We start from the raw sequence: 57,671 nt of genomic DNA, 5'->3' as shown, positions 1-57,671 counted from the left end.
ACCAACAAGCCAGTCAGACTCCGATCGGCAATGTGCCGAATTAAAAAGTGTGTCGTAATCTGTCCCAGGCTTTAAATTTCTGAAACCATCTTTTATTGCTTCATCTGTTTGCGATGAAATCCATAGTCTTTTAAAAGGTTTTTTACATTTCAGGTAGTAATAAATATAGCGGAAAATAAGCTCTCCCTCACGCCCGGCATCAGTAGCAACAATAATTTCTGTCGCTTCATCGAAAAGCTTTTTGATGGTATCGAGCTGTTTCCGGACGGCCGGGTCTTCTATAAAACCATCTTTCGTTTTTATCTTTCTAACCGCAAGTTTAAACTTTGCCGGCAACATGGGTAAGTGTTGTTTCCGCCAGCCAATAAAACCATAATCTTGTGGAGGTGCTAATTGTAAAAGATGCCCGAATGCCCAGGTAAATGAATACCCTTTTCCCTCAATATATCCGTCTTTTCTTGTCGTGGCGCCGAAAACTTTTGCAAGTTCACGACCAACAGAAGGCTTCTCTGCAATTACAATCTTCATTAATTGGTTCAGTTTTTCAAATCCCAAATATGATTAAAATTATGCTGGCTACGACTAAAATTTTACTCACAATGTTTATTAAACGGCCCAGGAACTAATTTCTATATGAGCAAGTTGCTGATAATAGGAAGCTTACGAAAGAACACGATTAACACAATTTTATAAGTTATTTGACAGATAATTTTGTCGATTTGAATAACAATTTGCACCATCATCTGTCTAACGTATATTATAAATTGAAATGGATAAAGTTTACGAGTTAAGAAACTGTGATATTAAAGTTTGCCTTGATGATGGTTTAATTCGGGTCTACAGCGATAAAGGTTTATGGCGTTACCTTGATGGTGGTGTCAGGGTTAGAACGTTAGAACTCGTGAAATTCATTAAAACGGATTACCAAAAAGAGTTTAATAAAGGTTTAAAAATTTCTGATAATTCTTTTATGGTTGAAATATGGGCACATGTTTACAGTGATTATTTCGGATTGCTGTTAAAGAGAAATCTTAAAATAAAATGGATTCAGAATTTAATTCAGAAAGGGATTGAAAGGGCTGAAATAATCGATTGTGGTGAAGAAATGTTCGATACCAACAGATGGGTGTGGGATTTTCTTGCTCACTTTAAATCGATTATTTCAATGTTCCTCCCGAAAAATATCAGCAATAAAAACCTGAAAAATTAATCCATATTCGAAGCCAAAACTTCCTGCTGATTCAATGCCATGCTGGCAGCTAAGGTTTCATTCAGATAATTTGACGTGTAAGACTGCGCTGAATTATTAATAAACAACACAGTTTTTTCCGCTATCGTATTAATCACCTTATTCGCTAATTTTGTTGGGACCGCGGGACAACCCTGACTCCTGCCTAATCGGCCCAATTTATTTATGCTTTCCTGACAAACATAATCTGCACCGTGAACAACGATGGCACGTTCACGGGCATTGTTATTAAAACCGTAATCCATACCATCTAATTTCAGCGATCGACCGTGCTTACCGTAGTAAATTTCTCCCGTTAAATAGAAACCAAGACTACTAGAATTTGAATTTATAACATTAGAGAAATAATCAGGTTTATCGCCCCCACTGTTTTGTCCATGAGCGACCCAGGTGTTTAATATCAATTCTTTTTTATCCAAATCGATGATGTATAACCTTTTTTTACGGCTTTCCTGGTCAAAATCGGCAATTGTCAGTATGGATTTCATTGGCAAAAACCGCTGCGCTTTAATGTTGTAAAAACCCGTAAGCGCTTTTTCAAAAACACGGATGTTTAAACCTGCAGAATCCAGATGTACTGCGTGATAAAGGTTCTTGAGGTAATTGTTATAGAGACTGTCTTGTGATAAATTTTTATTTTGTTCAGTTATTTTTTGTCCTTTGTGTGGTTGCTCCACCGCTTTCCAACTCGTTCCGACAATAATGATACCCAAGAGAAAGGATGCAACAATGCCCGTAATTTTTTTACTCATTCAGGGGTTCTTGATTTGATAATGAACTATTTATACGTTATAATCAGCGCATTATTGCAAAGACATAATTCAAATAGGCTCATAGATATTCGTTTGACATTGACATGACTTCCATGCAGCATGGTTGAAGGGAATGCAATTAAGAAGACAATCGTTAAAACTCCGTAACAAATCTCGTATTTAACTGTTCATCAATAACATCCTTCGAAATGAAAATACTGCTTACAGGTGCAAATGGATATATTGGAACACGGTTATTGCCGCTGTTGCTAGAAGAAAAGCACGAAATAGTTTGTCTTGTCCGCGATAAAAGACGTTTTGCTACTCAATCTGATTTAAGTGAACAGGTAACCATTATTAGCGGCGATTTATTGGAAAAAGAAAGTCTTTCAGAAATTCCGGTTGATATTGATGCAGCCTATTACCTGGTTCATTCGATGTCGTCTGGTGGTTCTGAATTTGATGATATGGAACGTCAATCATCATCAAATTTTGCATCTGCAATTAAGAAGACTAATTGCAAACAAATTATCTATCTCACGGGTATTGCCAATGATGAACACCTGTCAAAACATTTAGGTTCAAGATTAGCAGTAGAGGAGGAGTTAAAATCTTCAGGGCTTGCCTGTACTATTTTACGAGCTGCAATAATCATTGGTTCAGGCAGTGCATCTTTTGAAATTATAAGAGATTTAACAGAAAAAATACCCGTTATGGTTACGCCAAAGTGGGTTGATACAAAATGTCAGCCTATAGGAATCCGTGACGTATTGGCCTATTTAATAGGCGTTCTTCATAACGAAAAAGCATATAGGCAAACGTTTGACATTGGGGGACCGGATATTCTAACTTATAAAGAAATGATGTTCGGTTACGCAAAAGAACGCGGACTTAAGCGCTGGATTTTTACTGTTCCTGTTTTAACACCAAGGCTTTCTTCCTTATGGCTAAACATGATCACACCTGTTCCGTACTCTTTAGCCAGAAGCTTGGTTGATAGTATGAAGAACGAAGTGATTTGCAAAGATGATCGGATTAAAGATGTGGTACCTCGAGAGTGCCTGACCTACGCTGAATGCTTGCATTTAGCATTCGAAAAAATTGACCAGAACTCAATTGTTTCCAGTTGGAAAGATGCCTTGAACCGGGGTTACCTGCGCTCGAATTTCATGGACCAGATAAAAGTTCCTCAAAATGGAACTTTGGAGTATAAGGTTAAAATGCCTTTCGAGCGTAAAGCTGAAGAAGTGTTTGAAAATATCTGGAGTATAGGTGGTAACCGGGGTTGGTATTATATGGATTGGCTATGGCATTTAAGGGGTTTTTTAGATAAAATGTTTGGCGGTGTTGGCACGAGACGGGGTAGAACAAGTAATGTAGACATTCAGCCTGGAGACGTTTTAGACTTTTGGAGGGTTTTATTAGCGGATAAAGAGAGTAAGAGATTGTTGTTATATGCTGAAATGAAAGTGCCGGGCGAGGCGTGGCTCGAATTAAAGCTCCTCGATTTTCATGGCAAAGCATTTCTTTCCCAAGTGGCAACTTTCCGACCGAAAGGTCTCTGGGGTCGAATGTATTGGTACGCTATGTGGCCTTTTCACATTATACTTTTTAAAGGTATGGCTAAACAGATTACAACATACAGGCCAGTCGATAAAAAGCGAATCTAAATCCTTATTTTTGGCGTCAAATAATTTACAATGCCAAATCAAGATAAAGATTATTCTTTCTGGACTAAATACAAACGGTTTGCTACAACAGAAATTCTGATGTATTTAATAATGATAATCGGCATTACCCTTGGAATTATTTTTTTAAGCTAAGTATCAGCTTTAAATTATCTGCTGTATTAACTTCTGTTGTGAACTTAAAAAACTCAGCATATGTTTCCGGTGGAAAGGTTCCCTCATTCATCACAAGTTTTCTATAGAAGATTAATTTCTTATCATCTAAAATAGTTCTGCAGGTATATTCGCCAAAAATACTTTTCAGTTTTTTATCACTTTCAGGTAGTAAATTTTTTTCTATCTCATCAGGAAGGTTGTAAACAATTGTATCTTCATCGGTAAAGCCACGGTTAATATAAACCGGTTTAGTTCTGTTTCGGACTTCAGAAATGGTGTTTTGAACATTAAAAGCATTTAATTTCAAAAATAATCTGTTGTTATTTATTGTACCGTAATGTGGCATTTCTAAATTTATAGTTTCAATTATCTCCGGGTCTGTATTTTTCCTCTGAATATAATTTACAGTATTAAAATTAATATTATCTATGTCGTAAACCTTGGCTAATAGTTTTTTTTGCTCCAAGGGTGCTTTTTCAATTAACTCTTCATTATTATCATATTGCGAACCAGAGAATGTTGTTTTCATAGTCCCGATAACGTTGCCATTAGGCAGGATTTTCAGCTCAGCATTTCTAATTTGAAGGTTTTCCGCTGTGCTTAATTTTGGGGTCTTTAAAAGCTTTCCGCCATCTTTTGTACACGCTAAGACAAGTCTGTCGTCAGTAAATGTGCTCAAAAAACCAAAAGGAATTTTCTGACTGGTACATTCGAGCCAGGTTGTATCACCTTTTAAGGGCATGCACAATATTATGTGGTTTCCCTGCACCATACTTGCATAATTTGGGTCGAGGCTCACCTTTTTATTACCGGCTTCAACAATACAATAATAAGATTCGATACCGGCAACATCCAAAAGGCTTTGTGTGTAATTTACCAAAGCTTTGCAATCGCCATAGCCAAGCCTGTCAACTTCCGAAGCGCTTACTGGCTGGAAACCACCGATACCAATTTGAACACTGATATAACGTGTTTTTTTCTGCATGTATTCGTAAATTTTTCTGGCTTTATCTTTATCAGTTTTTTCGTTGGCAACCAATTCTGCAATGGTTTGAACGGTGGCCGGCGGTAAGTTCTTTTTGTTCTTCAATAGATCATCGTAGTTCCACTTCCCTAATTCCTGCCAGTTTGTGTAACTTCCGCTATGGTTGTAGTAGGTGAAATTCTTAGTCGCAATTTTCACGGATGTTTGATAACTTTTCCTGCCTGGACTATACGGCTCAGGTCTCACTGCGGGTAGATTTGTCACTTTCCAAACCAGTATCTTTTGTTTATCATTTATGGTTTCTTCAGGCTTACCTTCAAAGCTTTGTGTTTTAATTCGAAGCTCATCTGTTGGCTTACTGATAAACGTATAGCTGCTTTTTTCAACTGAAATATCATCTTCATCTTGAGGAACCCAGTCCGGAATAATTAAATTTTGTTTAAACCTGATTTCATAATTGTAAACAACCGTATATGGGTAAACATTTTCGGAGGGCAGGTAATGCTTAACCCGGCTATCAACAAAAAGCGAAAAGCCATCCGCTGCGCTTTCATCACTGAAATTACTTTGTGTAAATTTTTTTGTAAGTATTCCGGCTGCGTTATAAACTTCGCCGTTAATACTTTTAATTGAAGTACTTTTATCGTAAAACAAAACTAACCTTGCTTTATCATCACCATTCTTATTTAACACGGTTATTGCTTTTTTGACACTCAATATCACATTATCTGGTGCACGCATGTCGATTACTGTTTCTTCCTTTCTTATCGTGGCATTTGCACGATTTTTTAAGTTTGATGGGATTAAGTCACTGTCATAGTTTTCTTGAGAAAAAACTGTTATTGCTAAAAATATCAGACTAAAAAATATAAATATCGGCTTCATTATTTAGTCTTTTTTAATAACACATCTGCTTTTTGATTCTGAATAATTTTACTGTAGAATTCTTTCAGGTAAGGATATTCATCTGGTTGATAGATAGCCTTGTTGAATTGTAAAATCTGACTAAATGATAGCGAATTATCCTCCACCAGCGTCTTTAGCATATACCTTCCGCCGCCGTTTGGCAAGCCAATGGCAAGGTCTTTCGGTTTTTCCGTCATTTCATGTTTTCCGGGTAATACAATGTTTATAATCACACGTTCATCAGAAGCAGCGCCCAAATCGACAGGATATGTTCTCATACTTAATTTGAATGGATTTTTGGAAACCGGATTGATAAAAAACGGATTGAAAAACAGATCATCATTTGAAGCGTTTGCGATAGGCGAAAACTCGACGTCGTAGATTTCTGTCAGGATATTTTCAATACTGTCAATATTTTTTATTTGCTGCTTTAAAATTTGAATTTTAGGTAAACGTTCATCAAGGCTTTCTACATATTCATCTGGTGAACTGTATTTCTTAATTTCCGTGCGTTTGTTAAGTGCGGCATAACCAGTTGAATGTGTTGTGATTGTTCCTTTAATCTTCCCGTTTGCTTCTAATTTACCTTCCATAATATAACTGGTTGATGTTTTTTGTCCCGCAACTAAATCAATCCAATAAGAAGGTTTTTTCAAGTTGATAACGCGGCCCTGATCATTTATACAACGTAATGGTAATAAACCAAAAGGCGCTAAAGGTTCAGAGGCATCAAGCAGGTAGCTTTTGTCATTTATATTTACTTTAGCAATAAGGTAATTAAAATCGCTTATCACGGGGAAAAGCTTGTTAACTATTCCATTTTCGCGTGTGGAGAGTATAACCGCTTCGGCATCTAAATTTGCTGCCGATAAAGCAGAGATTAAACTCAGATTTATATCTGCCACATTGCCCGAACGCAAATCCAGGGCTTTCTTAATGTTGTCTTCACTATATTTTCCGAGATAATTATTCCACTTAATTTGCTTTTTAATGTATTCGAAAATTGCCTTGGCTTTGCTCAGATCATCAGTAGAGTTTTTTAGAATTGCTGGCATAGCATCCTTAAACAAATCTTTTCTTTTCATTTGAGCACCCAGGCTTTTTTCACTTGTCAGTTCATAATCAATGTCCTTCCATGTTTTGGTATATTTCTGACTGCCGCCGTATAACATTTGTTGGTCAGAAAGCTCGAAATGGATGGCTGATTTAAAGTTGGATGCGGCCGTCATGTAATCTTCCTCAACGAAAGCAGGAACGTTTTTCATAATGTACCAGATTTTGGAACAATCTATAGGCGTACCATTAATTCTCATACATTCCTTGGCCAGTTCGCTTCTGGTATCACTTAATTTGTTGAATCCTCTTAATGAAACATTGTAGTTATAAATTGCGGGGATGTAAACCAGATACTCGCTGTAAACTTTTGGGATATCACTTTGAAATTCCCAGGTTTTAAAGTTAAAAAGATTAGGCGATTCTAAACGATAGCTGTATTCTATAACCGAACCATTCTTAATATTTGGAAGCGTAAATTTAGTTAATACCGTGTACTTCGATTTGTTTTCTGTAAAAATAGATTTCTTATCCATCACAGATTCCACAAAACCACCGTTTTCATAATTAAACGTAGATGCTCTGATGGCACTTATCAACTCTTCACGAGTTCCATCTTTATAAGTTGGGATAACAACATTGGCCTGTTCATAGCCTTCTTTATTAAAAATTTTAATTTTTACGTGGTATTCAAAAATCAGCTCGGTGCTACCTGTTCTGTCGCTAATTTGTACCGATGCTGTTCCAAATTCTTTCAAAACAACAGCATTTGCATTGCTATCTATTTTATTTCTGTCGAAATCGATATCGTCGAGCGTAATTGTGCCAAAATTAAAGTTTTGTGCATAGGTTGTAAAAAGGGAAAAAGAAAAGATTATGAGCAGGGAAATTTTTCGCATTTGAGTTTGGTTAATTCATCGCAATTTAAATTTACAGCGCTACATTAAGAAATATTTTGCCAATTAAATTTTAAAATTTGTGCATAGTTTGTTTAGAACTAACCAATCCTTTTTAGCACTTTTGATTAAAGAAATATTTACGGTATTCATTTAAGGATACCTCAATCTCATAGCTTAAATAATGAAATTAAATTTAAAACGCCCTCTGGCTTTTTTTGATCTTGAAGCAACAGGTATTAATGTTGGTGCAGATAGGATTGTTGAAATTGCGATTTTAAAAGCAATGCCTGATGGTTCAGAATTGGTGAAAACCTGGCGTGTTAATCCGGAAATGCCTATACCCTTACAAACATCCTTAATCCATGGTATTTACGACGAAGATATTGCCAACGAGCCCACATTTAGGGAACTTGCAAAAGAAATCGCTGACTTTATAGGAGACAGCGACTTAGCCGGTTATAACTCAAATAAATTCGATATTCCGATGTTGCTCGAGGAATTTTTAAGAGCTGAAGTGGATTTCGACATGAATGGCAGGAAGTTCGTTGATGTTCAGAACATCTTCCATCAGATGGAACAGCGTACTTTAAAAGCGGCTTATAAGTTTTATTGCAACGATGACCTGGTAAATGCGCATGCTGCGGAAGCCGATGTTATTGCAACATATAAGGTGTTATTAGGACAGTTGGAAATGTATCAGGATAAAGATTTCGAAGATAAACAGGGTGTAAAGAGCAAGCCTGTAGTTAACGATGTTGATGCTTTACATACTTTTACCAACATCAACAGGCCTGTAGACTTTGCGGGCAGACTAGTTTATAATGATAAAGATGAAGTTTGCATAAACTTTGGAAAACACAAGGGCAAAACGACACAACAGGTCTTTTCTGTTGAACCAAGTTACTATGCATGGATGAAACAGGGTGACTTTCCTCTATACACTAAAAAGAAGTTAGATGAGGAATGGGCAAAATTTAATGCTAAAAAGAACGAAAACAGGCAGCCGAAGCCTCAAAATCCCCCGCCTGCAAATAAACCTGCTTACAACAAACCAAAAGTTGAAGAAAAACCTGCCCAGCCAATTAATACCGATATGCTGGAGCAGTTGAAAATGAAATTTGGTAAATAGCTTAAAGCATGAAGCTTATAGTGAATAGCAATAAGTAAATCCTATCATTGAATAGTTGATCTTATATGAATTTAACAAAAATATTGAGTTTTTTGCTGCTTTCGGCATATTGTGCACAAGCACAGGTTAAACTTCCGGTGGAGGACGTTTTTCAAAAGACTTATCAGAAAAATACCAGAAGTATAGACGGTAGGCCGGGGAAAAACTATTGGCAAAATAGTTCGGATTATAACTTAAAAGTAGATTTTAATCCTTTAACCCGATTATTGAAAGGAACTGTTGATGTGGTTTATACCAATAACAGTCCTGATACTTTAAAAGAGATATGGTTTAAGCTCTATCCAAATTTATATAAGAAAGGCACGCCAAGAAAAGCCCGTTTTGCTGAGGCCGATTTAGGTGAAGGCGTTGCTATCGAAAAACTTGCGGCAAATGGTAAAGTCTTAACGGATTTCAATATTAATGGTACCAACATGACGGTTAAAGTTCCGGCTGTATTGCCTGGAAAATCCATTAAATTTGTGTTAGTTTATAATTACACGTTGAATAAAGGTTCGCACATGCGTACCGGTCAAGTGGACGAGGGTTCGCACTTTGTCGCTTATTTCTTTCCGAGAATTGCTGTTTACGATGATGTTGACGGCTGGAATAAATATCCTTATACAGGTGCCGAAGAGTTTTATAACGATTTCGATAATTTCAAGGCCGAGGTTACTGTTCCCGGTGGTTATGGCGTTTGGGCAACGGGAGATTTGAAAAACGCTTCGGATGTTTTCCAAAAGGAAATTGTTTCGAGAATAAATTCAGCGGAGAAAAATGACGCTGTTGTCGATGTGATAACTGAAAGCGATTTGGCAGCTAAAAAAGTAACTCAACCAAAAGCTTTTAACACATTCAAATTCGAGGCAAAAAATGTTACGGATTTTGTTTTTGCGTTGAGTGATCATTATTTATGGAAATCATCGAGTTTGGTTGTGGATCCGGCTACGAAAAGGCGTACCCGAGTAGACGCTGTATTTAACCCTAAACATAAAGATTACTATGAAGTGATCGACTTTGCCCGTAAAACGGTAGAAGCGATGAGTTATAAATTCCCTAAGTGGCCTTATCCCTATAACCATGAAACGGTTTTTGATGGTTTAGACCAAATGGAGTACCCAATGATGGTGAATGACAATCCTGTTGATAAGAGAGAAGACGCAATAACGCTAACCGACCATGAAATTTTTCATACCATGTTTCCATTTTACATGGGCATTAACGAAACAAAATACGGCTGGATGGACGAAGGGTGGGCAACAATAGGTGAGTGGCTGATTTCACCCATGATAGATTCGACAATTGTTGATGAATATGGCATTCAGCCAACGGCATCGAGTTCCGGCAGTAAAGATGATTCACCCATTATGACTTTAACACCCGATTTAAAAGGTTCTGGTTCTTTTACAAACTCTTATCCGAAACCAGGTTTAGCTTATCTTTTTGTTAAAGATTATCTGGGTGATGATTTGTTTACTAAAGCACTTCACAATTACATAGAAAACTGGAATGGCAAACACCCAATGCCCTACGATTTCTTTTACAGTATGAATCAGGGCAGCGGAAAAGATCTAAACTGGTTTTGGAAACCCTGGTTTTTTGAAGGCGGTGTTGTAGATATGGCTATTAAATCGGCAACTAAAACGGCAACCGGTTATGCAATCATAATCGAAAACAAAGGAGTTAAAGCCTTGCCAATTGATTTAACACTAACCTATGAGGATGGTTCTATGGAAAAAAATCACAGTACCATAGGTGTTTGGGAAAAAGGAAATAATCAAACTACAATTGATGTGAAAACAAATAAGAAATTAACTAAGGTGGTAATGGGAAATCCGCATACCCCTGACAAAGTGAAATCAGATAATAGTCTTTCTGTGAATTAATATATTCAGACATTCATGATTATTGTTTGTGAATGTTTTTTAATATTATGCAACATCATTAAGGAAATTATGTCTTCTAACTGATGCGAATATTTGAAACAATAAAACCAAAAGATAAAATCCTTAAAAAATACATCAGCTATTATTATATTGACATAGCTGATAATGAGGGTTATTTTAATGAATACATCTGTTATCCCCACTACAATAATACCATCTCTTTATATAAAAGTCATGTCTCAAGTTTTGATGAAGGACATTCTTTAATAACTTTTAGTAATGGCTGTTTGCCACTTCAAATTTTTACCCCGATCCGCGAAGAAATTTTAAGGGTAACGCAAAAAGGACCTGTTTATAAGATAGGAATTGTCTTCAACCCATTTGGCATAAATCAATTTCTTAGGCAGGATATCAAAATGAATAAGATAACCTCATCTCCATCTTTTCAGTTTTTCGAAAACGATTTTTTACGGAGACTTTTTGCTGAACGGAATATTGACTATGCAATAGATATGCTTGAGAAAGCGCTTTCAAGGAATTTCAACAACATTGAAAATTTATATGTCACCAGAGCAATTGAATTATTGCATCAACCAGAAAATGAATTAGGTATAGATGTACTCGCCGAAACCAAAATAGGTATTAGTAGAAAACACTTGAACAGATTATTTCAGAAGTACCTTGGCACAACACCACAAACCTATCGAAAGATTTTAAAATTCAGACAGTTAATGGATTTTAAACTAAATGCTGTTAAGGAAAATAATTATGGCTCACTTTCTTATCAGTTAAATTATGCAGACCAGTCACACTTTATAAAAGCCTGCAAGCAACTAACCAATTTAACGCCATCACAGTTTTTTAAAGAGGGTAAAGTAGTTGGCTCTGAGGATATATTCTGGAATTTTACCCGATAGATTAAATGTCCCAATTATACAATTTTAGAATACTTTAGCTAATTATTTTTGCTTGCAGAATATTTATAGCTATGAGAGCGTTTGCACTGAAAATTGGTTTGATTATTTTTACGACCCTTTTTGTTCTTCACAGTCCTTTAAAAGGACAAACCAACTACACAAAATTAATTGATAGTGCTTATTCCTTTTATCAAAAAAAGGAATATAGTAATGCGGGAAGCTACTATTCGAAATCATTTATTTCTAATGGTAATTTAGGTACACAAACGGATAGGTATAACAGCGCATGTTCATGGGCGCTAGCCGAAAAGCCTGATCTGGCTTTTACTGAATTGAATAACATTTTATCAGGCAAAGGTGTCGTTAGTGGTTCCGGCGATTTAACCAGGCTATACAAAATGTTAATTGAGGATGTAGATTTTAAAAATTTACACGGCGATAAAAGATGGAATCTAATTGTATCAAAAGCTGAAGAAATCAAAAATACATTTTTAAAAAAGCTGGAAGATAATCAAATTGAATTCGAAGCAGGCGAATTTAAAAGTATGGCTTTTTCTAAAATCAAGACAGGTAAAGAGATTTATCAAATGATTAAATCTTTTAACAATTTCAAAACAAAAAATGAGCGAAACTACTCTATAAAATTTAAGGTAACTGATAGTTTAAATACGTCATATTTTGTCTGTCTACCTAAAAATTATAATCCAAAGAAGCGCTACTCATTATTGTTTTTCTTGCATGGTGCCGTTCAATATAACAGTTTCACTAATTTTCAAAATGAAAGGGTTATGGAAGGTTGGAACAGATTTTACACCAAATATGCTGCACTGAATAATGTGATAATGGTTTATCCAAATGCATCTAAAAAATACAATTGGATGAATCCCGATGATGGATTTTTTATGATTCCAGCTATACTCAAAGAAATTAAGCAATCTATTAATATCGACGATGATAAGGTTTTTATCAGTGGTCACTCAAATGGTGCAACCGGTTCATTTTCCTATTTAATGAAGCAGCAAAGTCCTTTTGCAGGTTTCTACGGATTTAACACACAGCCTAAAGTAAGAAATGGAGGGACCTTTATTCGAAATATTACCAACAGATCTTACTTTAACGTTTCAACGGATGAAGACTATTATTACCCGCCAAATGCCAACGACTCTTTAAACGTGATGATGACAAATCTTAAAGCAGATTATCAAGACCATCGTTACATTGGCTGGCCACATTGGTTTCCTCAGTTTGATGAATCAGAACCAGTTTATCCAATGATTTTTAAAGATATTGCCGGGCGAAAAAGAAATCCATTTAAAAAAGACATTTATTGGGAATGTGATAATTTAAATTATGGGGTGGCAGATTGGATAAAAATTACTGGTCTTGATACGTTAGCTAAACCAGCTTCATGGAAAACGCAACTAAATTTTAATATTCTTAAATTGTTAGCTTACGATAAAAATGAAAATTTAATTGCAAAAGATACTTTGCTTAAAGCATTTAACTTTCCGAGGAAATCAGGTGCGGTTAAAGGCAGTTTTAGCAATAACGTATTTCACCTGGAAATTTCCAATATAAAATCATTCAGGCTTTTGATTTCCCCAGAAATGGTTGATGTAAGCAGACCGGTAGTTGTATTTGTTAATGGCGTTAAAAAGCTTGAGCAAAAGGTTAGTTATAACCGGGAATTTATTATTAAAAACTTTAAAGAAACGCTGGACAGAAAAGCAATTTGGATTGATAAGATTGATATAGCCCTATAAATTTTGCATGTTCAAAAATAAATCAATATTTCTTATTACACATGCAAAGGTTGTACGCCCGATACGCAATAAATTAAATGAATACAACCGATAACGTTTAGCCTAAAGCCTGTTCTAAATCGGCAATAATATCGTCGATATGTTCTAAACCGACAGAAATTCTCAGTAGATTTTTAGGTGTCTTACTATCCGGACCTTCAACTGAATAACGATGTTCGATCAGACTTTCTACACCGCCTAAACTAGTCGCCTGTGCAAATAATCGAACTTTATTAACCACTTTGCTCGTTTCTTCTACATCGCCTTTAACTAAGAACGATAGCATTCCGCCAAAATCTTTCATTTGTTTTTTAGCGATTTCGTATTGAGGATGTGTCTCTAATCCCGGGAAGAAAACCGCCTCTACCTTTGGATGATTAACCAAATACTGGGCAACCAATTTCCCATTTTCGCAGTGGCCTTTCATGCGATAAGCCAGCGTTTTTATACTTCTGCAAAGTAAAAAGCAATCAAAAGGGGATGGAACAGCACCACCAGTCTGTTGTATATTTTTTATTCTTTCCCAAAGTTCATCCTTTTTGGCGGTTACTAAAATCCCGCCGAGAACATCGCTATGGCCACCTAAATATTTTGTGCTGCTGTGCATTACAATATCAGCACCTAATAAAATTGGGTTTTGCAAAATAGGAGAGGCAAAGGTACTGTCGCAACAAAAAGTTATACCGTTTGCTTTTGCAATTTTTCCAATTTCCTCGATATCAGTAACCTTTAATAACGGGTTTGATGGTGTTTCAATCCAGATTAATTTTGTGTTTGGCTTAATGCTCGATTTAATCAGGTCTAAATTTGTCTGGTCTACAAAGTCAAACTCTAAAATCTCATTGAAAATAGTTAATAGCTGTTTTTTAATACCCCAATACATATCGTCGGGCGCAATAATATGACTGCCTGGTTTTAGCGCCTGGAATAAACTCAATCCACAATTATTTCCAGATGCGAAAGCTGCAGCATCCGCTCCGAATTCTAACTGCGAAACAGTGTTTTCTAAAGCAGATCGGTTTGGATTGCTTACGCGACTATACATATGACCACCTGGATACCCCCCGTATTCATCACGAAAAAAAGTTGTAGATAAGTTTATTGGAGGTGTAACATCTCCGGTTACACTTTTAACAAGATTAGAGGCGTGAATAGCAAGGGTTTCGGGTTTCATGATGATTTATGTTTACTGGCGTTTTATCTGCTGCGCAATTTAATAATTTGCTGCTAATTTAAGTTTCCTAATTGTTTTGGCAAGATTTATGTAATCACTTTCCCAAATTTAATTAAACGGAAATGAAAAGATTATTTATAGCTGTTGCAATAGCATGTTCAACACTAATGATGTTACAAAGTTGTTCATCAACAAAAAATGCTGCAAGTGGTATCAGCGGCGGCAGGGGTACAGTAACCGGCACATGGGTTTTAAATAATGTAACTTTAGAGGGCTTACCCGATCAGGCGGTACAGGGTTTATTCGGTGAAAAATCTTATAAATGTTTTCAGGGCAGTGTATGGAAATTAACCAATAGTGGAAATGGTTCTTATACATTACCAGCTTCAAGCAGCTGCGGTGAAGTGATGCAAACAATTTTCTGGTCGGCTACGCCAGCTGATGAAACCTTCCAGTTCAAGAAAATTTACGAAGGCGATAAAGCAAAAAATATAACTGAAGGTTACCGTTTGGTTATATCTCAGCTTTCTAAAGGAAATATGGTATTGAAATCGCCAATCGAATTCGGCGGAAAAACAGCCAACATTGTACTAACGTTTTCTCCGGCAGTAAATTAAGTATACATTATATACGATATTATATATCAAGAGCACTTCTGAAAAGAGGTGCTTTTTTTTGTTCGCCACAGATTCGCAGATTAATTATTAATATGGATTATCACGGAATTAGAATCAGGAATATATTTTTCTGTATTTCCGTGGCATTGTAAAATCAAATATATGCGCTTATCCATGCCTGCCAATGGCTAATTTATTTTGTAGAAATTTAAAATCTGAGAATCTGTGGCTAGCTAATCATTTACCTGCGAAAAACATAAACATATTGAGAGCGCTTCTGTAATGAGGTGCTTTTTTGTTTTAAGTTCATTGGTTCAATAGTTTATTTGTGTTGCTCGTTAGTACACATCCCCAATCACTAATGAACTAATGGCTAATGAACCATTGAACAAATGAACTTTCTGTTTGTTACAAGAAAATGATTATCAAATCGCCTCATTATCGTATTTTTGTTCAAAATAAATCAGGAATGAATACAACTGAGCAAGTTGAAAAAATATTAGCTGATACTTCATTATCAACTGAACTACAAAACATTGCATATAAAGTTCTTAACAAAAAACGAATAACTTTTGATGAGGGTGTTTACCTTTACGAGCACGCAGAACTTGGTTATCTTGGTGTATTGGCCAACTTCATCAGAGAAGAAAAACATGGGGATAAAACCTATTTTAACAGAAATTTCCATTTGGAGCCAACAAATCTTTGCGTTTACGACTGTAAATTCTGTTCATATTCCCGTTTAATTAAACAAAAAGAAGAGGGTTGGGCATTAACAATGGAGCAAATGCTCGACATCGTTAAGAAATATGATGATGAACCGGTAACCGAAGTGCATATTGTTGGCGGTGTTTTACCTCAATATGATGTGGTTTTTTATTCGGCTTTATTTACTGCAATTAAAACTCATCGTCCGGATTTACATGTAAAAGCTTTAACACCGGTAGAATATCATTATATTTTCAAGAAAGCTAAGATTGATTATGCAACTGGTATGAAATTAATGAAGGATGCCGGCTTACAATCGATGCCTGGCGGAGGTGCAGAAATTTTTCATCCCGAGGTTCGTGAGCAAATCGCTAAAGATAAATGTACCGGAGCGCAATGGTTGGCGATACATGAAGAATGGCACAAATTGGGCATGAGAAGTAATGCGACGATGCTTTATGGGCATATCGAAAAGTTTTGGCACCGTGTAGATCATATGGAAAAACTTCGTGAGTTACAGGATAGAACAGGTGGTTTTCAGACCTTTATTCCTTTGAAATTTAGGAATCAACATAACCAGATGAGCAATGTTGCTGAATCGTCGGTAATTGAAGATTTAAGAAACTACGCCATCGCCAGGATTTACCTGGATAATTTCGACCACATTAAAGCATATTGGGCAATGATAAGTCGCGAAACGGCTCAATTATCTTTAAATTATGGTGTTGATGATATCGATGGAACACTGGACGACACCACAAAAATTTACTCTATGGCCGGCGCCGAAGAACAGACACCAGCAATGAGCACGCGAGAATTGGTCAACTTAATTAAACAAGTGGGCCGAAAAGCCATAGAACGTGACACTCTATATAATGTAGTTACTGATTTTGAGAACATTGTTTTCGAGGAAGAAAAGAAACCCGCTTATTATAAGTTACCTGTGGTAAACTAGGATTTTAAGATTATAGGATTTTTGGATTCAAGTCTTAAATCAAATTTTATAAAAAAAATAATACTTAAACATTTAGCATTTGCTAAGTTGTCGTGATAATCTTTAAATCATAAAATATTGGCCAAGCAAATATATATTATCCGCCACGGCGAAACGGAACTTAACAGACAAGGCATAGTACAAGGTAGAGGTATAAATTCTGACTTAAACGATACTGGAAGGGCACAAGCAGAAGCTTTTTATCAAAAATATAAAGACATTCCTTTTGATAAAATCTACACATCTGATTTAAAACGTACCTGGCAAACGGTTCAAAAGTTTATTGACTCAGTTTTGCCTTGGGAAAGACTTTCGGGCTTAGATGAATTGGCCTGGGGTGTTTGGGAAGGCCAGCCTAACTCAGAAGAAGCTCGTGATGCTTTTCGCGATATGTTAAAATCCTGGGAAGATGGCGATTATACCGCACATTTTGAAGGCGGTGAAAGTGTTCAGGATGTTTACGAACGCTTAAAACAACCAATGGAAATTCTATCAAGCAGACCTGAAGAACAAACAGTTTTGCTATGCATGCACGGCAGGGCCATGCGGGTTTTTCTTTGTCTTTTGCTTAATAAACCATTGAGTGAAATGACTGAATTTCCACATCAAAATACAGTTTTGTACAAGATGGGTTTCGAAGACGGTCAATTTACCGTTCTTGAATTTAATAGTGCCGTTCACCTGGATGGTTTAGTCATTGATTAATACATCGCTCCGTTCGTGTCCTCACGAAACGGAATAGGTTAATGGTTCGTGAGGACACGAACCATGGCAATAAGGACACAAACCATTCCATAAACAAGTAATCCGCCTGGCCCCAAACGCTAGCGCAAAACAATTAAACAATTGAATAAGATTAAAATATCGGCTGTTGCTTATACCAATACCAAAGCTTTTATATACGGATTAGAACATTCGGATATCATCAATAAAATAGATTTAAGTTTAGATATTCCTTCAGATTGCGCTGCAAAAGTGATTAGTGGTGAAGTAGATATGGGTTTGATGCCGGTGGCTGCAATTCCTTTGGTGCCTAACGCAAACATCGTTGCTGATTATTGTATCGGTAGCGACGGTGCTGTAAATTCTGTATTCATTTTTAGCGATGTCCCCGTTGAACAAATAAAGACGTTGAGACTGGACGCTCATTCCAAAACTTCGAACAATCTGGCCAAAGTGCTCCTTAAATTTTACTGGAAACAAGAAGTACAATTTACAACTGATCCATCAGCTAATACTGATGCTATTGTTTTAATTGGCGATAGAACTTTCGGCAAAAAGGATGATTATGCTTTTGCTTATGATATGGGGCAGGAATGGAAAAATTTTACCGGCTTGCCTTTTATGTATGCGGCCTGGGTGGCGAATAAAGAAATCGATCCGGTATTCAAAGCTGAATTTAACACAGCCTTAAAATTTGGTTTGGCTCATCGAAATGACGTTTTAAAAGATTTGCCGCAAACCGATGATTTCGATTTGGAAGATTATTTGTATCATAAACTTCAATTCGAAGTTACCGAGGATAGGACTAAGGCTTTGCAACTATTTTTGGGATATATCGAACAGTTGAAAACACAATAGTTTTTTACGAAATCTAATGTTAAATTAGCCTAATCTATTTACAAAATGCCTGATGAACTGAAAATATACCTGTAAACTTACTTGAAGATTATTGTTCACAAGTTAATGATGATTTGCAGGCAAGGTTTGATAATTTACAGTATGCCGAAATTTCTACAAGCGAATTCAGTTTTTACACATCTGTCTCCTCGGTTTATTCGAGTAAATAGAAGGAGAAGATATTGAACTTGATTCTTATATCAAACATAAAAAGTTTGGAATTCAATTTTTACCTGATTATACAAAGAAAATTGATGATTTATACTCGGCCTATGATTACGCCAAAGAAAATTTCTTAAATCAGGAAAACCTTTCTGCCCCTCATCAATTATTATGCAAGCATATTGTTGCCAGGAACTATCAGGGTAGGTCAAGAAATAGCAAGATGTATGTTTCCACACCTGATGGGCGTATAAAATATTTCGCAGTTTCAGCTTCCAAACTTCAGGAAGAAATGGTTAAATTTTATGATGATTTAGCCATATTGTTATCTGCTGGGCTAAGTATTAAAGAAGTTTTCTTTTTTGCCGCTATGATTCATTTGGTTTTTGTGAAAATTTATCCATTTAATGATGGTAATGGTCAGACAGGAAGATTACTTGAAAAATGGTTTTTAGCTCGAAAATTAGGAGAGAAGTCTTGGTTTATGCAATCTGAAAAATGTACTATAAAAACCACCAAACTTATTATCAAAATTTAAGGGTTTTAGGTTTGGAGTACGAAGAACTTGATTATAAAAAAGCAATGCCATTTTTATTAATGTCACCAAAGTCTTTTTAAAGCAAAAGGCAACCTTCATCAGGTTGCCTTTTCTATTTTAATGTGCTTTCAACTTCCCGGCTATAGTTTCCAACTTACTTTTTAATTTACTTATCGCACCATTAAGTGCTAAATCATAATTACTTCCAAGGTTGGTAACCGCAATTGGTTCTTTACCGGAAATCCTGGCCTCCAATAAGCAACGTTTATCTTCCAGACCTTCTTTGCTGCCATTTTCATCAGTAAAATGGACTTCAACACGAGTAATTAAATCTTCAAATCTTGTCAACCCATCATTAATGGCGGCTTTAATTTTATCTTCATACTCCTGGTGTATTGTAAGGTTCTTGTCTGTATTCAATTGAATCGTCATAATAAAAAATATTAGGTTAAATTATAAAAGTGTAACAGCCAAGATGAAGAAACGTTTTAAAATAATGGTTAAATTTTGATCAAAAGAACCGTTGTAAGTACTATATTGTAAATTAACCTGTCAACATTTAAACTATCTCAACAATCTTTCAACTTTTCAACAAAAGAGTTGTAGAATGCGTAATCATGTTATCTTTATAGCTTTTGCAAATTAATTTCAGTTTTGGCTAAAGATACGAATAAAGAAACCCCGTTAATGCAGCAATACAACGCAATTAAAGCGAAGTATCCGGGTGCACTTTTACTTTTTAGGGTTGGAGATTTTTACGAAACCTTTGGCGAAGATGCCATAAAAACCGCACAGATTTTAGGCATCGTATTGACGCGGAGAGGCACCGGGCCAAATGGTGGGGCACTGGAATTAGCTGGTTTCCCGCATCATTCTTTAGACAACTATTTGTCAAAACTGGTTAGGGCTGGACAGCGTGTGGCCATCTGCGATCAGCTGGAAGACCCGAAAACGACCAAAACCATTGTAAAGCGTGGCGTAACCGAATTGGTTACCCCGGGAGTTGCTTATGGCGATAATATTGTTAATCAAAAATCGAATAATTATCTAGCCTCGGTTTTCTTTGATAAAACGCAAATCGGTGTTTCTTTCCTGGATATCTCGACAGGCGAATTTATGATTGCCCAGGGAAACAGTGATTATATTGATAAACTCTTGCAGGGTTTCAAACCTACAGAAGTGATTTTTCAGAAATCTAAACGCCAAACTTTTCTTGAGCAATTTGGCGACAGGTTCTATACTTTCGGCTTAGATGAATGGCCCTATACATCTGACTATGCGGAAGAGACTTTAACCAAACATTTCGATGTGGCCTCACTTAAAGGCTTTGGAATTGAGCGTTTGCAGAGTGGAATCGTGGCTTCAGGTGTAATATTGCACTATTTAGGCGAAACAGAGCACCGTAACTTAAAACACATCACTTCAATAAGCAGAATTGAAGAAGACCGCTATATGTGGCTGGATAGATTTACAATTCGTAATCTCGAACTTGTTAATTCGGCCAATGACAATGCGGTTACCTTATTCGATATTCTTGACCATACCTGCACACCGATGGGTGCACGTTTACTCCGAAAGTGGATTATCATGCCACTTAAAGAACTCAAACCCATTGAAGAGCGGTTAGGAATGGTTGATTTTTTTGTTAAAAATCAAGAAGTTCAACAGGAGTTTTTAAGGCACATCAAACAAATTGGCGATATAGAGAGACTAATTTCTAAGGTGGGCTTGCAACGTGTTGGTCCGAGGGAGTTAGTCGCTTTAAAAAGAGCGCTAATTCATATAGAAGAGGTTAAAAGTCTGGCGGCCAGCTCTAAAAATGCTTTTCTTGTAAAAATAGCCGACCAGCTTAATCCTTGTATAGCTATCCGTGAACGGATTGAAAGAGAACTTCAGCCTGAGCCGCCCGCTTTATTGGTTAAGGGAAATGTAATTAATGATGGCATTGACGAAGATTTAGACCGATTGCGTAAAATCGCTTTTGGCGGTAAAGATTATCTGGTTCAGATTCAGAAACGTGAGGCAGAAGCCACGGGAATTCCATCTTTGAAAATATCTTTTAATAACGTTTTTGGTTATTATCTGGAGGTAACACATACACATAAAGATAAAGTTCCCGAAGGCTGGATTAGGAAACAGACCTTGGTTAACGCGGAGCGATACATTACACCGGAACTCAAAGAATATGAAGAACAGATTTTAGGGGCTGAAGAAAAAATTCAGGCCATTGAGATTCGTTTGTATAGTGAATTAATGTACGAAACGGCTAGTTACATCAAGCCGATTCAACTCGATTCATTTCTAATTGCGCAATTGGATTGCTTATTGTGTTTCGCCCAATTGGCAGAAAAAAATCATTATACCAAGCCAACTGTAAATAAGGAAAAAGTGCTCGATATTAAAGGTGGTCGGCACCCTGTTATCGAAAAGCAATTGCCTGTAGGCCAGGAATACATTACGAATGATGTTTACCTGGATACCGATTCTCAACAAATTATTATGATTACCGGTCCCAACATGGCGGGTAAATCGGCAATCTTAAGGCAAACGGCTTTAATTGTTTTAATGGCCCAAATGGGATGTTTTGTTCCTGCAAAAGCGGCTGATGTAGGTTTGGTGGATAAGATTTTTACCCGTGTTGGTGCCTCAGATAACATTTCCTCAGGCGAAAGTACCTTTATGGTCGAAATGAATGAGACCGCTAGTATTTTAAATAATATTTCGGATAACAGTTTGATTCTCTTGGATGAAATTGGGCGAGGAACAAGTACTTACGATGGTATTTCGATTGCCTGGGCAATTGCAGAGTTTCTGCATCAACACCCGACTTCGCGACCGAAAACCCTGTTCGCAACGCATTATCATGAGTTAAATGAATTGGCCAATACCATGCCACGCATCAAGAACTTCAATGTTTCAGTTAAGGAAATGACGAATAAAGTTATCTTCCTAAGGAAGTTAGTCCCTGGAGGAAGTGAACATAGTTTCGGTATTCATGTGGCAAAAATGGCTGGTATGCCGCCAAAATTAATTGGCAGGGCAAATGAAATTTTGAAGAAACTCGAAATCGACAGAACAGAAGGGCAAAGCATTAAGGACAGTATCAAAAAAGTTCAAAATCAGGCTTATCAATTACAAATGTTTGCAATTGACGATCCTGTCTTACTTAAAATCAGGGATACGTTGAATAATTTAGATGTTAATGCGTTAACACCAGTAGAAGCTCTGCTAAAACTGGATGAAATTCAGCGGTTAATAAAAAATTAAGACCCACCCAAACCCTCCCCAAATGGGAGGGCTTATCAAGTCGGAAAATGACATACGAAAAAAAAATATTTCCTGTTTTATTATTTGTAATTTTTATAATTGCCTTATCTTCTTGCGGTTCCAGAAAATATACTGTCAAGAGCGATACAAAAGCGGCAAAGGCAGCCGATGCGATGTCTAATTTGAAGAGTAAACAACTTTACAAATTCATCACGGATTGGACAGGTGTAAAATACCGTTTCGGCGGATTGGACAAAAATGGGATCGATTGTTCCGGCTTTGCTTTTCTATTAGAGAAAGAAATATATGGCGTTACTTTACCCCGTATCTCACGCGACCAAGCCAAAGCTGTAAATAAAAAAAGCATCGATGGTTTAAAAGAGGGCGATTTGGTTTTCTTTTCTTTCGGTGGAAATGATGTTGACCATGTCGGTGTGTATTTAAATAATGGCTTTTTTGTTCATGCCAGCACGAATCGGGGCGTAATTGTTGACGATTTGAATTTACCAGCTTATCAAAGGGCTTTGGTAAAATCGGGTTCGGTTTACTAATGTTCCTTTGCTTGAAACCAACGGTAAAGGATAAGAATCACCGTAATGCTGAATTTATTTCAGCATCTACTTAAAATGAGGCCCTGAATAAATTCAAGGTAGCGACCATTAATAATTCAAACTAAAATCCCCGAATTTTTGTTATAAATCTATGCGTATATTTTTCATAATCTGCTTATCTTTAATTACTTATTCGGCTAATGCGCAGGTCAAATTACTTACGCTCGATGAGTTGGATAAACGCATCGCCCGGGGAAAGGACACGACTTATGTTATCAATTTTTGGGCAACCTGGTGTTCGCCATGTGTTGCAGAGTTACCAAATTTTGAAAAATTGCGTCTAGCCAATCTCGAAACGCCTGTTAAAATACTTTTAGTAAGTTTAGATTTTAAATCAAAATTAGAAAAAGAGGTTATTCCATTTGTAAAACAAAATAACATTAAGGCCGAGGTTTTACTCTTAAACGAGCGAGACCAGCAGCGATACATCGAAAGAATTGATAAGAAATGGTCAGGCGCGATACCTGCAACATTGTTTGTAAACAAAAAGATAAGGCGCTTTTATGAAAAAGAATTTACTGAATCAGAACTAAAAAATACGTTATTAAACTTAAAATAGGACGTCATGAAAAAATTATTTCTCGTTGTTTTTTTGCTCATATCGGGCTTATGCTTTGCGCAAACAGAAGGTTATAGAGTTGGTGATGTAGTTAAAGATTTTTCGTTAAAGAATATTGATTCGAAAATGGTCTCACTTGCAGATTACAAAGATGCTAAGGGATATATTGTCGTTTTCACCTGCAATACCTGTCCAGTCGCAAAAGGGTATCAGGAAAGGATTTCTGCTTTAAATGCATCTTATGCAGGTAAGGGCTATCCGGTAGTGGCGATCAACCCCAACGATGCAGTTACAGTTCCTGATGAAAGTTTCGAGAAGATGCAAGCCTTGGCAAATGAAAAGAATTTCAGGTTTCCGTACTTATTAGATCCTGACCACGTCGTAACAAAACAATTTGGTGCTTTGAAAACACCACACGTTTTTTTGCTAAGTAAAACAGAAAAAGGAAATGTAGTGGAATATATCGGCGCAATTGATAACGATTCTGAGGGTGAAAATCCCGATAAAATCAATTATGTTCAAAATGCAATTAGTGAATTATCCGCTGGCAAGAAACCATCAATTGCATCGACTAAAGCTGTAGGCTGTAGTATAAAATGGAAAAAGGGATAGTGAATATCCCTTTTTATGCAAAAGTCGTCTTAGCGAGGTGCGAAGCAATCTTACAGCGGTGGACTTAATTATGGGTTAAATTGCTTTATGTCTCGCAATGACGAAAGACAAATTAAGCCTTAACTTCATCAAAATTTGTTGCAGTTGCCAGCGCTTTCCAGTCTTCCATGTTTTTCTGTACATCAGCTATTTTGGCCTTTGCTAAGTGGTAAGCGTCAGGACCCAAAAATAAATGTAATGGTGCGTTTTTACTTTCAGCGGCGGCAATTATCACATCAACACCTTTAGCTGGGTCGCCCGGTTGTTGATTATTAATGTCGTTTTGGTGGGCTACCTGCGAATCACGAACTTCTTTGTAGGCATCAATCGGATTATTTGGAACAGCCAATGAACCGGATGTTAAAAATTCGGTTCTGAAGTAGCCAGGCTCAACAACTGTGGCTTTGATACCTAACGATTTTACTTCAGCAGCAAGTGATTCCGTAAAACCCGCAACCGCAAATTTCGTGGCGCAATAAATTCCGAATCCAGGGAAATTTCCAGAGAAACCACCAATTGAGGAAATGTTGAAAATATGCCCCGATTGTTGTTTCCTTAATTGAGGCAAAGCCTTTCTGATTACGTTTAGAGAACCGAAAACGTTTACATCGAAGTTCTCACGAGCTTCTTTATCGCTTAATTCTTCCAAAGCACCAAGCATTCCGTAACCCGCATTGTTTACAACAACGTCTAATTGCCCGAATTTGCTGATGGTTCGACTGATTGCCGATTCAACACTTTCTTCATTAGCTAAATCAACTGATAGCGGTAAGAAGGTTTCATATTCTCCAACTGCTTTCGATAAATCGCTTAAGTTTCTTGAAGTTGCCGCAACGCTATGTCCGATGCTTAATAGTTTTTTTACTAACGTTAGTCCTAGGCCTTTTGAAGCTCCTGTAACGAACCATACTTTGTTATTTTCCATGATTTTTGTATTTAAATTTTTTTAATTTTTGTAATTTTTAATAGTCTGTTGAAATTGTTATCGCTTTCCAGTCCTGATATTCTTTAATCAGCGCATCATTCTTAGCTGTTGCTCTTTGCAGTGCATCGTTACCCAAAAGCAAATGGACAGGAGCGTTCGGCATGCTCGCCAATGAAATCATTGCTGCAGCTGCTTTTTCCGGGTCGCCCGTTTGTGCGCCATCCATCTTTAAATATCTGGCGTGTATCGCCCTGACTTCTTCGTATGCGTTAATTGGATTTCTAGCAAGTACTAAAGATTCTTTTGTAAGAAAACTCGTTCTAAAAGCGCCAGGCGCTACAACCGTAACTTTTACACCGAATTCTTTAAGATCTTCTGCTAAAACTTCTGACAAGGCAATTACTGCTGCTTTTGCTGCTGAGTAAACTGCCCAACCCGTTGCACCGGCAATGCCGGCGATTGAAGCAATGTTGATGATGTGACCAGAGCGTTGCGTTCTTAAATGTTGACTTGCTTTTCTAATTACGTTCAATGTTCCGAATACATTTACATCAAAGGCGTGCCTGGTTTCCTCATCAGTTAGCTCTTCAATGCTGCCACCAATGCCATAACCTGCATTGTTAATTACAACATCAATTCTTCCGAACTGAGCAACCGCTGCATTAATAGCATGCTCAACACTTAGCTCATCGGCAAGGTTTACGGCTAAGGGAAGAAATTTTTCAGAATTTGAATTTACTGCCGTGATTAAATCATTTACATTTCTGGAAGTAGCGGCAACAGATTGCCCGGCTTTTAATAATTGGTTTACTACACTTAGCCCTAATCCTTTAGATGCACCGGTTACAAACCAAACTTTTTTAAGTCCCATAATTTTATCCTTTTTATTAAGACAAAATTACTATCGGAATCCAGGTTTACTATTACGCAGATCAAACTGATAATTACGAAATTCAAACAATTCGATAGGAGGTAGGCGTATGATTCGTTAATTTTTTGAAAAAGTTGTTAAAATGAGTCGGCTCTTCGAAGCCTAAGCAATAACCAATCTCTGAAATGTTCCAGTCTGTGTGTTTGAGCAAAGCCATTGCCTCACTCAATAATCGTTCGGTAATATAATGCGTAGTGGTTTTGCCTGTTGTTTCTTTGATGGCCCTGTTTAAGTGGTTCACGTGTACCGAAAGTTGTGCCGCATAATCTTTAGCCGATCGCATGGTAAACCTTTGAGATGGATTCTCAATTGGGAATTGCCTTTCCAGCAGTTCCGTAAAGATGGATGTTATACGCGAGTTTGCATCAGGGTGTTTATATAAAGCTTCAGATGGTTCTGTTTTGAGTGCAAAATGGGTTATCTCCGTCGTATAGTTTCTCAACAAATCATACTTATAAACATAATCGCTCTCGATTTCATCAAGCATTTTTTCGAATACAGATGAAACAAAAATGTCTTGTTGTTCATTTAAAATGTACGCTGGTTTTCCGCCAACGGCGAACATCGGTAGGTCGCCAATGTGACCACGTATTTTTTCTCTGAAAAATGCCTCAGTGAAAATGCAGAAAAAACCCCTTACATCACTCATTTTTCCGCTTGCCAGCTCCCAGGTGTAAGGAACCTGTGGATTAAAAAACATGAGTGCTGTTCCGTTAACCTCCACACTTTTATCAGCATAATGGTAAATGTTATGGCCACGGTTCAACGCGATTTTATAAAAGTCTCGTCTGCTGTAGCTCATAGGCGGCCTATCATCGCCAACGCAATCTTCCATTCTGAAAACATTAAAATGGCCCATGTCATTTTGAAGGCTATCTGGTAAGAAATCGAATTTCTTTTGATAAAAGTCTGCTATGGATTCTGATTTGCTCATGACCAAAATTACAAAATTCAAACCATAAATAAACTTTTTTCAATTTCTGAATCCATGTGGTCAATGAGCTCAGCCAGCACATCATGCCGAATTTTAATATTTCTCGTATCCTAAACTGATATTTAAAACTGATTTGCACAATACCAGTTAGTCTTAAATTAATCAAAAGGGAGCGTTCATGGGCCTAAATTCATCCACCATGAATCAAAATACCCTTCTAAAATTGAAGAGAATTAAAAAGGAAAGGTCATTTAAAGTTAACCCGCTAAAATGCTATTTCTTAGGTTAATAGAAATTTCTTCGGTAATGGCGATAATTTCGTCAGGTTCGTTTGCATTATTAACGACTATTTTATGGCAACTGGATTTATAAGGCAAAAGATATTCTTTATAGGCTGGTAAAACATGATTATGCCATTTGTAAAGAACATCTTCCTCCGGGTAACCACGTTCTAAACCATCACGCTTTACGCGTCGATCGAGCGCAACCTGCTCATCTGCGTCAACAAAAATCATATGGTCTAATAATGCCGCAATTTCCTTGAAGTGTAGAATGAATAAGCCTTCAACAATGATGATAGGTGCCGACTTAATTTCCAGGATTTTAACAATAGCTAATGGATTATTGAAGTTGTATTCCTTTTTATAAACGACCTCACCAGCTAAAAGCTGTTGAATATCTTTTAAAAATTGCTGGCTGTCAATAGTTGATGGTAAATCGAAATTATAAAGTTTATTTTCTTCCTGGGTCATATCGCCAGCAGGAATGTAATAATCATCCTGTGAAACCAAAGTAACTTCATCTTGCTTAAAATGATGAAGAAAACAATTTAAAAAAAAAGTTTTACCCGAACCACTTCCTCCCGCTATTCCAATTATGAATGGTTTCTTATTCAAGCTCATGTACACCGTACGTTAAATTGCAAAAAAATCTTTTATCCAAGGCACCCAATGAGTCAGCAACGGCTTTTGTCATTACAATAATAACATCTTTTGTCGACTCGTTCTCCGTAAATTTACCTACAACTTTAGCCAGCGCCGTACGGTTTGTCATCGGATTAGTTAATTTAATAATCGTTCCTATTGGCGCAGTACGATGCAAAACGAGCATTTTTGTTGCATCCAGGTCCACATCGCTAATGGATACTGCAGTTCCTTTCTCCTCAATTTGGTTCAAACCATACCTGCTCGGCGCACCCCGGAGTTTAGGGTCTTTAAATGAGGTGCTATCGGGACTTCCTTCCTGCTCTTCTTTGGATAAATCATTAACTGATTTAGGTTCAGGTGGCTTTGGAATTACAAGCTTTTGCCCACTTGAAATGGTATTATCATTTAAGTTATTTGCTGTTCTTATCTGATAAGCAGTTAAGTTGAATTTTTTCGCAATGCTAAAAATGGATTCGCCACTAGCAACAGTGTAAATAAAATTCTGATCTTTTGTTGGCTCTTTAACAACCGCCCGCTCTACGTTTTCAGTAGCTTTTGGTATTTCGGTTGTGATATCAGATGGGATTTTTAAAACCTGTCCGGTTGATAAAGCATTATCAGCAAGATTATTCAGCTTCCTGATCTGGTACGCGGTTATTCCATATTGCTTGGCTATATTGAAAATGCTTTCGCCTTGTTTTACCGTATGTGTACCGGCTGCATCTTTAATAGCTGTAGCAGCGGGCGTTTCTTCAGTTGTTGCAACCTTATTGTCTTCTTTGTTTTTCGTAGCAGGAATTTTCAACTTTTGTCCGATCCGCAAATTGATTCCTGAAAGGTTGTTCGCTTTTTTGATTTCATCAACGGTGGTTCCATATTTTTCAGCAATTTTCCCCAGAAATTCCTTTGGCTGCACAGTATGCTCAATCAATGTTGTTGAGGAGGCTTCAGCTTGCTGTTGATCAGTATTTTGCTCAACAGGTTTTGCCTGCTCTATTACCGGCGTAGCGGTAGCGGTTACCTGATTCTGGTCTGTTTCTCCATTTTTTGCAGGAATTTTTAATACCTGGCCGATACTTAAATTAATGCTTTTCAGATTATTCAAAGCTTTCAGATCATTAACAGTCGTGCCATATTTCTCAGCAAGCATATTTAAGTTATCCTTCGGCTTTACAATATGTTCAATAACATTTGCGGAAGTTGTTATGCTTTGAAGGGCAGCGGTATTTCCTGCAGAAGTAAATGGAACGTTGGTTGGTACTTTGATTACAACACCAATTTGAAGGTATTTATTATTATTGAACGCCATAATCTCCTTGGGGGCCACGTTATATCGCCTTGCGATAGAATAATATGTGTCTTTTGCGGCCGTCTGGTAGACGATTAATTTTTTGCCATTGTTATTTTCTACTCCGATGGAGTCGATTACTGCGTTTGCTTTCACACTTGCCGCATTTAAAGCAAGGAGTAACACTACAGTTAAGCCTATTTTATACATTTATTTTTATCTAAATTTTTATCAGGGGTAGCAATTATACGAATAATTTATAAACCAATATACACTTAAATACGGGCTAGCTTGGTTTTTAAGATGGTTTCCATGCAGCCATATTTATATATATTATTAATTGACAAACACTTGCAATTCCCTTGATTGATACAATTACCACTATTAAACGAAGAGATAAATAAGGTATTGTTCGAAATTAAATTTGCCTGAAACTTTTATATTTGATAATTGTTACGAATGCATAATATTTAAACTTAAATAACATGGACGCTGAACAAATTAGCCTGAATGAAAAGGAAGTAAAACCTGTTGTAGATCTTTTGAACAATTATCTCGCAAATTACCACATACATTATCAAAAGTTAAGAGGTTGTCATTGGAATATTAAAGGACAAAATTTCTTCACCTTGCATGTGAAGTTTGAGGAGCTATATACCAATGCACAATTAACAATTGACGAAATTGCTGAGCGTGTATTAACATTGGGCAAGCCACCTCATAGCCGGTTTGCGGACTATATTAAGGAATCTAAAATCAAGGAAATCGATACCATTGGCATGAAAGATCTGGACATGGTTGATGCAGTCCTTGGCGATATGGCAACGCTTATTGAAATTGAGCGGGAGCTTTTAGATGCTACTGCCGATGCCGGCGATGATGGATCGAATGATATGGTGAACCGTTTCATGCAGTTTAAAGAGAAAAATACCTGGATGTTACGCTCATTCGCCGGAAAAAAATAATCATCTTTCAATTGTAAAAAAGCCGTAGATACGCAGAATTAAAAGCTGTATCTGCGGCTTTTTGTTTTCAGGAATTACTAAATACATATCTTTGAGGATGGCATACAAAAGTTTAGCAGAATGCGTTTACGATTTAGAGAAGCACGGTTATTTAATCAGAATAAAAGAAGAAGTAGACCCTTATTTAGAAATGGCAGCCATCCATTTACGAATATATGAGAATAGGGGCCCGGCAATTTTATTCGAAAATATAAAAGGTAGTCCTTTTCCTGCGGTTTCAAACTTATTCGGAACCCTGGAAAGGTCTAAATTTATTTTCAGGGATACTTTACCCAAAGTTCAGCAGCTGGTTTCATTGCGCAATGATCCAATGAAAGCCTTGAAAAATCCATTTAAATATGCTGGTTCTGCATTATCTGCCTTGTCTGCATTACCTTTAAAAACGCCCTCGGCGAAAAATAGATTCTTAAAAACATCCATCAGCAAACTACCCCAAATTGTTAACTGGCCAATGGATGGCGGCCCCTTTGTTACCATGCCTCAGGTATATACAGAAGATGTAACGAAGCCGGGTGTAATGAATTCCAATCTGGGTATGTACCGTATTCAGCTTGGCGGAAACGATTATATTCAGGATAAAGAAATCGGCTTACATTACCAGATTCATCGTGGAATAGGAGTACATCAGTCTAAAGCTAACGCAGTAGGGGAGCCTTTAAAGGTTAGTATTTTTGTCGGCGGACCACCATCACATCCCTTGGCCGCAGTTATGCCCTTGCCTGAGGGCCTTTCTGAATTGACATTTGCCGGCGCCCTGGGCAACAGAAGGTTCAGGTATTTTTACGATGATGAAGGCTTTTGTATTTCGGCAGATGCTGACTTTATCATCACAGGCATGGTATATCCAAATGAAAATAAACCTGAAGGCCCATTTGGCGACCATTTAGGCTACTACAGTTTAACGCATCCCTTTCCACTAATGAAGGTACATAATGTTTACCATAAGAAGGATGCAATCTGGTCTTTCACGGTGGTAGGCCGGCCGCCACAGGAGGACACGAGTTTTGGTGCTTTGATTCATGAGATCACAGGCTCAGCCATTCCACAGGAAATTCATGGCTTGAAAGAGGTTAATGCAGTTGATGCTGCCGGTGTACACCCATTGTTATTTGCCATTGGAAGTGAACGATATACCCCTTACCTGAAAGAAAGAAAGCCACAGGAAATATTAACCATTGCTAATCATATCTTGGGTAAAAATCAACTGAGTCTGGCCAAATACCTTTTTATCGCTGCCAGAGAAGACAATGAAGACTTAACCACTCATAACATAGCGGATTTCCTGCAGCATATTTTAGAAAGAATAGATTTCAAAACAGACTTGCATTTTTATACCAATACCACAATTGATACCCTTGATTATAGTGGAGATGGTTTGAATAGCGGGTCTAAAGTTGTTTTTGCGGCGGCAGGAAATAAAAAGAGAACCCTTTGGGATAAGTTTCCCGAAGGCTTAAAATTACCTGAACATTTTAAGAATGCCACTATTGCAATCCCTGGTGTTTTTGCAATTCAAACACAAAAGTATCAGAGTGCTGAAAAAACAGCAGCAGAAATTGCAACGCTCAATATTGCTTTAATGGACACTGATTTAACGGGATTGCCACTAATTGTTTTATCTGATGATGCCAATTTTACAGCTGAAAATATAAATAACCTGGTTTGGGTTACGTTTACGAGAAGCAACCCTGCTGCAGATATTTATGGCGTTAATGATTTTATTGTCAATAAGCACTGGGGTTGTAAAGGTTCGCTGATTATCGATGCCAGGAAAAAACCCCACCATGCACCTGAATTGATAAAAAGTGCTCCGGTAGAAATCAAAATAAATGAAATGGCAAAAGAAGGGACGTCACTTTTTGGTATAATTTAGTTTTGATTTTAAAATTACGGTCAATCAGTCAGTCGCCGGAAAGTTATTATCTGCGTTGTCTTGGAAAACGCGACTATGCCTAATTGTTTTTCTTAAATAAATTTTCGACCATTATTTGTATATATAAACTGCCAGTTGATAAAATAAGAGGCGACGATAAATTTATTACAGGAGACTCAGCATTGAATTCAGGATGATGATTCAGCGTGTCGCTGAAAATGAACCATTGATGGCGATAAAACAATTGCCATAAAAATAAAAGTCATGGCTTTTGCCATGACTTTTATCAAATTTTAATGTTATGATCTAAAATCTTACACCAAAGGTTAAGAAAACATTATCTGCAGAATTTTTAAGGTTAGCAGTTGGTCCCGCACCAGTAAAATCGTAATCAGGATAATCAGAAGAAATTGTGTAAGGTGAATTTGTCGAATCCCATTTAGTATGTCTGTAGGTTACATCTAAGTAATAGTTGTCGAAACGGTAACCTAAACCTCCGCTGTAAGCTTGCGTAGTAAAATCTAAATTTCTGTAAGGCGTGCCAGCATAAGAATAACCACCCCTCAGCATAAAATTATCAACAACTTTAAATTCTATACCTGCTCTGTAGTTAAAATTGCCTTTGTAAAGGGCCGCGATATCGCGATTGGTGTTAACTTCTTCATTCGTAAAATCAGATGAAAAACGAATGGCACTATAATCGACATATTCAACATCAGCAGTGATTAAACCGCTATTTCCTAAAATATAAGCTACGCCGCCATTAACACGGTAAGGTGTTCTTAAATTATATTCAGAATTATAGCTTGAAAGGGGATTGGTATACTCCGGAATGGTAGATCCGTTCGCCCTCTTAAATGTGGTGTTTAAGTTTTCAGAAAAATTATCCGTCAGGCTATACCAAGTAGGTGTAATGAAACTCAAACCTAATCTAAGTTCACTGACAGGCTTGTAAATTAAACCCAGTTTAGCATTTATACCGTTTCCTTTTGTCTGCTGTATAGAATTATAATTAAAACCGTATGTTCCATTTATAAAATCAGCGTCCTGACCCGCATAGGTCAGGTTATTTCCGTTTTCCCTAAATGTTAAATCAGACGTATAATTGATATTAGTCAGTCCTAAAGAGAGACCCAGATAGAGTTTGTTTTCATAATTACCAGCCATTCCGATATTGACTTCCGATTGTGATCCTGATCGGTTAATGATATTTTGCTGTGTATTTTGTTGGTTAGCACCTACTGCAGTGGTAGGAAAATACCCTGCAGGATCATACTCAATCAGGAAGTTATCATAAGCCATTTTTTCAAGAGAGCCTGATGTTAAACTACCTGTTGGAGTTGTACCGGCCAGGTTTGCGAAATAGTCGGCCATTGAACTGTTAGCATTTTTTCCTTCGTAATTTATACTCGTATTAAAGTTGTTGGTTTTATTGTAGCCAATTCCAAAATTTAAACTTACCCAACCGTCATTTAAATCTGAGCCTTTAGGTTTGTTGATTGGAGAATAAAATACAACACCTACCTGATTTATTCCAGCCTTACTTTTATTAGCTGAAGAACTGGTGCCTAAATATTCTGAACCAACTTTAAAATTGTTGTATTCAGGTGTAAATGTAAATTCTGATTTCGTGAAAAAACCCAAGCCTGCTGGATTGGCAGACAACGAACTTATATCACCACCAAGTGCAGTTTGTGCGCCACCTAAACCTTTAAATCGAGCTGTAGCCCCTAATTCAGGTTGCGAAAAACGTAATACATCACTCGTGTATTGGGCATATAATGAATTGCTGGCAAGAACTATTCCTGCTGCAATTAAAATTGATCTTAGTCTCATTGATTGAATGTGTGTGTATGTCGCTGATTATCTTCCTCCGCCTCTTGTTGGTCTGCCACCGCCGCCGCCGCCGCCAGAACTCACACCACCACCACCGCTACTTCCTGATGATTGTGCCGGAGGACTGTAACTACCACGATCTGGTCTACTGGCTGGTTGGCTTTGTTGTGTTTGAGGCTGTGGTCTATAGCTATTGTCGCGTGATGGTCTTGAACTTACACGTCCGGCCTGCCCATTATTAAAAGAACCATTGTTATTGCCGTTAGAATATCTTTCTGGTCTGCCCGCGTTATTTGTTGAAACAGAAGGACGGCCATAATTGCCACTTATAGGGGCTGTTCTCGAACCGGTTGACCCGTAAGAACCACGGTTGTCTCCATCTCTGTTTGGCCTTGCTCTATAATTGCCATTTGCATAGTTACCGAAGCCGCCGCCATAATAGCCGCCATATCCAAATCCGCCGCCATAAAATCCACCACCCCAGCCGAAGCGATCGTAATAAGAATAAGGACCCCAGTTATTCCAACCCCAATTGTTCATTCCCCAACCCATGTTTCCATAATAGAAAGGATTGTTCCAGATACTGCCGTAACCCCAGCCGCCATAAAATCCGCCGCCCCAGCCGCCTAAGCCGTAACCGTTACGCCAATTCAAGCCAGAACCTAGAAAGTTATTGTAACCATAACTATTACCATAATAATAATTATCATAATATGGGTCATAATAGCCTCTGAAAGCGCTTCCATTATAAAAACGGTTTATGCGTGACGAGTAATCCATGTCATAATATGGGTTGCTTGTTCCATAATATTCATCATATTCCTGGTCATTCTGCGCCTGCTGCTGTTGCTTAGGTGCAGGAGCTACATATTCAACAGCCCTGGCTTTCGCCACAGTATTGTATACATCGTCGTCAGAATTGTTTTGAGCCAACTTTGATGTAGAGCATGAAGCAATCAACCCGGCGACCGCTATCATTGCAATGGGTAAAAATTTAATTGGTTTCATTGTGTTTATATTTAGTTGTGTGTGTCAAAAAAATTATCTAAACAAATCACTTACAGTATTTTGTGATTAAATAATAATCACGCTCGCTGAAAATCGTTTTGTAGGCATAAATTTATAAATTTGTGCCATCATTTCATATTATTTAACACACAATTTACGTTCCAAATACATAACATGAGCAAAGAAATTACAAGCAGAGCAGCAGATTATTCCCAATGGTATAATGATATTGTTATTAAGGCCGATTTGGCAGAACATTCAGCCGTGCGCGGATGTATGGTTATTAAGCCAAATGGTTACGCCATATGGGAAAAAATGCAGGCTGTGTTAGATAAAATGTTTAAAGATACCGGCCATCAGAATGCTTACTTCCCATTATTCATTCCTAAGTCATTTTTTTCTAAGGAAGCCTCTCATGTTGAAGGCTTTGCAACTGAATGTGCTGTTGTGACACATTACCGTTTAAAAAACGACGGCAACGGGAATATTGTTGTTGACGAAACTGCCAAATTAGAAGAAGAATTAATTGTTCGTCCGACATCAGAAACCATTATATGGAATACTTACAAGGGGTGGATTCAATCGTACAGGGATTTACCAATTTTGATTAACCAATGGGCAAATGTAGTACGCTGGGAAATGCGTACCCGTTTGTTTTTGCGTACCGCTGAATTTTTATGGCAGGAGGGACACACAGCTCACGCAACTGCGCAGGAAGCGATTGAAGAGACAGAGCGTATGTTGCATATCTATGCAGATTTCGCTGAAAACTGGTTGGCTGTTCCTGTAATAAGAGGTAGAAAATCGCCAAATGAACGTTTCGCCGGTGCATTGGATACTTATTGTATTGAGGCTTTAATGCAAGATGGGAAGGCATTGCAAGCAGGTACCTCTCATTTTTTAGGCCAGAATTTTGCAAAAGCTTTTGATGTCAAATTTACCGGTAAGGATGGAAAACTGGATCATGTTTGGGCAACTTCATGGGGAGTATCTACCCGTTTGATGGGTGCTTTGATTATGGCGCATAGTGATGATTCCGGTTTGGTTATACCTCCGAAATTAGCTCCGATTCAGGTGGTAATCGTTCCAATTTATAAAGGCGAAGAAGATTTAGCAAAGATTTCTGCTTATGTCAATGAACTGACTATGAGGTTGAAAGGTATGGGTGTTTCAGTTAAATATGACGACAGAGATACGCAAAGACCAGGTTTTAAATTTGCAGATTACGAATTAAAGGGCGTTCCGGTCAGAATTGCGATAGGTGGAAGAGATTTAGAAAACAAAACTGTAGAAATTGCACGCAGAGATACTAAGGTTAAACAAACTGTTCCACAGGATGGTTTAGATATATATATTGTTAAATTGCTGGAAGACATTCAAACCAACATGTTCAACAAAGCTTTAGCTTATCGTGACGAGCACATTACCGAAGCCAATAGCTACGATGAATTTAAGCTTCTGCTGGATGAGAAAGCAGGTTTTATATCGGCACATTGGGATGGAACTCCAGAAACTGAACAAAAAATAAAGGAAGAAACTAAAGCCACAATTCGTTGTATTCCTTTAGATAACAAATTGGAAGATGGTGTTTGTATATACTCCGGTAAACCATCAATACAACGCGTATTGTTTGCAAGGGCATACTAGGTAGATTTTAGAATTTAGATTTACGATTTAGATTAGAGTAAAACTAATCTCAGTACTTTATGATTAAATATTAATTACTACAGCTTGATACTTGATACTAAATTCTTGATACTCCATACTAATGCCTTGATACTTGATACTCAATTCTTGATACTAAAATTATGAAATTCGCAACAAAAGCCATACACGCGGGTCAGGAGCCTGATCCTGCAACAGGTGCAGTAATGACACCGATCTATCAAACGTCTACCTACTGGCAAAAGTCGCCTGGAGATAATAAAGGCTATGAATATTCCCGGGGAACAAACCCAACACGCAAGGCACTGGAAGATTGTCTTGCCGCATTGGAAAATGCAAAATATGGTTTGGCCTTTTCAAGTGGAATGGGGGCAACCGATGCCGTTTTAAAATTATTACAACCAGGCGACGAGGTAATTACCGGTAATGATTTGTATGGTGGCTCGTACCGCATTTTTACTAAAATCTTTACTAAATACGGTATTAAGTTTCATTTTCTGGATTTGTCTAAGCCAGAAAATATGCTTCCTTATATCAACGAGAAAACAAAATTGGTTTGGATTGAAACGCCGACGAATCCAACCATGCAGGTTATTGATATTGAGGGTGTAGCTAAAATTACTAAAGACAAAAACCTGATTTTGACTGTTGACAATACCTTTGCATCTCCATATCTGCAAAACCCAATCGATTTGGGAGCGGATATCGTAATGCATTCGGTAACTAAATACATTGGCGGCCACTCTGATGTGGTTATGGGCGCATTGGTTACCAGCGATGAGACCTTGTACAAAGACCTTTGGTTTATATACAACGCATGTGGCGCAACGCCGGGTCCGCAAGATTCATTTTTAGTTTTACGTGGCATTAAAACCCTGCATTTACGCATGAAAGCGCATTGCGAAAATGGAGAAAAAGTAGCCCGCTTTCTTAAGGAACATCCGAAGGTGGATAAGATTTACTGGCCAGGTTTTGAAGATCATCCTAATCACGACATAGCGAAAAAACAAATGAGGGGTTTTGGTGGCATGATTTCAATCACGCTTAAAGATGCTGATTTGGAAGAGACCTTCAGGATTTCATCTAACTTTAAGGTTTTTACTTTAGCGGAATCATTAGGTGGCGTAGAGTCCTTAATCAATCATCCTGCAACAATGACACACGGTTCTATTCCTAAAGCAGAACGGGAAAAAGTTGGTGTTACGGATAACTTATTACGTTTAAGCGTGGGGGTAGAAGATATTGATGATTTGCTTGAAGATTTAGCAAACGCTTTAAAATAGAGTATTAATTATTTTGTCATTTCGACTGTAGCGCAGCGAATGGAGAAATCTTCGCATTTAGTTTTTTTACAAAGATTTCTCCACTGCGGTCGAAATGACGACTTGAGGTTCCCGTCAGGGCTTAAAAATATAACCATATAAGAAATATAAAGGGAATATAAGCTCAGCAACTAATTGCGCTTAAATTTCTTATATGGTTAAAATTAGTTTTACTAATAATATGCCTCTGGCGGTCGTCATCCCGACTTAAGCAAAGCCTAACGGAGAGATCTTTGAAAGATAACTCTATCATTGCTTGCGGAAAGATTTTGCTTACCAGAGCCTTCGGATTCTTCATTGCGGCCGAAACGACTTTAATTAACGTTGCCATGAGAATTTAAACAGCCTCTTAATCATCTAATTATACAAATGGATTTCCTGGATCTAAAAAACTTTCTTGATGCTAAAGTTGAGCAGTACAACCGGCCTGATTTTATTCCTAACGACCCCATTTGTATCCCACATTTGTTCGTAAAGAAACAAGACATTGAGATTGCCGGATTTTTTGCTGCAGTTTTAGCCTGGGGGCAGAGAAAAACGATTATTAATAAATGCGAAACGTTATTGAATCGTATGGATGACGCGCCTTATGATTTCGTTTTAAATCATACGGACAACGATCTGAAAAGATTATTAAACTTCAAACACCGGACCTTTAACGATACGGATTTACTGTATTTCATTTCCTTTTTCAAATTTCATTTTGCGCAATACGAAAGCCTGGAACAAGCCTTTATTCCAGAGCAAACCCTAGTTCTACCTGAAATCCACCTTTCTGGTAAACACAGCTTTACCATTGAAGCGTCTTTAAATCATTTCAGAAGTTATTTTTTTTCGCTGGAAGATTATCCCAACCGTACGAAGAAACACATCTCGTCTCCAAAACAAAAATCGACTTGCAAACGATTAAACATGTTTTTGCGCTGGATGGTTCGAAAAGACAACTCGGGAGTCGATTTTGGTATTTGGAATACATTGAACGCTGCTGATTTGGTTTGTCCCTGCGATGTGCATGTAGACCGAGTTGGCAGGTTGTTGGGTTTAATCACCAGAACACGCACAGATTGGTTCACAGCTTTAGAATTAACACAAAATCTGAAAAAATTTGATGAATTGGATCCGGTTAAATATGATTTCGCACTTTTTGGTCTCGGCGTAGAAAAATTGATGTAGCGGTGTTGATTAATAAAAAAACAAATATTAACTTCGTCGAAGCACAAATTTCGTCACATCTTCTTTGTTAGCTTATACCATTTCTCAGTTAAAATATGATCAAAGTCAATTTATCCGAAGAGGATAGATGGAAAAAGTATGGTAATACTTCGCCCCTAATTTCATTGTTCAAGCGATTTCATCCGCTCAATGAGGAAATAGAAAAGCGGATCAATCAGTATACCTTCCCGGTGTCTTTCAAAAAAAATAAGTTCGTTATATCCCCGGTTGAGAGAAATGAGTATCTATTTCTGATTATGAAGGGGGTAGTTAGAGGTTATATTAAAGACGGTAAAACAGAAATTACGACATGGATTTCTAAAGAAGGTGAAATTATAGGAACAATTCGTAATTTGTGGCTGAAAGATGACTCTGATGAATACCTTCAGGCACTTGAAGATGTGGAATTAATATCTATTCCACATGTTTTATCCGAGTACCTCTACGATAACTTTCCTGAAGCTAATATTGTGGGGCGTAAAATGATGGAACTTTATTACCGTTCTGCTGAAGAAAGAGCTTATCTGTGCAGAATTTCATCGGCGGAAAAAAGATATAAAAGATTTTTGCAGTCCTTTCCCGACTTAATAAACCGTGTTTCTTTAAAATATATAGCATCATTTCTCGCTATCAGGTTAGAAACATTGAGCAGGATCAGAGCAAAGTTATAATTGAATTTATTGTATTTGTAATTATTTTATATAGTGTAATTCGCATTATTTTGTTGACAAATGTCAATCTTTCCCAAATAAGATGCTAATATTAAAGCCTGGTAAGAAAAGCATTTAAACATATTTAATAAAAATTGTACATTTACGAATACATAATCAAACGAATTAAAAAGTCTCTCGATAAATTGAAATCTACTTTAGCGCGCCCGAATCAAACTAACACACAAATTATCCACAATTCAGTACAATGAAAACAAAGAATACCGTAAGTACTTTTTCTGTGCTAATCGCAGATGATCATGAAATTATTCGCCGGGGGTTGAGAAGCTTAATATCTGATTACTGGACTGGTGTACAGATGTTGGAAGCAGCAACAATGGAAGCAGCTTTGGTAGAAACGGAGCAATTTCCCAGCCTAATTATTATCGATGTAAATCTACCAGGTGGTAATAACCTGAAAGTAATCGAACAATTGAAACTTGTACAATCCAATGCGAAAATCCTTGTATTTTCTTCACTGAATGAAAACATTTATGCCGTACCTTATTTAAAAGCCGGAGCTTCAGGTTATTTAACTAAAAATGCGGAGGAATCTGAAATCATAACAGCAATTACAACAATCTTAGCGGGAAGCAGGTATTCCAGCAGAAATGTGAAAGAAAACATGTTCAACAGTATTTTGGGGAATGATGCAGATAACCCTTTCACTAAGTTGTCGGGAAGAGAGCTGGAGGTAGCCGAATTACTTACTAAGGGCGTGGGCGTTCTTGAAATTTCAAATCAGTTAAATTTGCAGATGGGCACAGTCAGTACTTATAAATTACGGTTGTTTCAGAAGCTTAAAATTAAGAGCATAATCGAATTGGCCGAAAAAATGAGTATTTACGAAAAATAGAAATTTTATACTTTTTATTTAAAGCGCCTATTTTGCAGGCGCTTTTTTTATATGTAATAGCTCATTTATTGGAGTTATCACTTTAATTTTATTTATATATAATTGATTTTCAGCACACAATCTTATCTGGTGATTTTTAGTAAACTGCAATAATCTGTTTTTTCAACTGTAAATGGAAACCCATACCAGACCATTTGTAAAGTTATATCCGTTTAATCGTTCGATTTGTATAAAGCTAAAGCCGTATAAGACACTTTCTATTGTAAACTTATTCCAGTATAGGACATTATAAGAGCTAGTCGAAAAGTTCCTAAGACGACCTATTCTAATCATTGGATGAAAAAATATCCAAATCTGATCAAGATTTGACGATCGTTAATACAGAACAAGTTTGGGTATGTGATCTAACATATATCTGTGTGGGTAATAACTTTAATTACTTATCACTAATTACAGATGCGCACTCCAGAATGATCGTTGGTTATTGCCTACATCCATTTCTTACTACAGACGGCTGCATTATTGCTTGGAAATGGCTATTACTTCCAGAACTAAGAAAAGCCCATTAATCCACCATTCCGACCGTGGCTCTCAATATTGCAGTTTTCAGTATGTTAGCAAGTTGCGGGAATCTGGTGTTAGTATAAGTATGACGGATAAGGGGGATCCATATGAAAATGCTATGGCAGAAAGGGTTAATGGAATCCTGAAGGTTGATTTTAAGCTCAATCGACTGTTCAAGTCTCATGCTGAAGCTTTATTAGCAACCAAGAGCGCGATAGCCAATTACAATTCATTACGACCTCATATGAGTTGTGATTACCTTACCCCACACACCGCTCACTTACTTGATCAACCTATGCGCATGCACTGGAAAAAGAAGGACGCTCCTCTTTCAATAAACACTTAAAATCACTTCAAAGTATGTCAGATAACAAATCTCCACCTGTCAACCTTAGACCTTATAATTCTTCGGACTAATCGAAGATTTTTTATATTTGTAAACTCATACCAGGGTTATAATTGTTAAGTTTCTAACAACCCTAAAAACTGTAAACCTTTTCCAGTATCTGACATATTGTAAACTTATTCCAGTATAGGACACCCCAAAGACCAGCGGTTACTGGAAAAGAAACTTGCCCTTGCAGAGCTGAAGATCGCCGCCCTTGAAAAGGTTATCGCACTCGCCAATGCGGAATATAATACTGATCTTAAAAAAAAAGCTGCTACCAGGTGATGGCCGAACTGCGCGGAACACGGAGGTATTATAGCATTGATAACCTCTGTGCGGTATTTAGCTACAGCAGACAGGCCTGGTATAACCATCTTAAAAGACTGGAGATAGATGTTCTTCAGGAGCATATCGTACTCCAGAGGATAGTTGAGATCAGAGAGAAACTGCCCAGGACCGGCTGCATAAAGCTTTACAAGGAACTCAATAATGGTTTTCTGCAGAACCTTGGCATCTCTATGGGAAGGGATGCGATATTCAGGCTGGTCCGCTCGAACGGCATGCTGATCCGGTCCAGGAAAAGATATGCACGCACAACCGACTCCTACCACAGGTTTAGGATACACCCGGATCTTGTGCAGAGGAGGCATGCGCAAAGAGCCGAGGAGATCTGGGTGAGTGACATCACCTACATCAGTACCCTTTCGGGGTTCAATTATCTTTCGCTGGTCACCGATGCGTATTCCAGAAAGATAATCATACATCACCTGTCAACAGACCTCAAAGCCTCTGGATGTATAAAGGCACTCGATAAGGCCGTGAACAACAGGATATATCCAACAGCCGTACTGATTCATCATTCGGACAGAGGAACCCAGTATTGCTGTGACGATTATGTGTCCAGACTGAAACAGGAGCATATCCTGATCAGCATGAACCAAACTGGAAGCCCATATGACAATGCTATTGCCGAACGGGTTAACGGAATACTTAAGATGGAGCTGAATCTATATGAAGTCTTTAAATCATATAAACAGGCAAGCAAGGCCGTAGAAAGTGCAGTAGAAAGGTACAATAATATTAGGCTACATGCCAGTTGCGACTACCAAACTCCGGAAAACGTTCACAAAAAGGATTATGTAAACAAATACCATTAAGAAATCTTAACATTGTAAACCAGATATAGTAATACTAAATCAATTGTAAACAAAAAGCAGTAACACGACTTTCTACTGTAAACTTATTCCAGTATAGGACAAGCAAAACAGCCCAACTGTTTCGATGGACTTTCGACACACTTAAGACGGACTTTCGTCGGACTTATGACAATTAGGTCCGTCCAAACACCGTCGTAATAGGGAATGAGCTATAGCTAAAATCTTTTCCAACTGATAAGCTTAGTTTAGTCTGTCCTATGCCAGTTGATAGTAAGATGGAGATCATAGAAATTGGAATTTGTAGCAGTCTGATTTATTGTTCGCTATTTCAGCGGTCACTTAAATCTAGAAACCAAGACTAAGAGCAGGTGGTTAAGGAGGATTTACTATAAATACAGTGGTGCCTTAGATTCTTATGAAGTAAGGGTGGGGCTTCTGCCGATAATGTTTGTATATTGCTGTATTGCGGTCTAGAGAAGTAGTTTTAGAAGGGGTTTAAGTTATCCGTTGGAACAATAAACCAGAGGGGGGGTTCAATTGGGCAATTATTGAATATATTAGTCAGTTCGTTTTGGAAAAACTTATTCTCAAATAACGCAAGAATTTTTAAGCAAATTTTTCCGATGGCACTCCTGCGAAAATAATTTGGAAGAATTATGAGAAGCCACGTAATTTAATTATGAATAATCATTATTACATCGAAATCAACGGGTTTTAATTTAAAACAATACTATGAGCAAACACCAACAATATAATTTAGTTTTTCAAAAACTAAAAGTGAGCGATAACGTTTATTGGGCCGTTTGTAGAGTTACGCACGGTGGAGAGAACTCTCCATTAGAAGGGGAGTTAAGAAGTATTCTTGGTACCAGTAACGAAGGGGAAGGATTAGTTGACACATTACTAGAAGAAACGAATAAAATATTAACAGGAACTTGGTCTGGATTTGAGGAAAATGGAGATAATACGTTTTTTACTGAAACTAATGAATCTGTACGTCTGGATCTTGTTGATGGATATGCTTACTTAGGACAGGAAGATTATGGTTGGAACCAACTGCCAAGGATATCCTTAATTGATTTGAAAGCAATTTTAGAGGAGTGAGTCTCATTTAGAAATTCTATGTGATATTGGTATTTGTTTCTATGATACGGATACCTCGCTGGCGCACGCGTGCCGCATTTGAATAATAATAACAAAGAAAACAAGAAATAAACAATGAGCCGTAAGTACAAATTCTACAATAAAAAGGGGCTATACTTTGTAATTTTTGCAACCGTGTATTGGATAGATGCCTGCAAGCAGTAGGCCCCTCGCTGGCGCAAGCGTGCCGCGTGTGAATAATAATAACAAAGAAAACAAGAAATAAACAATAGCCGTAAATACAAATTCTGCAATAAAGAGGGTTATACTTTGTAAGTTTTGCAACGGTATATTGGATAGATGCCTGCCTGCGGTAGGCAGGTATTTGTGAGGCCATTATATAATGATGTTTTAGTAGATAGCTTAAATTATAGTATAACAAATCTAGGTTTAGGATTATAATTAAAAGTTAAATTAAGACAATAAATTCCATGGCAAGAGCAATCATTTTTGATTTAAACGATAAAGATTTAACTATAGATTTCGGCACGTATGCTTTAATTATTTATTATGCCAAACAGGTGAACGAATCAAAAGCAATGAAATTATTCGATGCTACATCGACCGAATATAGATTTAGAATCAGGTACAATTTGCCGAAGGTTGGATTTACTGAAGACAATTATGATGCTCATTTTATTAGGAGTGAGATCATGGAATCCATCACGTTTATTGATAACGAACTTATCCCTAACCTTAATAGTGAAACGGAAGATTTATTAAAAAAATATGGAGGTAATAGTGGTTTTTTAGCACAATACTATAATTCTCCCGGATTTTTGATTGCTTTGGGTTTGGAAGAAGATGAGTTTTAATATGATTCTTCACAAGATATAATTCATTATTTGATGTTGCTTAAAGAGTTTATGCGATATGCGATGGGTGAGAATAAAGCATATTCGGTTTATATTCATTGAAGTTTTAGGATATAACTATCAATATTAACCACGATGCAGAGGTCTAAACATTTATTAAAATCTGCTTTCTAGAATTATAAAGTAAGAAAATTAATGAGCATTAAGGCACCTTTTATAAAATTTTTGTATAGGACAGGCCAGATTTTAAATAGATTTATATTTTGGACCCTAATAAGATCGATTATTTAATATTTAAACTATTAATAAATGGCAACAACATTTTAGATTAAAAAAACGATAAGGGATTTTATATACATGAAACGTATGCTCAGCTCATTTTTCAATTTATTTATCAAGAATTATTAAAATCACAATATGTTTTGATAAATAAGCAAGAAATTATAGATGATCTAAAAGACAAGTTCAACGGTTTAAGGAATGGCTATATTATTTTAGGATGGGAAGATGAACTAGTTTGCCAAACTGACGAAGAAACCATGGTTCAGGTTTTACATAATATAATTATCGTTTTACAACATAAAGGAAAATATGTCACTGTTTCCGAAATTCAAGCAATGCCATCAGAAGATAGGCACTGGAAAGCAGTTATGGATAGAAACTTTCTAACAGCTGAATTAATTAGAATTTTTACTGCTATGATTCAAATGCTCCAAGGAACGTGGACTTCAAGTGATTTTGATATGAAGATTAACTGGAAATAGTGTCTAGCCTCTGATAGCAACATTTCAGGCATAAGAAATTAATAATAATGTCAAATACAAGCTTAATCAAATATAAAAACAAAGGATTTTGGATAAATGAAAACTTTATGCAATTATTATTTAACTACCTCTATATAGAAGTTCAAAAAAAGGAATATGTTTTTGTTGATAAACAAGACTTACTAGAAGAACTGAATGAAGGTGTTAAAGGTTGGTATAAGGGATATTTTAGCCTGTCATGGGAAGAGATACTAAAAAATACTTCTGATGAACAAAATTTAATAAAACTTCTCCAAAACATGAAGATAATTCTCCAGAATAAAGGGCTAAATATTTCGGCAGCTGAATTACAATCAATTAATGTAGAGGATGATACCTTTAATTATTTATTTAGCAGAAAGCCTTTTCCTATAATAGAATTGAACAAAATTATTGATGCGCTTATAGAAATGCTGAATGGCACTTGGAATTATACGAACTATCGCATGGAAATCAATTATCAGTATTAAAAATGTTTATGAAAAAAAACCTTGTACGCATGCCAGCCTTCAAATAAGCTAATTTGTAGCAATATTTTTTTTGAATATTAGTCACAATCCTGCCGATTGCGCTAATGGGAAAGATATTCCATTGATGATTCCCAGGGCTATACTTAAACATGCCTTTTTTCAAAAAAAGATTTCAAAAACTCAACTCAAAATAAACCCGTCATTATTTAGATCTATTTTTATTCACCGTTCCTGCGCTTTCTTCACCTGATTCATTAGGCGTATCACCGGCCTGACCATATTTTTCTGATGCACCTTGTCCGTTTTGGTCGAAACTTGCTTTTTCTTTAGATGTTCCGGCTTTTTTTGTATCCTCGCTTTTTTTATCTTTTTGATTTTCCATGACTTCTTTTTTATTTTAGAACACATAAGAAAAGGAAAAAGTTTAATTAAAATTCTGACCAATGGTAAATCTATGGTATATTAGGTTCAGGTAATGGAATTCAAAGTCACAAAATATACGATTGTACATTTGCAATTAGCGTAGAATAGTCCAGGTAATTTATGGTTCATTTTAAAGCAGAAATAGAACAGTTCGAATCGATGGGAGAGAAGACCGGCTGGCGCTACGTTTTTATTCCGGCAGGTTTGGCAAACCAACTCAAAGCAGATTGTAAAAAGAGTTTTCGGGTGAAGGGTAAAATTGATGCAGTCGAAATTGAAGGTATGGCCGCAATTCCCATGGGAGAAGGCGATTTTATTATTGCCCTGAAAGCAGATTTACGAAAAAGACTCAGAAAAGAAGCGGGTGCAACCGTAGAACTTTTCCTGGAGGAAGATAAAGACTTTAAAGTGGAAATGCCTGAAGACCTGGAAATGTGTTTATCTGAAGAAAAACATTTGATGGCTAACTTCCTGAAACAACCAAAATCGCATCAAAACTATTTTATTAACTGGATTAACAGCGCTAAAACAGAAGCGACCAGAACAAAGCGGTTGGTGGCTACTGTCACCGCGATGTACGAAAAGCAGGATTTTGGCGCGATGATTAGAGCAAGCAAAGCAACCAAATAAATTATCTTTTATAGCTTTTGAACCAGCTGTTCACTTTCATTTGAATTACCCCTAAAAAGGCCTCCCTGAATATTCTGGTACTCATCTTTGATGTTCCCTCTGTTCTATCGGTAAAAATGATGGGAACCTCGACAACCTTGAAACCAAATTTAATTGCTGTAAACTTCATTTCAATTTGAAAAGCGTAGCCGACAAATTTAATTTTATCCAAAGGAATGGTCTCTAAAACTATCCTTCGGTAACATTTAAAACCAGCAGTAGCATCCTGAATATTGATTCTGGTGATGAACCGCACATACATAGAGGCGAAATACGACATTAAGACCCTGCCCATCGGCCAGTTTACAACGTTTACACCCTTGATATACCTTGAGCCTACTGCAATATCAGCTCCGTTTAAACAGGCTGATTTCAAGCGGATTAAATCGTCAGGATTATGTGAGAAATCGGCATCCATTTCGAAAATGTAGTCATATTTCTTTTCAATAGCCCATTTAAAACCAAAAATATAAGCTGTACCTAAGCCTTGCTTGCCTGCACGCTCATGAACATATAATTGCTCGGCATATTCCTCTTGTAACAATTTAACAATTTCTGCCGTGCCGTCTGGTGAACCATCATCGATAATTAAAATATCAAAGGCCTGGTTTAAAGAAAAAACCTTTCGGATAATTTTCTCGATATTTTCCTTTTCATTATAGGTAGGTATGATAACTAAACTATCGGACACTTTAATTATTTTTAATGTATTTTTAATTTTGAACTACTGCTTTCGGTTTCCCATTTCCCATTTCCCATTTCCCATTTCCGCAAAATTCAAACCGCGAAAGTAAATATTTAATGTGAAAATAACCGCATCATTTCAATGGATTAAATTCTGATAAAGATCTTATCTAACCTCGGCCATTAATTTTTTAATCATAGGCGAAACGATAATTAAGGCAAGACCCGCGATTAACGAATAAATCGCCAGTTGTTTATAACCCTCAGTGTACGACATTAATTTAGCCATCAGCGAAGCATTCTCAATACTAGACATCTCTGCGCCAAGCTTACCGGCAGCAAGTTGCCCGAATGCACTGGATAGAAACCAGAGCCCCATCATCATCCCGAACATTCTCTTCGGGGATAGCTTTGTAATAATCGACATCCCGATTGGACCTAAGCAAAGTTCGCCCAATGTGAGCAGGAGATAGGCCAGCGTAAATATATTTAATGAACTGATGCCTTGCTCGTTCGCGAAAAATCGGGTCGAATAAAATACATAGAAACTTAGCGCCAACAATAAAAAGCCAATTCCGAACTTAACAACTGTATTTGGTTCAATTTTTTTCTTATACATTAACAGCCATAAAATGCCTACAATAGGACTAAAAACGATGACAAATAAGGAGTTAACGCTATTATTAACAACGTTTGGATCGATGGATAAAAAAAGCAGGTTATGGTTCAGGTTATCTTTTGCAAATAAGGACAACGAACCGCCGCTCTGCTCAGAAATCGCCATGAAAATGAAGTAACAGAAGATAAATACAAAAGCAGCCAGTAGTTTGTATTGTGCTTTCCGATCTTTCACCATAAAAATTTCATAAAGAAAATATATTAAGGCTACTACACCAATTGTGTACATGAAGTAATCGGTGAAAGCCGTATTCTTAACCATGATGAAAATCAAAGGAATACAGAGTAAAGAACCTGTATAAACAGCAATTTCGTAAGCTGTTCTTTTGCTTTTCTCCAGGTGCAAAAGTGGTGAATTACCTATGGGACCCAGGTATTTTTTTGTAAATATAAATGTGCTCAGTCCGAAAGCCATAACTAAAGCTGCTGATAAAAAGCATAAATGCCAGCTGTAATATTTACCCAGGTAAATGCACATTGCGCCGCCTAATAAGCCACCCACATTAATGCCTGCATAAAATAGCCCGTAACCTGCATCTCTTCGATTGTCTTTTTCATGATATAATTCTCCCACCATAGATGAGATATTCGGTTTAAAGAAGCCTGTTCCTATAATTGATAAGGTAATACCGGTATAGAATAATCCCTGCGGATTAAAAGCCAGTACTAAGTTGCCTATAATCATTAAGGCACCTCCCCAGAAAAGCGATTTTCTGAAGCCAAGAATTTTATCAGCAAAAATGCCCCCGATAAATGTAAAGGCATAAACAAAGGCCTGTATGGCACCGTATTGCAGGTTTGATTTTTGATCAGAAAGATGCAATTGGTCAACCATAAAAAACGCAAGCACACCGCGCATGCCATAAAAGCAAAAGCGTTCCCACATTTCAACTAATGATAAATACCAGAGTTGTTTCGGGTATTTACCTTCAAAATTTTGAATCTCTTCTAAAGATTGTATTTCACTCATGCCTGTTTATGAAAAGCCAAAAGCCCGAAATAACCGGGCTTTTGGATGTTGTATCTTACAAAATTTTAATGAACGCCATGCATCCATTTTTTCAATAAAGGATTTAAAGAGAGCATAATCAAGCCGGCAACGATTGGTATTCCGGTGAAAATCAGGAAAAATATAGAAATCGAATATTGTGAGCTGATTTTATCAATTAAAGAACCGGTAGCGCCCGCCAGGTAATTACCAATGGCGGTACAGGTAAACCAGAATCCGAACATCAAACCAACCAGGTTTGCCGGTGCCAGTTTACTCACATAAGATAAACCCACTGGTGATATACATAATTCGCCAACTGTATGAAAGAAATAAGCGAAAATTAACCAGAACATACTTACCTGAGCGGCAGTCGCACCTTGTGGAATGTTTGCGCCGCCATAAGCTAAGCCTGCAAAACCAACGCCTACTAAAATAAGTCCGATACCAAATTTAACCGGACCGCTGGGATTGAATTTAGTTTCCCAGATTTTAGAGAAAATTGGCGCTAATGAAACAATAAAAAAGGAGTTTAAAACGCTAAACCATGAAGCGGGAACTTCTGTTGTTATTGAACTAAATTCTCTCGTTACTTTCCAAATGGCTATTCCCCAGATAATCAGGAAACTTAATAGGGTAAAAAGAATAGTTGCAGGGTACTTTTTGAAGATTTTTGTAGCAAGGCTAAAAAGTACATAAGATACAGCAACCAGAGGAAAAATTGTTAAAATTGCATCAATCCACTTAAATGTTGTTGCTGCGCCTCCGGTTAAGTTCCTTAACGTATAGTCTTTAGCGAAAATAGTCATCGAACCGCCTGCCTGTTCGAAAACCATCCAAAAGAAAATAGTGAAAATTGAAAAGATACCTACAACCCATAAGCGTTGTTTTCTCACAATTGGCGATATAACTTCAGCCGTCGGATCTACCTTTTCTACTTTTTCGGCTCTCTGAATTGAAGAACCAATTACTCCGAATATTTTCTGACCAAAATAGAATTGTAACATCCCAAACAGCATAAATATACCAGCTAAACCGAAGCCATAGTGCCAGCCAACTTTCTCGCCAATATAACCACACATCAACATGCCGATAAATGCGCCGGAGTTAATTCCCATATAGAAAATAGCATATGCACTATCCTTCTTGTCGCTGATTGGTGGGTATAATTTCCCAACAATTGAGGAAATGTTTGGTTTGAACATCCCGTTACCTAAAATTAACAGGAGTAAGCCGACATAAAAGAAGTTCGTACTTATTGCTTCAAGTGCCATGGCGCCATGACCAAGTGTCATTATTAGCGCACCAATTATAACAGCCTTTCTGTAACCGGTCCATCTGTCAGCAATTAAACCTCCGATAATTGGTGTAAAATATGCTAATCCAGTGTATAAAGCATAAAGTTGTAATGCTTCTGGTCGTGGCCAGCCCCATCCGTTTTTGCTCAAATCGCTAACCAGGAATAAAACCAGTATTGCACGCATTCCGTAATAACTGAATCTTTCCCACATTTCGGTGAAAAAAAGAACGAATAAACCTACTGGATGGTTGAATAACTTTTCAGGAGAAACGCCCTGGCTTTCTAAATGGAGATTTAATTCTTTCTCATGGTTAATAGATAGTGTTTCAGCTGTTGTTTGCATAGAACATTTGGTTGGTTTAAGTTTATGATTTCAAAATTTGTGTGTTGTTTTTTGTCAATAAAAAGTCGCAATATAGCGAGCAATGCGCATTCTAACAAATTTTTAACTTATCTGTTAATTATAAAAGGGTAATCATCTGATGATTTAGAATTTTTTAACCGGTTTTACATTTTTAGCAGGATCGATATATAATGCATCGTTCGAATTTGCCTCATTATTTAAAACGACATTTTCCTGAAGTTTTAAACGTCCGCCCACGATTTTAAAAGCATCCGTATTTCCGTCTGATCCGTAAAATTGAAATTTCCCTTTCATTTCAGGGTCGAAGGGTGCCAGATGATCGAAAACAATTAGACCAGCATTTTTATCGCTTTTCAAAAGCATGGCATTCTGTTTCTGGTATTCAAAAATTATCCTGTTATTACTTTTTAGGTCTTTTCCATCAAATACGGGCATTCCAAAAGTAACAGCATCCTTGTCGAACGATAAAATTTCAATCACTTTTTTAGTGGTTTCAACCGTATTTCCCTTCCAGCCTAAAAGTACATAATATGGCAATCTTCCGGATGAGGTTACAGGAATTATTTCATAATATTTGGCGCCAAACCATTTCTGATTGCTCGTAACTGCATTTGGCTCTGTAAAGTTCTCTGTTTGATCAATTAAAGGGAATAGCTTTAGTCCATTCTTATTATTCATTTGAATGGCACCATAATACCTGTAGATGCCATTTTCCAACTGAATATACCAGGAAATAAGTCTGAAAGATTGGTCCGGCGATTTAATTATCGCTATTGTTTTTAAGGAATCGAATGGATAACTAAATGAATTTGGCTGCTTCAGTGCTTCTACGAGCGTTTTTACGAATTTGCCGTTTTCCTCAAACTTCTTCCCGTCGTTTAGTTGCAGGCTGTAAATGGTCCGGGAGATTTTTATTAAGCTATCCTGAAAAACGTCAAGCCTATTACTGAGTTGTTGCGCCTGAAGTTTTATACTCAGAAGACCAGTTAAAATCAGTAAATAAAATTTAACGTTTTTCATTGGATAAATTTATAATTTTTCAATAACAAGTGCACTTGCACCACCGCCGCCATTACAGATTCCGGCGACACCGATCTTGCCATTATTTTGCTGCAATACAGCAAGCAGCGTAACTACAATTCTTGCCCCTGATGCGCCTAGAGGGTGACCTAAAGAAACAGCGCCGCCGTTTACGTTAACTTTATCTTCTTCTAGATTTAAAAGCTGATTATTTGCAATTGAAACAACGGAAAAAGCCTCATTAATTTCAAAATAATCAACTTCTTTTATATCTATATTGGCTCTTTGCAAGGCCAGGGGAATTGCTTTTGATGGGGCGGTTGTAAACCATTCGGGCGCTTGTTGTGCGTCTGCAAAGCCTAAGATTTTTGCTATTGGTTTAACCCCTAAGGTAGCGGCACGATCGGCACTCATTAAAACCAGAGCAGCGGCGCCGTCGTTTAAAGTAGATGCATTTGCCGCAGTAACAGTTCCGTCTTTTTTAAATACCGGTTTTAAAGAGGGGATTTTATCAAATTTAACAGCAGTGGGCTCATCATCAGTATCGACTACTGAAATGGCTCCTTTACGATCTACAACTTCTATCGGTACAATTTCTCCGGCAAATTTTCCGGCAATTTGAGCAGCTTGTGCTCTTTTGTAGGATTCAGTTGCAAAATTATCCTGCGCTTCGCGGCTAATGCTACAGTCTGTAGCACAAAGCTCGGCAGCCGAGCCCATATGATAATCGTTGTAAACATCCCAAAGTCCATCTTTCACCAATCCATCAGTTATTTGTCCGTGACCCAGCCTGTAGCCATTTCTGGCTTTATCCAGGTAATACGGCACATTGCTCATGCTTTCCATTCCGCCGGCAACGATGATATCATTATCGCCATTGGCAATACTCTGCGCAGCAAGCATAATCGCTTTAGTACCAGATGCACAAACTTTGTTAATGGTTGTTGCGGGTACATCAGGTAATCCGGCAAACTTTGCGGCCTGGGTTGCAGGCGCCTGACCTAAATTGGCCGAAAGCACATTGCCCATATAAACTTCCTGAATTTGATCTGGTTTTAAACTTGCCTGCTCAACAGCAGCCTTAATGGCATGTCCACCCAACTGCGTTGCGGAAAATTGGGCTAAAGAGCCACCAAAACTTCCGATAGCCGTACGTACAGCGGAAACAATTACAACTTCTCTCATGTAAATAATTTTTATGAATTTTGGTTAGGCTGCTAAGTTATGTATTTTTAATATTGCATAAACGCTATAAAATAGATTTTAGCATAATGGCAATGTCTAATAAATAAAGAAGCTGTATCAAAAGTAAAATTAGCTTTAAGGCTATAATTTTATTATTCGCCATTATCGCACAGGCGGCAACCATGATTGCTCAGCGAAGCTAATCTTAAAGCGCTTTGTAATAGCATTAGAATTCCGAATTAAATCCATCTATTGGGTTGGGAATGACAACGTATCGAAATATAATTTGATTTATGTGCAGTTTAATTCTTTTTATTAACGCCTCTTTTATCTATTCTTCTTTTAACTTCGTCTTCTTACGGGATTTTATCGCTTGATTTAACAAGAATTCAATTTGTCCGTTTGTACTCCTAAATTCATCGGAGGCCCATACTTCAATTTCCTTCAAAAGTGCCGGGCTAATCCTTAATACAAAAGCTTTTTTATCTTTCTCTGCCATCTTTACTTTATTGCCTGTATCTGATGCCGGGTTTTAAGATTTATAAGGAATAGTTCCAGCGCATCCAATTTATTTGAGCTAAAAAGAAGCTTCTTGCCATTTTTAAATTCTATTTTCAAACCTTTATCTCTGTCGTTTAGGATATAGGCCTTATCGTTAAATTTAAACCAAAGCCTGTAACGAACACCCCAGCCACCATAATCGCCTAATGCATCATATTTATCAATGTAGACTTTTTCAATATCACTCCAGGGAATTAACTTTGGCTTAATCTGAAATGGGAAATACCGATAGGAAATTCCTTCAGGCATAATTTTAGTAGTAAGTACATTTTTCTGAATAAAAAAAATAACCAGGAAGGGCAGGAGTACTGCCCATAAAGGTGCGAAATAAGTATCCTTTAAATCATTAAAACTCATACCCCCTTTATCGAATAATACGACGCTTAAAACAATTACAGCATCAACAGCCAATAAGATATAAAGCCACCAAAGTTTCAGATTTTGTTTTTCTTCAAATTCCATAGTCTTAATTGTATAAAGTGCCGGTATTTACAACGGGCTGAACGTGGCGGTCGCCGCATAACACAACTAATAAGTTACTTACCATTGCAGCTTTACGTTCTTCATCCAATTCGACGATTCCTTTTTGGGATAACTTTTCTAATGCCATCTCCACCATCCCGACAGCACCCTCAACAATTAGTTTACGGGCAGCAATAACCGCAGTAGCTTGCTGGCGCTGCAACATGGCGCTGGCAATTTCCGGTGCATAAGCTAGATGCGATATTCTAGCCTCCAAAACTTCAATGCCAGCCCTTGATAATCTGTCGTTCAATTCATTTTCCAGGAGCTCGCTCACTTTTTCGGCACCATCCTTAAGTGTTATACTCGTTTCTTCGCCTTCCGAATGGTCATAGGGAAATATATTTGCTAAGTGCCTAACCGCGGCCTCGCTTTGAATGTTAACGTATTGCATGTAATTTTCGACAGAGAAAATAGCTTTTGCGGTTTCATTAACTTTCCAAACCACAACTGCGGCAATTTCAATCGGATTGCCCAGTTTGTCGTTAACCTTTAGCTGCTGGCCATTTAAATTATTTGCTCTTAAGGAAACCTTTCTTTTACTGGTTAATGGGTTGACCCAAAAAAAGCCATCCGTTTTAACTGTGCCTACATACTTTCCAAAAAGTGTCAGTACTTTTGATTCATTTGGATTATTAATGATTAGTCCCGGCAAAACCAGAAAAAAATTGAAGGCAATTAAACTGCCACCAGAAATAAAACTCTTTGTAACAAAACAGAAAACTGCGGCACCTAAAAGTACCAAAAATAACGCAAATGTTAAATAGCCAGATGGCGGGTTAATAATTTTTTCCTGATACATATTGATATTGATTTGATATCATAAAATAAATTATAATTAATGGCAATTGCAAAGAAAATCAGTAAAATGTATATTAGATAAAAATGCTATTTTTGACAGCACCATAATTGTATTGTTTTGGCCAAAATAAAGAAAAACTCACATAAGATTCTCTACCGTAAATATTCATCGAATCTCAAATACCTGATGATGATGTTCACGGTTTTTATTATAACGCTTTTTTTACCCAAACAACCTCGCTTCAGGTATGAATTCGAAAAAAACAAGGTTTGGATGAATAAGGATTTAATATCGCCCTTTCCATTTGCCATTCTAAAAACAAACCCACAGGTGAGCACAGATAAAAAGGATGCGCTGCGAGACGTTTTGCCGGTTTATCAGTTTGATAGCGAAATCACCACGGGTGCATTAGAAGGATTTATGAATGAGTTCGACATCAAATGGCGTTCCGGTCAGCTTGATGAGCGGGAGAAGGCTGCTTATAAAAATGCATCTTATAAAATTTTACAGCATATTTATCAAAGAGGAATTATCGGTTTAAATGTAAAGCATCAAACATCTGGCAAAAATTACGACTTTTCGTTGCTGAGCAATAACGTTTCCATTCAAAAAAATACACAGGATATTTTTACCGCGGAAACTGCTTTAAAATATTTTAAAGAAAATTTTAAAGCGCCCAATCAGGTTATGCAGGATTTGATTAATAACCTTGCAGAAGATCATATAACACCCAACATAACCTTTAATGAGAGATTAACAGAGGTTATTCGTGAAAATACGGTTAGTAATGTGTCTACCACTAAAGGTATGGTGCAGAAAGGTGAGCTTATTGTTGCAAAAAATGACGTTATCGACGACGAAATATATCAGAAGTTAGAGTCTTATAAAGCCACGTATGATGCCCAAACAAAAACCATTGGCAGCAGGACTTTAATTTACCTGGGGCAGGTGGTTCTTGTAGGGTTCGTTTTAACAATATTAATGTCGTTTCTTTTTCTTTTCAGACGGGATATTTTTTCCGATAACCGGCAGCTCTCGCTTATTTTAATTGTAACCACGGGAATGTTGCTTGCGTTAACCTGGGCGTTAAAGATGAACATTGCAAGTCTTTATTACATACCGTTCTGTGTGGTTCCGATTATTATAAGGATTTTATTTGACACCAGACTTGCATTATACCTCCACATGCTGGTGATTTTGATTGCGGGTTTCTTTGTTGCAAACAGTTTCGAGTTCGTTTTTTACCAGGTAACTGCCGGCATGGTTGCTATTTTTAGTATCAAGAATTTTGTAAAACGGGAGCGATTTTTATTATCAGCGCTATTTATTCTGTCTGCCTATTTTGTTTCATTTGTTGGGATAGCACTGCTTAGGGAAGGTTCTTTCAGGGACATTGAATGGGGGAATTTTGTTCCGTTTATATTTAGTGTTTTACTTTCGTTATTGGCTTACCCGCTAATTTACATTTTTGAAAGGGTTTTTGGTATTACATCAGATGTTGCTTTAATCGAACTCACCAATACCAACAATAAGCTTTTGAGAGAACTGGCCTTCAAAGCGCCTGGCACTTTTCAGCATTCACTACAGGTGGCTAACCTGGCAGAAGCAGCCATTTTTAAAATCGGTGGTAATTCTGTTCTTGTCAGGGCAGGGGCGCTTTATCACGATATTGGAAAAGTAGACAATCCTCAGTATTTTATAGAAAACCAGAACACAGCAGTTAGTCCACATGATAAATTACCTTACGAACAAAGTGCGCAGATCATTATTCAGCATGTGCATAAGGGCATAGAAATTTTGAGGAAGAATCAAATGCCAGAAGCAATTATAGACTTCATCAGGACGCATCATGGGAACACGCGCGTTGATTATTTTTATCAGTCGTTTCTTAAAAACTCACCTGAAAAATTTGTCGATGAAAATATATTCCGTTACCCGGGGCCTATACCTTTTAGTAAAGAAACCGGTGTATTAATGTTAGCCGATTCAGTTGAAGCTGCCTCAAGATCGCTTAAAAATCCGGATGCCCAGAACATAAATGACCTGGTTGAACGTATAATTAACTATAAATTGGAACAAAATCAATTAGATAATTGCGATTTAACATTAAAAGATATTGAAACTATTAAACTGATTTTCAAGACAATGCTTATGAGTATTTATCATGTGCGTATAGATTATCAACAAGTTTTATAATTTTTTTTTGTGGAATAGGTTGTTTTACTATATTTGCAGACCTCAAAACAAGGTTTGTATAGCCGA

General features: G+C 37.2%; 52 protein-coding genes (1 of these 52 cut by a window edge). 30 read left to right on the top strand and 22 right to left on the bottom strand.

Annotated elements, in window-relative coordinates:
- Positions 1-528, bottom strand: partial view of a DNA topoisomerase 3 gene (locus tag ASF92_RS18705; RefSeq protein WP_056096919.1) — the 5' end (the start) only. 1,311 nt of this gene lie to the left of the window's left edge; only the first 528 of its 1,839 coding nucleotides appear in the window; the start codon lies at positions 526-528; its stop codon lies off the left edge, out of view.
- 241 nt (positions 529-769) lie between these two features.
- Between ASF92_RS18705 and ASF92_RS18700 the strand changes: the two genes are divergently transcribed.
- Positions 770-1,210 (top strand): hypothetical protein, encoded by a 441-nt coding sequence (locus ASF92_RS18700; RefSeq protein WP_056096916.1) that lies wholly within the window; start codon positions 770-772, stop codon positions 1,208-1,210.
- Here the strand turns inward: ASF92_RS18700 and ASF92_RS18695 are convergent.
- Complete coding sequence (locus ASF92_RS18695) at positions 1,207-2,001, bottom strand: murein L,D-transpeptidase catalytic domain family protein (RefSeq protein WP_056096913.1); 795 nt, start codon at positions 1,999-2,001, stop codon at positions 1,207-1,209. The genes ASF92_RS18700 and ASF92_RS18695 overlap by 4 nt on opposite strands.
- 209 nt (positions 2,002-2,210) lie before the next feature.
- Between ASF92_RS18695 and ASF92_RS18690 the strand changes: the two genes are divergently transcribed.
- Positions 2,211-3,671 carry an SDR family oxidoreductase gene (locus ASF92_RS18690; protein WP_056096910.1) on the top strand — a complete coding sequence of 487 codons (1,461 nt, stop codon included), beginning with the start codon at positions 2,211-2,213 and terminating at the stop codon, positions 3,669-3,671.
- Positions 3,672-3,807: 136 nt separating this feature from the next.
- On the opposite strand, the gene ASF92_RS18685 is transcribed toward ASF92_RS18690, so the two are convergent.
- On the bottom strand, positions 3,808-5,715 hold the full coding sequence (locus ASF92_RS18685) for a DUF3857 domain-containing transglutaminase family protein (protein WP_056096908.1): 1,908 nt from the start codon (positions 5,713-5,715) through the stop codon (positions 3,808-3,810).
- Positions 5,715-7,688: a DUF3857 domain-containing protein gene (locus tag ASF92_RS18680; protein ID WP_056096905.1), complete on the bottom strand. Its 1,974-nt coding sequence runs from the start codon at positions 7,686-7,688 to the stop codon at positions 5,715-5,717. Before ASF92_RS18680 ends, ASF92_RS18685 begins: the two co-directional genes overlap by 1 nt.
- 181 nt (positions 7,689-7,869) lie before the next feature.
- Here ASF92_RS18680 and ASF92_RS18675 point away from each other — a divergent pair, with 181 nt between their 5' ends.
- The 4 genes from ASF92_RS18675 (at position 7,870) to ASF92_RS18660 (ending at position 13,422) form a co-directional block, all read left to right on the top strand.
- Positions 7,870-8,817, top strand: a complete 948-nt coding sequence (locus ASF92_RS18675) for an exonuclease domain-containing protein (protein WP_056096903.1) — start codon at positions 7,870-7,872, stop codon at positions 8,815-8,817.
- Positions 8,818-8,882: 65 nt separating this feature from the next.
- Positions 8,883-10,742: a M1 family metallopeptidase gene (locus tag ASF92_RS18670; RefSeq protein WP_056096900.1), complete on the top strand. Its 1,860-nt coding sequence runs from the start codon at positions 8,883-8,885 to the stop codon at positions 10,740-10,742.
- A gap of 83 nt (positions 10,743-10,825) precedes the next feature.
- The gene (locus ASF92_RS18665; protein WP_056096897.1) at positions 10,826-11,659 is read left to right on the top strand and encodes an AraC family transcriptional regulator; all 834 of its coding nucleotides are present in this window, start codon (positions 10,826-10,828) and stop codon (positions 11,657-11,659) included.
- A gap of 71 nt (positions 11,660-11,730) precedes the next feature.
- Positions 11,731-13,422 (top strand): hypothetical protein, encoded by a 1,692-nt coding sequence (locus ASF92_RS18660; protein WP_056096894.1) that lies wholly within the window; start codon positions 11,731-11,733, stop codon positions 13,420-13,422.
- A 97-nt stretch (positions 13,423-13,519) separates the two neighbouring features.
- Here the strand turns inward: ASF92_RS18660 and ASF92_RS18655 are convergent, their stop codons facing one another.
- A complete protein-coding gene (locus tag ASF92_RS18655) occupies positions 13,520-14,635 on the bottom strand; it encodes a PLP-dependent aspartate aminotransferase family protein (protein ID WP_056096891.1) in 1,116 nt (371 codons plus the stop codon).
- A gap of 122 nt (positions 14,636-14,757) precedes the next feature.
- Between ASF92_RS18655 and ASF92_RS18650 the strand changes: the two genes are divergently transcribed.
- The 5 genes from ASF92_RS18650 to ASF92_RS18630 all read left to right on the top strand — a co-directional run bounded on the left by ASF92_RS18650 (position 14,758) and on the right by ASF92_RS18630 (position 19,274).
- Positions 14,758-15,252 (top strand): lipocalin family protein, encoded by a 495-nt coding sequence (locus ASF92_RS18650; RefSeq protein WP_056096886.1) that lies wholly within the window; start codon positions 14,758-14,760, stop codon positions 15,250-15,252.
- A gap of 469 nt (positions 15,253-15,721) precedes the next feature.
- Positions 15,722-16,915: an aminofutalosine synthase MqnE gene (mqnE, locus tag ASF92_RS18645; protein ID WP_056097161.1), complete on the top strand. Its 1,194-nt coding sequence runs from the start codon at positions 15,722-15,724 to the stop codon at positions 16,913-16,915.
- 117 nt (positions 16,916-17,032) lie between these two features.
- Positions 17,033-17,659, top strand: coding sequence for a histidine phosphatase family protein (locus tag ASF92_RS18640; RefSeq protein ID WP_056096884.1), 627 nt, complete (start codon positions 17,033-17,035; stop codon positions 17,657-17,659).
- 141 nt (positions 17,660-17,800) lie between these two features.
- Positions 17,801-18,535: a menaquinone biosynthetic enzyme MqnA/MqnD family protein gene (locus ASF92_RS18635; protein ID WP_056096878.1), complete on the top strand. Its 735-nt coding sequence runs from the start codon at positions 17,801-17,803 to the stop codon at positions 18,533-18,535.
- A 205-nt stretch (positions 18,536-18,740) separates the two neighbouring features.
- Positions 18,741-19,274, top strand: coding sequence for a Fic family protein (locus tag ASF92_RS18630; protein WP_197413334.1), 534 nt, complete (start codon positions 18,741-18,743; stop codon positions 19,272-19,274).
- 117 nt (positions 19,275-19,391) lie between these two features.
- Here ASF92_RS18630 and ASF92_RS18625 read toward each other — a convergent pair whose 3' ends face one another.
- Complete coding sequence (locus ASF92_RS18625) at positions 19,392-19,706, bottom strand: HPF/RaiA family ribosome-associated protein (protein WP_056096874.1); 315 nt, start codon at positions 19,704-19,706, stop codon at positions 19,392-19,394.
- Between the two features lie 222 nt (positions 19,707-19,928).
- Here ASF92_RS18625 and mutS point away from each other — a divergent pair, with 222 nt between their 5' ends.
- The 4 genes from mutS to ASF92_RS18605 all read left to right on the top strand — a co-directional run bounded on the left by mutS (position 19,929) and on the right by ASF92_RS18605 (position 24,323).
- Positions 19,929-22,541 carry a DNA mismatch repair protein MutS gene (gene mutS / locus ASF92_RS18620; protein ID WP_056096871.1) on the top strand — a complete coding sequence of 871 codons (2,613 nt, stop codon included), beginning with the start codon at positions 19,929-19,931 and terminating at the stop codon, positions 22,539-22,541.
- A 47-nt stretch (positions 22,542-22,588) separates the two neighbouring features.
- Positions 22,589-23,092, top strand: coding sequence for a C40 family peptidase (locus tag ASF92_RS18615; RefSeq protein ID WP_056096868.1), 504 nt, complete (start codon positions 22,589-22,591; stop codon positions 23,090-23,092).
- 151 nt (positions 23,093-23,243) lie between these two features.
- The gene (locus ASF92_RS18610) at positions 23,244-23,711 is read left to right on the top strand and encodes a TlpA disulfide reductase family protein (protein WP_056096864.1); all 468 of its coding nucleotides are present in this window, start codon (positions 23,244-23,246) and stop codon (positions 23,709-23,711) included.
- A gap of 6 nt (positions 23,712-23,717) precedes the next feature.
- The gene (locus ASF92_RS18605) at positions 23,718-24,323 is read left to right on the top strand and encodes a thioredoxin family protein (RefSeq protein ID WP_056096861.1); all 606 of its coding nucleotides are present in this window, start codon (positions 23,718-23,720) and stop codon (positions 24,321-24,323) included.
- Between the two features lie 112 nt (positions 24,324-24,435).
- Here ASF92_RS18605 and ASF92_RS18600 read toward each other — a convergent pair whose 3' ends face one another.
- The 5 genes from ASF92_RS18600 to ASF92_RS18580 all read right to left on the bottom strand — a co-directional run bounded on the left by ASF92_RS18600 (position 24,436) and on the right by ASF92_RS18580 (position 29,576).
- Positions 24,436-25,287, bottom strand: coding sequence for an SDR family NAD(P)-dependent oxidoreductase (locus tag ASF92_RS18600; protein WP_056096858.1), 852 nt, complete (start codon positions 25,285-25,287; stop codon positions 24,436-24,438).
- A gap of 37 nt (positions 25,288-25,324) precedes the next feature.
- Positions 25,325-26,158, bottom strand: coding sequence for an SDR family NAD(P)-dependent oxidoreductase (locus ASF92_RS18595; protein WP_056096856.1), 834 nt, complete (start codon positions 26,156-26,158; stop codon positions 25,325-25,327).
- Positions 26,159-26,240: 82 nt separating this feature from the next.
- Positions 26,241-27,152: an AraC family transcriptional regulator gene (locus ASF92_RS18590; RefSeq protein ID WP_056096854.1), complete on the bottom strand. Its 912-nt coding sequence runs from the start codon at positions 27,150-27,152 to the stop codon at positions 26,241-26,243.
- A gap of 257 nt (positions 27,153-27,409) precedes the next feature.
- Positions 27,410-28,048, bottom strand: coding sequence for a uridine kinase (locus ASF92_RS18585; RefSeq protein ID WP_056097159.1), 639 nt, complete (start codon positions 28,046-28,048; stop codon positions 27,410-27,412).
- Entirely contained in the window at positions 28,041-29,576 is a 1,536-nt protein-coding gene (locus tag ASF92_RS18580; RefSeq protein WP_056096851.1) for a LysM peptidoglycan-binding domain-containing protein, read from the bottom strand. The genes ASF92_RS18585 and ASF92_RS18580 overlap by 8 nt, the downstream gene beginning before the upstream one ends.
- A gap of 275 nt (positions 29,577-29,851) precedes the next feature.
- Here ASF92_RS18580 and ASF92_RS18575 point away from each other — a divergent pair, with 275 nt between their 5' ends.
- Together ASF92_RS18575 and ASF92_RS18570 are read left to right on the top strand one after the other, a co-directional pair.
- Entirely contained in the window at positions 29,852-30,331 is a 480-nt protein-coding gene (locus ASF92_RS18575) for a Dps family protein (RefSeq protein WP_056096848.1), read from the top strand.
- 97 nt (positions 30,332-30,428) lie between these two features.
- Positions 30,429-32,264 carry a UbiD family decarboxylase gene (locus tag ASF92_RS18570; RefSeq protein WP_056096845.1) on the top strand — a complete coding sequence of 612 codons (1,836 nt, stop codon included), beginning with the start codon at positions 30,429-30,431 and terminating at the stop codon, positions 32,262-32,264.
- A gap of 306 nt (positions 32,265-32,570) precedes the next feature.
- Here the strand turns inward: ASF92_RS18570 and ASF92_RS18565 are convergent, their stop codons facing one another.
- Together ASF92_RS18565 and ASF92_RS18560 are read right to left on the bottom strand one after the other, a co-directional pair.
- Entirely contained in the window at positions 32,571-34,100 is a 1,530-nt protein-coding gene (locus tag ASF92_RS18565; RefSeq protein WP_056096842.1) for an OmpP1/FadL family transporter, read from the bottom strand.
- A gap of 27 nt (positions 34,101-34,127) precedes the next feature.
- Positions 34,128-35,108, bottom strand: a complete 981-nt coding sequence (locus ASF92_RS18560) for a hypothetical protein (protein ID WP_056096839.1) — start codon at positions 35,106-35,108, stop codon at positions 34,128-34,130.
- A 174-nt stretch (positions 35,109-35,282) separates the two neighbouring features.
- On the opposite strand from ASF92_RS18560, the gene proS reads away from it, so the two are divergent.
- From proS to ASF92_RS18500, 11 genes are all read left to right on the top strand, one after another.
- On the top strand, positions 35,283-36,755 hold the full coding sequence (proS, locus tag ASF92_RS18555) for a proline--tRNA ligase (RefSeq protein WP_056096834.1): 1,473 nt from the start codon (positions 35,283-35,285) through the stop codon (positions 36,753-36,755).
- A 161-nt stretch (positions 36,756-36,916) separates the two neighbouring features.
- Positions 36,917-38,056, top strand: coding sequence for a cystathionine gamma-synthase (locus ASF92_RS18550; protein WP_056096830.1), 1,140 nt, complete (start codon positions 36,917-36,919; stop codon positions 38,054-38,056).
- Positions 38,057-38,464: 408 nt separating this feature from the next.
- Entirely contained in the window at positions 38,465-39,268 is an 804-nt protein-coding gene (locus ASF92_RS18545) for a TIGR02757 family protein (protein ID WP_056096827.1), read from the top strand.
- Between the two features lie 95 nt (positions 39,269-39,363).
- On the top strand, positions 39,364-39,978 hold the full coding sequence (locus tag ASF92_RS18540) for a Crp/Fnr family transcriptional regulator (protein WP_056096825.1): 615 nt from the start codon (positions 39,364-39,366) through the stop codon (positions 39,976-39,978).
- A gap of 247 nt (positions 39,979-40,225) precedes the next feature.
- The gene (locus ASF92_RS18535) at positions 40,226-40,873 is read left to right on the top strand and encodes a response regulator transcription factor (protein ID WP_056096822.1); all 648 of its coding nucleotides are present in this window, start codon (positions 40,226-40,228) and stop codon (positions 40,871-40,873) included.
- A 484-nt stretch (positions 40,874-41,357) separates the two neighbouring features.
- On the top strand, positions 41,358-41,783 hold the full coding sequence (locus tag ASF92_RS21635) for an integrase core domain-containing protein (RefSeq protein ID WP_369817117.1): 426 nt from the start codon (positions 41,358-41,360) through the stop codon (positions 41,781-41,783).
- A 326-nt stretch (positions 41,784-42,109) separates the two neighbouring features.
- The gene (locus tag ASF92_RS20870) at positions 42,110-42,982 is read left to right on the top strand and encodes an IS3 family transposase (RefSeq protein WP_082489621.1); all 873 of its coding nucleotides are present in this window, start codon (positions 42,110-42,112) and stop codon (positions 42,980-42,982) included.
- A gap of 732 nt (positions 42,983-43,714) precedes the next feature.
- Entirely contained in the window at positions 43,715-44,086 is a 372-nt protein-coding gene (locus ASF92_RS18515) for a hypothetical protein (protein WP_056096810.1), read from the top strand.
- Between the two features lie 470 nt (positions 44,087-44,556).
- Entirely contained in the window at positions 44,557-44,940 is a 384-nt protein-coding gene (locus ASF92_RS18510) for a hypothetical protein (RefSeq protein ID WP_056096807.1), read from the top strand.
- Between the two features lie 422 nt (positions 44,941-45,362).
- Positions 45,363-45,704 carry a hypothetical protein gene (locus ASF92_RS18505; protein ID WP_056096802.1) on the top strand — a complete coding sequence of 114 codons (342 nt, stop codon included), beginning with the start codon at positions 45,363-45,365 and terminating at the stop codon, positions 45,702-45,704.
- 47 nt (positions 45,705-45,751) lie between these two features.
- Positions 45,752-46,213: a hypothetical protein gene (locus tag ASF92_RS18500; RefSeq protein ID WP_056096799.1), complete on the top strand. Its 462-nt coding sequence runs from the start codon at positions 45,752-45,754 to the stop codon at positions 46,211-46,213.
- A 202-nt stretch (positions 46,214-46,415) separates the two neighbouring features.
- Here ASF92_RS18500 and ASF92_RS18495 read toward each other — a convergent pair whose 3' ends face one another.
- Entirely contained in the window at positions 46,416-46,595 is a 180-nt protein-coding gene (locus ASF92_RS18495; RefSeq protein WP_056096796.1) for a hypothetical protein, read from the bottom strand.
- Positions 46,596-46,756: 161 nt separating this feature from the next.
- Between ASF92_RS18495 and ASF92_RS18490 the strand changes: the two genes are divergently transcribed.
- Positions 46,757-47,266 carry a YdeI/OmpD-associated family protein gene (locus tag ASF92_RS18490; RefSeq protein ID WP_056096793.1) on the top strand — a complete coding sequence of 170 codons (510 nt, stop codon included), beginning with the start codon at positions 46,757-46,759 and terminating at the stop codon, positions 47,264-47,266.
- A 1-nt stretch (position 47,267) separates the two neighbouring features.
- Here ASF92_RS18490 and ASF92_RS18485 read toward each other — a convergent pair whose 3' ends face one another.
- The 8 genes from ASF92_RS18485 to ASF92_RS18455 form a co-directional block, all read right to left on the bottom strand.
- Entirely contained in the window at positions 47,268-47,996 is a 729-nt protein-coding gene (locus tag ASF92_RS18485) for a polyprenol monophosphomannose synthase (RefSeq protein ID WP_056096789.1), read from the bottom strand.
- 159 nt (positions 47,997-48,155) lie between these two features.
- Positions 48,156-49,637, bottom strand: a complete 1,482-nt coding sequence (locus tag ASF92_RS18480; protein ID WP_056096785.1) for a peptide MFS transporter — start codon at positions 49,635-49,637, stop codon at positions 48,156-48,158.
- A gap of 65 nt (positions 49,638-49,702) precedes the next feature.
- Positions 49,703-51,298, bottom strand: coding sequence for a peptide MFS transporter (locus ASF92_RS18475; RefSeq protein ID WP_082489620.1), 1,596 nt, complete (start codon positions 51,296-51,298; stop codon positions 49,703-49,705).
- A 144-nt stretch (positions 51,299-51,442) separates the two neighbouring features.
- Positions 51,443-52,339, bottom strand: coding sequence for a hypothetical protein (locus ASF92_RS18470; RefSeq protein WP_056096782.1), 897 nt, complete (start codon positions 52,337-52,339; stop codon positions 51,443-51,445).
- Between the two features lie 9 nt (positions 52,340-52,348).
- Positions 52,349-53,524, bottom strand: coding sequence for an acetyl-CoA C-acyltransferase (locus tag ASF92_RS18465; RefSeq protein ID WP_056096779.1), 1,176 nt, complete (start codon positions 53,522-53,524; stop codon positions 52,349-52,351).
- A 331-nt stretch (positions 53,525-53,855) separates the two neighbouring features.
- On the bottom strand, positions 53,856-54,023 hold the full coding sequence (locus ASF92_RS20865) for an Arc family DNA binding domain-containing protein (RefSeq protein ID WP_082489619.1): 168 nt from the start codon (positions 54,021-54,023) through the stop codon (positions 53,856-53,858).
- A 2-nt stretch (positions 54,024-54,025) separates the two neighbouring features.
- Positions 54,026-54,547: a hypothetical protein gene (locus tag ASF92_RS18460; protein WP_056096776.1), complete on the bottom strand. Its 522-nt coding sequence runs from the start codon at positions 54,545-54,547 to the stop codon at positions 54,026-54,028.
- A gap of 4 nt (positions 54,548-54,551) precedes the next feature.
- Positions 54,552-55,409: an SPFH domain-containing protein gene (locus ASF92_RS18455; protein WP_056096772.1), complete on the bottom strand. Its 858-nt coding sequence runs from the start codon at positions 55,407-55,409 to the stop codon at positions 54,552-54,554.
- 189 nt (positions 55,410-55,598) lie between these two features.
- On the opposite strand from ASF92_RS18455, the gene ASF92_RS18450 reads away from it, so the two are divergent.
- Entirely contained in the window at positions 55,599-57,605 is a 2,007-nt protein-coding gene (locus tag ASF92_RS18450) for an HD family phosphohydrolase (protein ID WP_157263984.1), read from the top strand.
- Positions 57,606-57,671: the final 66 nt, after the last annotated feature.

This window comes from Pedobacter sp. Leaf176 (assembly GCF_001424305.1).
Taxonomy (GTDB): domain Bacteria; phylum Bacteroidota; class Bacteroidia; order Sphingobacteriales; family Sphingobacteriaceae; genus Pedobacter.
This window is presented reverse-complemented; position numbering and strand designations above follow the sequence as displayed.

Bases quoted from the DNA above. Each gene is read 5' to 3' on its own strand.
- ASF92_RS18700 (WP_056096916.1), top strand. From the start codon at position 770: ATGGATAAAGTTTACGAGTTAAGAAACTGTGATATTAAAGTTTGCCTT.
- ASF92_RS18695 (WP_056096913.1), bottom strand. From the start codon at position 2,001: ATGAGTAAAAAAATTACGGGCATTGTTGCATCCTTTCTCTTGGGTATC.
- ASF92_RS18690 (WP_056096910.1), top strand. From the start codon at position 2,211: ATGAAAATACTGCTTACAGGTGCAAATGGATATATTGGAACACGGTTA.
- ASF92_RS18685 (WP_056096908.1), bottom strand. From the start codon at position 5,715: ATGAAGCCGATATTTATATTTTTTAGTCTGATATTTTTAGCAATAACA.
- ASF92_RS18680 (WP_056096905.1), bottom strand. From the start codon at position 7,688: ATGCGAAAAATTTCCCTGCTCATAATCTTTTCTTTTTCCCTTTTTACA.
- ASF92_RS18675 (WP_056096903.1), top strand. From the start codon at position 7,870: ATGAAATTAAATTTAAAACGCCCTCTGGCTTTTTTTGATCTTGAAGCA.
- ASF92_RS18670 (WP_056096900.1), top strand. From the start codon at position 8,883: ATGAATTTAACAAAAATATTGAGTTTTTTGCTGCTTTCGGCATATTGT.
- ASF92_RS18665 (WP_056096897.1), top strand. From the start codon at position 10,826: ATGCGAATATTTGAAACAATAAAACCAAAAGATAAAATCCTTAAAAAA.
- ASF92_RS18660 (WP_056096894.1), top strand. From the start codon at position 11,731: ATGAGAGCGTTTGCACTGAAAATTGGTTTGATTATTTTTACGACCCTT.
- ASF92_RS18655 (WP_056096891.1), bottom strand. From the start codon at position 14,635: ATGAAACCCGAAACCCTTGCTATTCACGCCTCTAATCTTGTTAAAAGT.
- ASF92_RS18650 (WP_056096886.1), top strand. From the start codon at position 14,758: ATGAAAAGATTATTTATAGCTGTTGCAATAGCATGTTCAACACTAATG.
- mqnE (WP_056097161.1), top strand. From the start codon at position 15,722: ATGAATACAACTGAGCAAGTTGAAAAAATATTAGCTGATACTTCATTA.
- ASF92_RS18625 (WP_056096874.1), bottom strand. From the start codon at position 19,706: ATGACGATTCAATTGAATACAGACAAGAACCTTACAATACACCAGGAG.
- ASF92_RS18615 (WP_056096868.1), top strand. From the start codon at position 22,589: ATGACATACGAAAAAAAAATATTTCCTGTTTTATTATTTGTAATTTTT.
- ASF92_RS18610 (WP_056096864.1), top strand. From the start codon at position 23,244: ATGCGTATATTTTTCATAATCTGCTTATCTTTAATTACTTATTCGGCT.
- ASF92_RS18605 (WP_056096861.1), top strand. From the start codon at position 23,718: ATGAAAAAATTATTTCTCGTTGTTTTTTTGCTCATATCGGGCTTATGC.
- ASF92_RS18600 (WP_056096858.1), bottom strand. From the start codon at position 25,287: ATGGAAAATAACAAAGTATGGTTCGTTACAGGAGCTTCAAAAGGCCTA.
- ASF92_RS18595 (WP_056096856.1), bottom strand. From the start codon at position 26,158: ATGGGACTTAAAAAAGTTTGGTTTGTAACCGGTGCATCTAAAGGATTA.
- ASF92_RS18590 (WP_056096854.1), bottom strand. From the start codon at position 27,152: ATGAGCAAATCAGAATCCATAGCAGACTTTTATCAAAAGAAATTCGAT.
- ASF92_RS18580 (WP_056096851.1), bottom strand. From the start codon at position 29,576: ATGTATAAAATAGGCTTAACTGTAGTGTTACTCCTTGCTTTAAATGCG.
- ASF92_RS18575 (WP_056096848.1), top strand. From the start codon at position 29,852: ATGGACGCTGAACAAATTAGCCTGAATGAAAAGGAAGTAAAACCTGTT.
- ASF92_RS18570 (WP_056096845.1), top strand. From the start codon at position 30,429: ATGGCATACAAAAGTTTAGCAGAATGCGTTTACGATTTAGAGAAGCAC.
- ASF92_RS18565 (WP_056096842.1), bottom strand. From the start codon at position 34,100: ATGAGACTAAGATCAATTTTAATTGCAGCAGGAATAGTTCTTGCCAGC.
- ASF92_RS18560 (WP_056096839.1), bottom strand. From the start codon at position 35,108: ATGAAACCAATTAAATTTTTACCCATTGCAATGATAGCGGTCGCCGGG.
- proS (WP_056096834.1), top strand. From the start codon at position 35,283: ATGAGCAAAGAAATTACAAGCAGAGCAGCAGATTATTCCCAATGGTAT.
- ASF92_RS18550 (WP_056096830.1), top strand. From the start codon at position 36,917: ATGAAATTCGCAACAAAAGCCATACACGCGGGTCAGGAGCCTGATCCT.
- ASF92_RS18545 (WP_056096827.1), top strand. From the start codon at position 38,465: ATGGATTTCCTGGATCTAAAAAACTTTCTTGATGCTAAAGTTGAGCAG.
- ASF92_RS18540 (WP_056096825.1), top strand. From the start codon at position 39,364: ATGATCAAAGTCAATTTATCCGAAGAGGATAGATGGAAAAAGTATGGT.
- ASF92_RS18535 (WP_056096822.1), top strand. From the start codon at position 40,226: ATGAAAACAAAGAATACCGTAAGTACTTTTTCTGTGCTAATCGCAGAT.
- ASF92_RS20870 (WP_082489621.1), top strand. From the start codon at position 42,110: ATGGCCGAACTGCGCGGAACACGGAGGTATTATAGCATTGATAACCTC.
- ASF92_RS18515 (WP_056096810.1), top strand. From the start codon at position 43,715: ATGAGCAAACACCAACAATATAATTTAGTTTTTCAAAAACTAAAAGTG.
- ASF92_RS18510 (WP_056096807.1), top strand. From the start codon at position 44,557: ATGGCAAGAGCAATCATTTTTGATTTAAACGATAAAGATTTAACTATA.
- ASF92_RS18500 (WP_056096799.1), top strand. From the start codon at position 45,752: ATGTCAAATACAAGCTTAATCAAATATAAAAACAAAGGATTTTGGATA.
- ASF92_RS18495 (WP_056096796.1), bottom strand. From the start codon at position 46,595: ATGGAAAATCAAAAAGATAAAAAAAGCGAGGATACAAAAAAAGCCGGA.
- ASF92_RS18490 (WP_056096793.1), top strand. From the start codon at position 46,757: ATGGTTCATTTTAAAGCAGAAATAGAACAGTTCGAATCGATGGGAGAG.
- ASF92_RS18480 (WP_056096785.1), bottom strand. From the start codon at position 49,637: ATGAGTGAAATACAATCTTTAGAAGAGATTCAAAATTTTGAAGGTAAA.
- ASF92_RS18475 (WP_082489620.1), bottom strand. From the start codon at position 51,298: ATGCAAACAACAGCTGAAACACTATCTATTAACCATGAGAAAGAATTA.
- ASF92_RS18470 (WP_056096782.1), bottom strand. From the start codon at position 52,339: ATGAAAAACGTTAAATTTTATTTACTGATTTTAACTGGTCTTCTGAGT.
- ASF92_RS18465 (WP_056096779.1), bottom strand. From the start codon at position 53,524: ATGAGAGAAGTTGTAATTGTTTCCGCTGTACGTACGGCTATCGGAAGT.
- ASF92_RS20865 (WP_082489619.1), bottom strand. From the start codon at position 54,023: ATGGCAGAGAAAGATAAAAAAGCTTTTGTATTAAGGATTAGCCCGGCA.
- ASF92_RS18460 (WP_056096776.1), bottom strand. From the start codon at position 54,547: ATGGAATTTGAAGAAAAACAAAATCTGAAACTTTGGTGGCTTTATATC.
- ASF92_RS18455 (WP_056096772.1), bottom strand. From the start codon at position 55,409: ATGTATCAGGAAAAAATTATTAACCCGCCATCTGGCTATTTAACATTT.
- ASF92_RS18450 (WP_157263984.1), top strand. From the start codon at position 55,599: ATGATGTTCACGGTTTTTATTATAACGCTTTTTTTACCCAAACAACCT.